Source organism: Citrobacter sp. Ce104, from assembly GCF_030334595.1.
GTDB lineage: Bacteria > Pseudomonadota > Gammaproteobacteria > Enterobacterales > Enterobacteriaceae > Citrobacter > Citrobacter europaeus.
The window spans coordinates 174693-232363 of record NZ_JAOWDP010000068.1 but is presented as its reverse complement, the minus strand read 5'-3'; the positions used below and the strand labels follow the sequence as shown (position 1 = coordinate 232363).

Sequence of the window (57671 nt, the reverse complement as noted above, 5' to 3'; positions counted from 1 at the left end):
CGCCGCGTCAGTCACTGACGCAGTGACGGTCACGCTGCCATCGCTGAGGCCGGCAATCACGCTCGCCGGAACGCCCACGCTCCAGTTGCCCGCCGCGTCCAGCACGGTGGTGTAAGTCTGGCCGCCAATGGTGACGGTGACTTTATCCCCCGCTGCCGCGCCGGTGGCGGAGCCGCTGATAATCTGTGCCTGATTGTGTTCAGCCACGTTAATGACGTCATCGCCCGCGATGGTGTTGATCGTCACCGCAGGCACGGTCACGTCCACCGTCAGGTTGTGGTCAACCGACGCCGGGTTCCCCGCCTTGTCACTGACGCTCGCGGTGACGGTCACGCTGCCGTCGGTTAATCCCGCCAGGTCCGCCGCCGGAACGTTCAGCGTCCAGTTGCCGTTAGCGCCTACGGTGGTGGTGTAGTTTTTACCGTTCAGGCTCACGGTCACCGTCTGGCCCGCCTCGGCGGTACTGGTGCCGGAGATGGCGAGGTCTGACTGCGCTTCCGTGGCGTTCAGGATATCGTCAGCCGCAAGGGTACTGATGGTCACGGACGGTGCGGTCGCATCCACGCTGTACTCGCGGCCCGCAGACGCGCTGTTGCCGTTGACGTTGGTCACGCTCACCTGCACGCTGGCATCGCCGTCTTTTATGCCCGCCAGGTCAGCCGATGGCACGGTCGCCGTCCATTTTCCATCTGCATCCACGGTCGCGGTGTAGCTCTTACCGCCGAAGGTGATGTTGACGGTCTGGTTCTCTTCGACGTTGGAGGTGGTACCCGAAAGCACCAGATCCGCGCCCTTCTCGACAGCGTTAATCACATCGTCAGTCGCGATAGCATCAATGCTGATGGCCACGGTCGCCAGATCCACCGTCACGTTGTGGTCGATAGAGACCGGGTTACCGGCGCTGCTCTGGCCTTCAACGGTCACAGTGATAGTTCCCGCAGCTAAGGCACTCACGTCCGCTGACGGGATCGCCGCGCTCCAGGTGCCATCCGCCTGCACGGTTGCCGGGTAGGTTTTGCCGTTGACGGTCACGGTCAGCACTGTACCTGTACTCAGGCCATTGCTGGAGCCGGTGATAATCAGATTCTGCGCATGCTCAATGCTGTTGATTACGTCATCGCCTGCTACCGTGTCAACGCGCAGCCCTGGCAGGTTCGCGTCGATGGTGATATCGCGCTCCCCGGTACTGCTGTTGCCAATGCCGTTGGTTACGCTGGCGGTTACAGTCAGTTCACCGTTACCCAGCGCCGTCAATACGGATTCCGGGACGTTAACGGACCAGCTCAGATCGCTCTCTACCACCGTGGTATAGGTGTTGCCGCCAATCGTTACGGTCACAGTGTTGCCCGCTTCGGCATTCACCACTTTACCGCTGATGGTCTGGCCGTTCGCCAGCTCGGCGGCGTTGATCACATCGTCGCCTGCAATGGTGTTGATGGTCACGCCAGGCAATACAGACTCCACATTCACTGTGTGTGACGTGCTGGTGCTGTTGCCCACGCTATCCGTTGCCGACGCGGTGACGGTGTACAAGGCTTCACCCAGCGCTCCCACCTGGTCCGCCGGAACGGTGGTAGTCCACTGTCCGTTGATATCGACGGTGGCGCTGTAGGCTTTACCGTTGAGCATCACGGTAACGACAGTACCAACCGCCAGACCGGATGCCGTGCCCGAAAGGGTCAGTTCCTGCGTTTTTTCGGTACTGTTGATGACGTCGTCACCAGAAATTACGTCGATGGTCAGCACCGGCGCGGTCAGATTCACTTCCACGTCGTGTGTGGTGCTGTTGCTGTTACCGGCTTTATCGGTCAGCGCCGCTCTGATGGTGTAATCTCCGGCAGTCAACGCATTGACGTCTGCCGCAGGCACCCCCACACTCCAGTTGCCTGAAGCATCCAGGGTCGCGGTGTAATTTTTGTTGTTGATGGTGACAGTCACTACATCACCCGCTGCCGCGCCGGTCACAGAACCGGTGACAATCAGCGCCTGCGCATGTTCAGCGCTGTTGATAACGTCATCGTCAGAAACGGTATTGATGGTCAGTTTCGGCACCGTGGTATCGACCAGCACGTCGCGATCCGCCGAGGCCGGGTTGCCCGCTTTATCGGACACCGCTGCGGTGATGGTATAGTCGCCGTCAACAATCGAGCCGAGATCCGCAGAAGGTACGGTCACGCTCCAGCTACCGTTGGCCTGTACGGTGGTGGTGTAATTCTGGCCGTTCAGGGTCATGGTCACGGTCTGTCCGGCTTCGGCATTAGTCACGCCGTTAACAACCAAATCGACCTGTGCTTCTGCCGCATTGATGATGTTGTTATCGCTCACAATCTCGATAGACACCGTCGGCGCGGTCGCATCCACACTGTATTCACGACCGGCGGAAGCATTGTTGCCGTTCACGTTGGTCACGCTAACGTGTACGCTGGCATCACCGTCTTTCAGGCTGCCCAAATCTGCCATCGGCACGGTTGCCGTCCAGTTACCACTGGCATCTACACTTGCAGTATAAGATTTGCCGCCAAAGGTGATATAGACGGTCTGGTTCTCTTCCACATTGGTCGTTGAGCCAGACAGCACCAGGTCCGTCCCTTTTTCCACTGCGTTAATCACGTCGTCCGTGGCAATGGCATCAATGCTGATGGCGACTGTAGCCAGATCGACCGTGACGTTGTGAGTAATGGATACAGGGTTACCCGCCGCGCTCTCGCCTTTAACGGTGACCGACACGGTACCCGCCGCCAGTGCGCTAACGTCTGCCGCCGGGATGGCTGCACTCCAGGTGCCGTCTGCCAACACCGTGGCGGAGTAGGTTTTGCCGTTCACGGTTACGGTCAGCGCGGAGCCTGCTGCAAGGCCCTCACTGGAGCCGGTGACGATCAGGTTCTGCGCGTGTTCGATGCTGTTGATCACATCGTCGCCCGCCACGGTATCAACGCGCAGGCCAGGCAGATTGGCATCAATGGTGATGTCGCGCTCGCCAGAGCCGCTATTGCCGTGGCCGTTAGTCACGCTTGCTGACACAGTCAGTAAGCCGTTACCGATAGCGGTTAAGACGTTCGCTGGAACATTTACCGACCAGCTCAGATCATCCTGAACCTTCGCCGTGTACGTATTACCACCAATATTAATCGTGACAACATCACCACTCGCCGCGCCGCTGACTTTACCACTCAGAGTCTGCCCCGTGGCTACTTCTGCCGCGTTGATCACGTCGTCGGTAGCGATAGCGTTGATGGTTACCACTGGGATCGCGCTGTCCACCAGTACGCCATGGCTGGTACTGGCGCTGTTACCTGCGGTATCGGTCACGCTGGCCGTGACGCTGTAGCTCGCTTCGCCCAGCGCGGAAACATTTGCCGCCGGAACGGTCACGCTCCAGTTGCCGCTGGCGTCAGTGGTGGCGGTGTAGTTAATGCCGTTCAGGGTCACCGTGATAGTGGTGCCGTCCGGCTGGTTGCTGGTTCCGGAGAGCTGAAGATCCTGGCCCTTCTCGGTCGCGTTGATCACGTCATCGCCTGCCAGGGTATTAATGGCAATCACCGGTGCCGTCAGGGAGACGTCAACGTCATGCGTTGCTGTGGTGCTGTTGCCCGCCTTGTCGGTGAGGGTTGCGGAGATCGTGTGGTCACCGTTTACCAGCGGGCCAACGTCAGAGGCTGGTACGCCAATGCTCCAGTTACCTGAACCACCGAGCATTGCAGTGTAATCTTTGCCGTTCAGGGTTACGGTGATGACGTCACCCGCCTGCGCGCCGCTCACGTTGCCGGAAACGATCAGCGCCTGGCCGTGCTCGGCGACATTAATGATGTCGTCGCCTGCCACGATGTTAAAGCTGATCTGCGGCACGGTGGTGTCGACCAGCACGGATGCGCCCGCGCTTGCCGGGTTGCCCGCTTTATCCGACACCGTCGCCGTTACCGCCGCATTGCCGTCGGCGATACCTGTCATGTCGGCTGCCGGAACGTTCAGCGTCCAGATACCGTTCGCCTGAACCTGCGCGGTGTACTGGTTGCCATTGAAGGTTACAGTGACCGTCTGACCGGCTTCGGCGCTTGAGGTACCGCTCAGGGTCAGATCCTGCGCCGCTTCAGCCGCATTCAGCATATTGTCGCTGCTGATGGTGTTGATGGTGACCGTCGGCGCGGTGGTATCGACGCTGTATTCCTGCGCGGAAGAGGCCGAATTGCCGTTCACGTTGGTCACGCTGACCTGCACGCTGGCGTCGCCATCTTTCAGGCCGTTCAGGTCTGCCGCTGGAACCGTGTAGGACCAGTCGCCACTGGCATCGACCGTGGTGGTATAGGTTTTACCGCCAAAGGTGACGGTGACGGTCTGCCCTGCCTCAACGTTGCTTGAGGTGCCGCTCAACACCAGGTCCTGGCCTTTTTCCGCCGCGTTCAGCACGTTGTCAGCGGTCACGCTGTTGATGCTGATTGCCACCGCGGAGAGATCCACATCCACGACGGTGCCGATGTTCACCGGGTTGCCGGAGGTATCCTGCGCACTGGCGCTGATGGTGAGCGAACCGTCCGCCCACTGGGAGACGTCCGCCGCCGGAACCGACGCCTGCCAGGTGCCATCTGCCAGAACCGTTGCAGCGTAGTCTTTACCATTGATGGTCACGGTAACGGTGCTGCCCGCCGCAAGGTCGGTGCTGGTGCCTGACACAATCAGATTCTGCGCGTGTTCAATCACGTTGATCACGTCGTCACCGGCGACGGTATCAATACGCAGACCCGGCAGTTGGGCGTCAATGGTGAAGTCCAGGGAAGAAGAACCGGTATTGCCGTGTGCGTTGGTTACGCTTGCCGATACGGTCAGTTCGCCGTTGCCGAGCGCGCTTAACTGGCTCTCGGTTAACGGCAGGCTCCAGGTGAGATCGCCCTGCACGGTAACGGTGTACGTCTGGCCGCCGAGGATAATCGTAACGGTATCGCCCGCCGCCGCGTTGCTCACCTTACCAGTCAGGGTTTGCCCTGCCGTAACTTCCGAGGCGTTAACAATGTTATCGCCCGCGAGGGTGTTGATGGTCACTACCGGCAGCGAGCTATCCACCAGCACGTTGTGGGTGGTCGAGGCACTGTTGCCAACGCTGTCGGTGACGCTGGCAGTCACGGTGTAGTTCGCTTCGCCAAGCGCGCTCACCGCAGACGCCGGTACGCTAAGGCTCCAGTTACCGCTGGCATCGGTGGTGGCGGTGTAGTTGATGCCGTTCAGGGTCACCGTGATAGTGGTGCCATCAGGCTGATTACTGGTGCCAGAGAGCAGCAGATCTTCGCCTTTCTCAGTGGCATTGATCACATCATCCGCTGCCAGGATATTGATGCCGATTTGCGGCGTCACGGTGTTAACGACAACGTCCAGCGAATTGCTGCCAGTATTGCCGGATTGGTCCGTTACGGAGACATCAATCGTCAGGGTACCGTCGGCCAGCCCCTGAACAACAGACGCTGGCAGACCGAGACTCCAGTTGCCCACCGCGTCTACCACAGTGGTGTAGTCGACGTTATTGATGGTGATGGTGACCAAATCACCCGCTGCTGCGCCGGTGACGGAGCCGCTGAGGATCTGCGCCTGAGAATGGGCGATTTGGTTAACGGTATTGGTATCGGTGACAAAATCGTTGATCGTCACCTGCGGCACGGTGGCATCCACCAGCCCCACGCGCTCGGCGCTACTGCTGTTGCCCGCCACATCGCTCACAGTAGCCGTGACCGTCACCGTACCATCTACCAGCGCGCCTACGTCGGCGGCCGGTACATTGAGGGTCCAGGTTCCGTCCGTCTGGACGGTGGTCTGGTAAGATTTACCGTTCAGCGTCACGGTAACAGTCTGTCCCGCCTGGGCATTACTGGTGCCGCTGACCGCCAGATCCTGCTGCGCTTCCGCCGCATTGATGATGTTATCGGACGTCAGGTTGTCCAGCGTGATAGTCGGTGGCAACGTATCCACGGTGACGACGCGCGAGGCTTCTGCGCTATTGCCGTTCACATTGGTGACACTGACGCTCACCTGCGCACGTCCGTCGATCAGGGTTTCCATTGCGCTCGCCGGAACGGTCAGGCTCCAGGAACCATCCTGCTGCACCTGCGCAGTAAAGGTCTGGTCGGCAAATTTAACCACCACGGTCTGACCGGCTTCCACACCCTGCGTCTGACCTGACAGCGTCACCTCAGCCCCTTTTTCGGCCGCGTTCAGCATGTCATCGCTGCTAATGATATCAATGGTGACCGCTACGGCGTTCAGATCCAGTTCGATGGGGTGCTCAGCAGAAACGGTATTGCCCCACGCGTCCTGCGCGCTAACGTTGACCGTAATATCCCCTGCCGTCCATGCCTGAAGATCGGACGCAGGAACACCAATTTGCCAGTTACCGCTGGCGCTCACCACGGCAGCGTAGTCAACGTTGTTGATGGTAACGGTAATCTGCGTGCCTGCAGCCAGATGGGTACTGGAGCCGGTTACGGTCAGATCCTGCTGCTGTTCGATGGCGTTGATCACGTCATCGCCAGAAATCGTGTTCACGCGCAGGCCAGGCAGCTCAGCGTTGACGTTGATATCACGTTCGCCGCTGCCGGTGTTGCCGTGCGCATTGGTGACCGAAGCGCTGAAGGTCAAATCGCCGTCGCCAAATGCCTTGAGATCCGCTGACGGGATAGTCACGCTCCAGGTCAGATCGCTCCCTACTGTGGCGGTATAGCTCTTGCCACCAACGGAGATAGAAACGGTATCGCCCGCCGCCGCGCCAGTGACGCGCCCACTCAGGGTTTGGTCCACCGCCACTTCGGCGTTGTTGACCAGGTTGTCGCCCGCAAAGGTATTGATAATCACCTGTGGCAGCACCGTATCGACCAGCAGGTTAGCGTCTGCAGAACCGCTATTACCCACGCTGTCCGTGCCGCTCACGCTGACGGTGTAGAGGGTATTTGCCAGATTCAGAACGTCGGAAACCGGCACCTGGACACTCCAGATGCCGTTTTCAACGGTGGCCGGATAGTTGACGTTGTTCAGTGTAACGGTTATGTCGCTGCCGTTCGGCAGATTGCTGGTACCGCTCAGACTCAGCGGCTGCATAGCCTCCTGAGCATTAAGAACATTGTCCTGGCTGATGGCGTCAATCGTGAATTCTGGCGGATTGCCGCTCAGCGTCACGCCGTGCGTCGCGCTGCCGGTATTGCCCGCGGCATCGGTAACGGAGACAGAAATGCTGTGGTCGCCCTCACCCAGCGCGCCGATGACGGAGGCAGGGACGCCAACGCTCCAACTGCCGTCGGCCTGTACGACACCGGTAAAGGTCTGGCCGCCCAGGGTAACCGTGACCACGTCGCCCGCTGCCGCGCCGCTCGCCTTGCCGGAGATAATTTGCGCCTGGCTCTGCTCGCTGGTATTGAGAACATCGTCGCCCGCTACGGTATCGATCGTAACTACGGGTGCGGAGGTATCAACGGTGAAATTGGCGGTGGTTGAAGAACCGTTACCCGCCTTGTCGCTGACGTTCACGGTCAACGAATGGTTGCCGTCAGCCAGCTCTTGTACTTCACTGGCAGGAAGCGTAACGGACCAGGTGCCGTCGCTACCTACCGTTGCTGTGTGGTTTTTGCCGTTCAGCGTCACGGTTAAAATCTGGCCCGCTTCCGCGTTCGTTTTACCGGTAAGGGTCAGGGTCTGGTTGTGCTCTGCGGCATTGACGATGTTGTCCTGAGAAATCGCATCGACCGATAATGTCGGCGGCACGGTATCCACGCCAATCGTCTGACTACCGCTTACGGTATTACCCGCTGCATCTTTGCCGCTGACGTTGACCGTCCAGGTTCCATCACCCAGCGCCTGTGCGTCTGCTGCGGGCACCTTCACGCTCCATGCGCCATTTTCGCCCACTTCTGCGGTATAGGTTTTACCGTTTAACGTGACGGTGAGCGCCGTCCCCTGCGCGAGATTTTTGCTCGCACCGGAGAGGGTAAAGCCTGCGGACTGCTCACTGGCGTTAATCATGTTATCGCCTGCGGTGGTGGCGAGCGTAACGGCCGCGTCAGCCGTTGAGACAGTCACGGTAATGCTGCCTGCAGTCGTGGTTTTACTGCCGTCGATCTGCACCACGGACCAGGTATGTTCTCCGTCCGTCTGCGTCGGAAGCTTTACCGTCCAGGTTCCGTCTGTACCGACCATGGCGCTGGCAATGGTGCTGCCGCTGCTATCTTTGATCTGAATGGTCGCACCAGGTTGCCCGGTACCGCTGAAGGTTGGGGTGTTATCATCCGTGACCTCTTTTGCACTCAGCACACCCTGCTTGTCACCCGCTTTGTCCGTTACCAAAAAGGTCGGCGTTGCGCTCTCAACTTCTTTGGTGTTATCAATGACTTTGGTTTTGCCATCACCACCATGTGCCAGCAATGCGCCAATCGCGCCGCCGCCTAATGCCGCGCCTGCAATCCAGCCCCAAGGCGCATCGCTCAGGGCACTGCCTTGCTCGAGAAAAGGTTCGATACTGGATATGGTTGTCGCATGAGAAGTCAGTTCAGTAGTCGCAAGCCCAGACGCTTCTCCGGTCTCAGCAAACGATATATGGGTAAGTTGATCCTCATTGTTGAAGACCAACTCTGAATGGTTTTTACCTTCAGGATCTTCCATGAAATAATTGTTGCAGCGGATCACGCTGCCATCTTTCATGTAAAGCAAGAGATCCTTACCCTGTCGCACGTAGCGTGCCACATCCTGTGCAGAACCATGGACTTCGATAACGCTGGGTGCAGAGACAGAAACAGAGAGGTTCCCTTCACCTGTCAGAACTGTTTTTTCAGCCGTCTTTCGGATAATGACATCAACAATTTTTACTGAACTCATATTTTTTCTCCTTACAGGCGCCCCCATCTTTCACAGATTGCCAACATTCAGATGTAGCAATCTCTGGGAAAGACTCCCATTGTCTTCAGTTTTTTTTCAGCAATTTTTGCAGCGTTTTCTTTTCGTTACTAACTTAGATCAGGTAATTTCGCCGCAGCATTTTTTTCAACACCTATAGCAGGCAATAAATTATCCAGGGCAGTGGCATAATTAATTGCGGCACTCCAGCTATCATATTCAGCCATTATTTTTGATAGCGTTGCTTGCCAGACGTCTTGTTCAACGCTTAGTAAGTCATTAATACTTCTTTTGCTAAGGGTATATTCATTTTTATAAACCTCGCGAGCACGCAGAGCGCTCTGCAATTGTATATTCCCGGCATTCATTCTACCGTGTGCTCCAGACCAGTCCGCCATAGCAACTGACGCTTTTTGTAGTACATCAAATCGAGCCTGATCGACTTGCGACATCGCCATTGTTCTTGCGCCTTCAGCCTGGTGAACTCGCGCTGAAACCGAACCGCCCTGGTAAATAGGGGCATCAATATTTAGCTGAATCTGATCGTCCCAATAGCTTCGGTTATCCGATTCATAACGCGTACGTCCACCTTTAAGGCTTAGAGTCGGCCAGTGCTGTGATTTTGCTTTTTCAACGGCATACTGAGCAGACGTTTCCATTGTCCTTGCGGCGAGCACAGATGGAATTAATGAATAATCAATATTATCAAGAGAATCCTCTCGAACGACTAATGCCTCAGGCACGGGTTGCAACTGCTCTGCATCAATACCGCTTAAAACAGCCAGTCTTGCCCGCGCGCTACTCAGCGCTGCATTGTATTGTTCAAACGTTGCCTGCATTCCCGCGACACGCGCTTGCGTCTGAAGCTCATCGGACGTAGAACTCAAACCAGCCTCTGCGCGCAATCGCGCCATATGCTGAACATTTTTAAGCGCAGTAATATTTTCTTTCGCTGCTTGTGTCAGTTCGGTATAGCGTCTGACTTCAACGTAGCTGAGAGCCGTTTTCTCAGCGACACCAGTCAATGTAGCCATAAGCTGGTACCGGTAACTATCTCGTTGTGCTTCAGACTGACTGATTGCGCTGTTCGTTTTGCCAAAATCATAGACAAGCTGCGTCAGACTTAGCCCCCATGCTGCTGAGTTTTTTAGTGAGCCGCTTGAGTCTGTCGTCTGGCTATGCCCTGTATTGCCATTAAGTGATATTTGCGGCATCCAACCACTGCGTGCTTCGTCTATTTGCGCCTGGCCGATTCCCATTTGCGCGGCCTGCTGACTTATTGATGGGTCACGGTCAAAAGCAAAAAGAATACTTTCCTTCAGTGTCACAGACGCAACTCGGGCTGTGTTCGGTGTACCGTTATAGGCTTTCGCAGTACCACATACGATCATACCTGCAAATAAAAAATAAAATATTGTGTGCCTTAGGGGTACAAAAATCCGCACATGAGCCTCCATATTAATAGGGTAGATTCTCCTCCAGGATTCGTTTTTTAACCATTTGTCAAATAAGGAATAAATTTCCTTTCTCAACAATGAGCTCATTTATCAAGAAATGGTGAAATAGGATTTTCCCTAGTGAATATTATTAATTGACTTGGAGCATAACAAATACTGTACACCCTAACCATACCCACAATGTTAATGTGATGTTAATAGAATAAAGAATATTGCGGGATCTTTATAAAAGTCTGAAAGGTTGTTTTTTATACAAACATGAAAACTCTTTGTTATAAATAGGATTATTACCTCCCAGTAAATGAACATTTTTGCGTTAATTTCACAGCGTACTTAACACAAAGATTTTCAAACAAATGTCAATTTGTACCAAGACTATAGAATTTATTGACAAATATTTTTTGAATGGTCTTTTACTCAGGAGAGAAAAATAGTTGTAGATTTGATTGATACACATGGGCCACTATCGCTGAAGTGAAGGAAAATTGTGGGCTTTGGATTGAAAATAACAGGTGTGCTGGATGCTGCTGCTCGGGCTGCGAATGCAAATATTATTCAGCAACGGACTTGCTAATGACTATCAATAATCTGTGGAAAATTTAGTAATAAAAGAATATTTCAGTAAATATAATGAGGTTGACGCAATATAATTCTGATTATTGAGTCTTCTTTGTGAGGTGAGTCGCCACGGATAATCCAGGTACTACTGAGAAGTTGATAATATCTCTATGTGCAGGAGTTAAAGAAAAGCTATTAGATTACCTCGCTTTTGCGGTGCGAAACGCCTGCCTGGCAACAAGCATGTCACTAGCCCTCCTTTGGACGCCCCATCCAGAGATGGAAACGTCCTTTAGCGTTTGATTCGATAGTCAGCTCACACTAGCTCTTTGAGCTGCTCCTGCATATAGGTTGAAAAATACTCTGGATTCTTGATAAGGATGCGGTTACCGGAGGCGACTTTTTCTGCCCATCCGGCCACTTTTTTCGTGAACTCGGGATTCCATCCCTCCTGCTCACCTCGTGCCATTACAGCTTCCGGACTCGCTGGCACACCTAAGTCATGCAAATACTTTAAGATTCCCTTAGCGGTACTTTCGTCCATTGAATGGGGTACTGACGCCGAAGTGTTCATACCACCAATAAAATCCAATGCTTTCTCAATTGCTGTTGGCATGCTCTTATCCTTAAAATTAACCACGTGAGAGACACATTTATACTATGTACCCAACTTCGTCGGGATATCAAAGAGAACATCACCTTTATTTGATTTACCCCGCAGCTAAACGCTTGCGGCGGCTGTTTTCTGCACGATTAATTCGCCATTCCGGCCAAAACCAGCCCGGTTGCCACCGCATTACGTGGCCCTTCGCTACCACGGATGTTGCCCTGTCCGGCGACAACGCCGTAGTGCGCCAACGCATCGGTGATCATCTGCGGGATTTCGAAATCCAGCGAGGAGCCGCCCACCAGCACTACAAAAGCAATATCGCGAATGGAGCCACTGGGTGAAACCTGAAGCAATGCGCGCAGGCAGTTGGTCACAAAAACCTTCTCTTTGGCCTGTCGGCGCACCAGACGAATTTTTTCCAGCGAGGTGAGGTTATCTACCGGGATCAGCTCCCCCTCTTTCAGATACACCACTTTGGCGAAGACTGTCGGGCTGAGCGGTTCGCGGAAAAACTCTACCGCGCCGTTCTCATGGCGAATACTGAACAGGCTTTCCACTTTTGCCAGCGGGTATTTTTTAATCTCCTCCGCCAGAAACGCATCGTTTAGGCCCAGCTCAGTTTGAATTAACAGGCTAACCATATTTCCTGCACCGGCCAGATGCACCGCTCTCACTACGCCGTCGCTATTGATAATGGCGGCATCGGTAGATCCTGCGCCTAAATCGAGGATCGCCAGCGGTGCGGCGCATCCGGGCGTTGTTAGCGCCCCCGCTACGGCCATGTTGGCCTCCACGCCGCCAACTTCAACCGGCGTGTTTAACCGGGCGCTCAGCTCACTGGCGATGGCCTGCATCTGTAAGCGATCGGATTTCACCATTGCCGCAATGCCCACGGCGTTCTCCATTGAACACTCTCCAGCGATGCCGCCCTGCACCTTGCGCGGAATAAACGTATCGACCGCCAATAGATCCTGAATATGCACCGTGTTCATGTCATGACCGGTCAGTGAGGCCATCACCTTACGCACCCGCTCCAGCATGCCGCCTGCGTGCGTGCCTGCTTCACCACGAATATCGCACACGGGCGCACAGGCGCTTATCGCCTGCATAATGGCCTGCGCGCCTTGCGCTACGTCGGCTTCGCCGCCACGCTTTTCACCACGGATAAAGATCTTGCCCGCCGGGATCACCCTTGATCGCACATCACCCTGCGGGGTTTTCAGCACCACGGCGGAACGGTTGCCGATCAGCGCTCTGGCGATGGGGACGATAGTTTGCGTTTCCTCGGGCGTCAGGGCAAAGAAGGTCGCGATGCCGTAAGGATTCGACAATACCCGCACCACCTGCCCGGCGGCCGCCACTTCCACCGCCGCCAGCACCCCTTCCGGCACCTTCTCAAGTAAGGTGACTTCATCAACCACCGGCATTGGCCGACGCAGGCGATTGTTCACCAGCACGCCATCATCCTTTTTCAGGATCGCCGCCACAACGTTGATGCCGCGATCCAGCGCCGCATTGATAAGCCAGACCGCCTCGAGAAAATCCATTTCCTCGCCTACCAGCGGGATCCAGCCCTCGGCAAACCGATCCTCGCTTAACGCCGCCAGCTTCTCCACGGCGATAGTGGTCCCCATTCCCACGCCAACGCCGCCGGGCGTTTGCGGGTTATGGCCAATCATTGTCGATTCAGTAATGATGGTTTCAGTGATGGTTTCCATCGCCACATCGCCAATCACCGGCGCGGCCTCGTTGATGCAGATTTTCGCCACATCCTGAAGCGACCACGGGGTGCTATTCAGAGCCTGCAGCAGAGAAGCCACCACCCCGGCAATATTGTCCCGCGTGCCTTTCATGCCCGTGGTGGCGACAATCCCGCTGGCGATAAAATGCCCATGCTGTGCCAACGCCACTTCGGTGGTGGCGTTGCCGATATCGATCCCTGCAATTAACGGCATGTTGCCCCCGTCACTGGCTACCTTTACGCAGCTTGTTTCTCTGCTGATATATCTCTGCAGACTCGCGGACAAACCCGGCGTTCACCGTAGCGTGCCAGGTATGCTCCAGTTCATCGGCAATAGCCTGCAGCTCAGCGAACGAAGAACGAAACGGACGTAGCGCGTTGTAGATCTCCAGAATGCGGGCATCCGGGATCGCAATCAGCTCTGCCGCACGTCGGAAATTGCGCGCCACGGCATGACGCTGCATCTGTTCGGCAATCTGCGCCTGGTACTCCAGCGTTTGCTGAGAAATCCGCACATCCTGCGGTCCTACGCGGCCCGCCAGCACATTCTCAAGGGTAATGTCGGTTAGCGGCTTACCGCCAGGAGTCTGGATTTTCTCCGGGCAGCGGGTCGCTAATGGGTAATCCTGCGCGGTCATGATGTTGTCGTTCATGGTCATTCCCTTACCAGTGCAATATGCAGCGTGACGGGTGCAGCATCCTGCACCACGTGTTTGGTTTCTTTGATATGAAACAGCGCGGCCTTGGCCATAAATTTGGGCCGCACCATCTGGTCATTGACCACCGGCACCGGCGAAGGTGACTCTTTACGCGCATAGCGCGCGGCGTTTTTACCAATCTGGCGATAGGTTTCCAGCGTCAGCAGCGGAGCCTGAGAGAACAGCTCGAGGTTGCTCAGCGGCAGCAGATCGCGCTGATGAATCACCGTGGTTCCTTTCGACTGGATACCAATCCCGATGCCTGAACCGCTGAGATTTGCCGCATCCCATGCCATAAAAGAAACATCCGAGGTGCGCAGCACTCTCACCACTCGCGCATGCAGTCCCTCTTCTTCAATTCCGGCAACCAGCTCTTTCAAAATCGCGTTGTGCGGCATATCAATCAGGGTTTTATGCTGATACTTATCAAAGGCCGGGCCGACGCCAATCACCACCTCATCCACGCGTTCGTCCGCTTTAGCCGCCTCGCCTTCGCTCACCTGCAAGGTGAAAACCGGCTTACGTTCAGTTGTGTATTCCACTGTGTTCCGCCTTATTCGATCGAGCCGGGCTGAACCACGCCCGCAATATTTTTAATTTCCGCCCAGCGTTCGGCACTGATGCGATAGCCGGTACCAGGTCCCTGATAATCGTTAATGTCATTGACGGCGCTGACGACATCGAACTGGCGATCCAAAATCGCCGACGTTTGCAGATAATCCCCGGTGACGCGCTGCCTCAGCATGTTGAGGATATTGCTGGCGATATCTTCGAAGCCGCTGCAACTCAACGCGCTGACAATATCCAGCCCGGTGATATTGCGCTTCATCATCTCTTCCACGGCCGCCAGATCCTCCACCACATTGCGCGCGGGCATATCTTTGCTGCCGTGAGCATAAGTGGCAGCCTCCACTTCCTCATCGCTAATCAGCGGCAGGCCCAGTTCGCGGAACACCGCCTGAATGGCGCGTGCGGCCTTGTTGCGAATGGCGATGGTTTCTTCTTCAGTCACCGGACGCAGACCGCCGTCAACCATCAGATCGCGTTGCAGAATGTTGTAATCATCGAAATCTTCAGCGTCGAAGTTCGACCCGGCAAACATGTTGTCGTAGTTGGGTACCGCGCTGTAACCGGAGAAAATAAAGTCGGTGCCCGGCAGCATCTGCATCAAGGTGCGGGCAGTTCGGCGAATATCGGAGTGGGAAAAGGTCTGATCATTGGCGGAGGCCACTTCAAGGTCGAGCATTGAGGCAATCAGGTTTTCCGCCAGCACCGCGCGGATCCCCGACGGCACAGCGCCGGTCATGCCGATACAGCTGACCGCGCCGTTTTGCAGCCCCTGTACGCCCGCGCCTTTGGTGATAAAAATGCAGCGCGACTCCAGATAAAGCATCGATTTACTTTCGGAGTAGCCCATCAGCGCTTCCGAGCCGGTGCCGGAGGTGTAGCGCATTTTCAGGCCACGCGACGCATAAGCCGAGGCGAGAAACGCTTTGGACCACGGCGTGTCATCGCCATCGGTAAACACCGATTCTGTGCCATAGACCGACACCGTTTCGGCGTAGCTGGTTAGCCCGCGCATTCCCAGCTCCAGCTCAGTGGCCTCTTCAACAGAACATTGCGTCAGCACACCGGGGCGACCACACTGGGAACCCACCAGCAGCGCCAGGGCGTTAAACGGTGCGTAGCGGGCGATCCCGACCGTCGTTTCCTGCTCGGAAAAGCCACGGATCCCCGCTTCAGCCGCGTCGGCGGCAATCTGTACCGGGTTATCTTTCAGGTTGGTGACATGGCACTGATTAGAGGGCGTTCGTCTGGCGCGCATTTTTTGCAGCGCCATCATCATCTCCACCACGTTCATTTGCGCCATTACCTCCACTGCTTTCGCTGGGGTGATAGCAGTGGTAATGGCAATTATCTCTTCCCGGCTGACGTGGATATCCACCAGCATTCTGGCGATCTCCAGCGCGTCGAGCTGCATGGCGCGCTCGACCTCGACCACGTTAATGGCGTAGTCGGCAATGAAACGGTCAATCATGTCGAACTCGGCGCGACTTTTGCCGTCCAGCTCAACAATACGACCCTTTTCCACCTTCACCGACGAAGCCGGATCGTAGGGGCTTTCCATGGCGATCAGCCCCTCTTCAGGCCATTCGCCAATCAGGCCATCCTGATTTACAGGGCGCTTCGCAAGCACTTCGAATCGTTTTGATCTTCTCATAGTTTATGGACTCAAAAGATAAAAAATAGGGACGCCGGGCCGCATTGCCGGGGACACAACACCCGGCATTCGCCTTTCATCAGCAATGGCCGAACTCTAAATGAGCAGGACAATAAAAAAATAAAATTAATTTTGTTCCAATTTGGCACCGAATAAAAACGCATCGTTTCATATTGAAACGCAGCTCAGGAATATCCGCCGTGAATTGTGACGAGGTTAAATGATCATTATCAATAAACGTAAAAATGGGAAGATGAATTTAAATTTCCTGAAATGCATGCCCTATTGACTTAATAACGTGCGGCGAGAAAATAAGGTAAAGCCAATGATAAAAATAGCTGTCGCGCGATATTTTTCGTGACCTCAGCCCTACAATATTTTCAGGAGAGACTGTGAATAAAAGCCAACAAATCGCCACCATTACGCTGGCGGCTGCAAAGAAAATGGCGCAGGCCGTCGAGGCTAAAGCGTTTGATATCAACGTTCCGGTGGTCTTTTCTGTGGTGGATCGCGGCGGAAACACGCTGCTGATGCACCGTATGGACGACGCGTTTGTCACCAGTTGTGATATCTCTCTTAATAAAGCGTATACCGCCTGCTGCCTGCGCCAGGGCACCCATGAAATTACTGATGCGGTACAACCTGGCGCTTCGCTATATGGTTTGCAGCTTACCAACCAACAGCGCATCGTTATTTTCGGTGGCGGTTTACCCGTCATGTTAAATGGGGAATTAATTGGAGCCATTGGCGTTAGCGGCGGCACCGTCGAACAAGACAGATTATTAGCAGAAACCGCGCTAAGTTGTTTCTCTGAATTATAATTTAAATCTAAGAAGGTATATTATGAGCTATCGTATGTTTGATTACCTGGTGCCAAATGTGAACTTCTTTGGCCCCAATGCTATTTCCGTTGTTGGCGAACGCTGCAAACTGTTAGGAGGTAAAAAAGCGCTACTGGTTACTGATAAAGGTCTGCGGGCTATTAAAGACGGTGCAGTAGATAAAACCCTCGCCCATCTGCGTGAGGCCGGTATTGACGTGGTGGTTTTTGACGGCGTTGAACCGAATCCCAAAGACACCAACGTGCGTGACGGTCTGGACGTCTTTCGCAAAGAGCATTGCGATATCATCGTTACCGTCGGCGGCGGTAGTCCACATGACTGCGGTAAAGGCATCGGTATCGCGGCGACCCACGAAGGCGATCTCTATAGCTATGCCGGGATTGAAACTCTGACCAATCCACTGCCGCCGATCGTCGCGGTGAATACCACTGCCGGTACCGCCAGCGAGGTCACCCGCCACTGTGTGCTGACCAATACCAAAACCAAAGTGAAGTTTGTGATTGTCAGCTGGCGCAACCTGCCGTCGGTCTCCATTAACGATCCGCTGCTGATGCTCGGCAAACCCGCCCCGCTGACCGCAGCGACCGGGATGGACGCCCTGACCCACGCCGTGGAAGCCTATATTTCCAAAGATGCCAACCCGGTTACCGACGCCGCCGCTATCCAGGCTATTCGTCTCATCGCGCGTAACTTGCGCCAGGCCGTAGCGCTGGGCAGCAACCTGAAAGCACGCGAAAACATGGCCTACGCTTCTTTGCTGGCTGGTATGGCCTTTAACAACGCCAACCTTGGCTACGTTCACGCGATGGCGCATCAGCTTGGCGGTCTGTACGACATGCCGCACGGCGTGGCGAATGCCGTACTGCTGCCGCACGTGGCGCGCTATAACCTGCTCGCTAACCCGGAAAAATTTGCCGATATCGCAGAATTTATGGGCGAAAACACTGACGGCCTTTCCACCATGGATGCCGCCGAACTGGCCATTCACGCCATTGCCCGTCTCTCCGCCGACATCGGTATCCCGCAGCATCTGCGCGACCTGGGCGTCAAAGAAGCCGATTTCCCGTACATGGCGGAAATGGCGCTGAAAGACGGCAATGCCTTCTCCAACCCGCGTAAAGGGAACGAGAAAGAAATTGCCGAGATCTTCCGTCAGGCATTCTGATAACCCAGGGGGCGCAATGTCACTTTCATCACCGGGCGTACATCTGTTTTATCACTCACGCTGGCAGGAGTCTCGCGTGCTTGATGAGCTGTGCTGGGGACTGGAAGAGCAAGGCGTCCCTTGCCGGACAATCTGTTGCGACGAACATGACTGCGCACTGACGCTCAGCAAACTGGCGGCCAAAAGTTCGACGCTACGCGTGGGTCTTGGGCTCAACGCTAGCGGCGATATTGCCTTAACCCATGCTCAGTTGCCCGAAGATCGGGCACTGGTCCGTGGGCATACTCACGCCGGGGCTGCCCAGCTCCGCACGCTCGGCGCCAATGCCGGTCAACTGGTTAAAGTTCTTCCCTTCAGCGAGATAAAATAAATGTACCGCATCTATACCCGAACCGGCGATAAAGGCACGACCGCGCTATTTGGCGGCAGTCGTATCGACAAAGACGACATCCGCGTTGAGGCCTATGGCACGGTGGATGAACTGATTTCCCAGCTAGGCGTCTGCTATGCCAGCACGCACCAGGCCGAACTACGCCAGGAGCTGAACGCCATGCAGAAGATGCTGTTTGTACTGGGTGCGGAACTCGCCAGCGATGAGAAAGGACTGACTCGCTTAAAACAGCGTATTGGCGAAGAGGATGTTCAGGCGCTGGAGCAGCTAATTGACCGTAATATGGCGCAAAGCGGCCCGCTCAAAGAGTTTGTTATTCCGGGGAAAAATCTCGCATCGGCACAGCTACACGTTGCGCGAACCCTGACGCGTCGGCTGGAGCGGGTCCTCATCGCGATGAGCAGAACGCTGACGTTACGCGATGAACCCAGGCGTTATATCAACCGACTGTCGGATGCGCTGTTCTCGATGGCGAGAATTGAAGAAACTACTCCAGGTGTTTGCGCTTAAACTGGCTGGCATCAATGTCGTATTGCTTCATTTTGCGCCACAGGGTGGTGCGACCAATGTTCAGCAGCTGCGACATCTCCTGCACGCGCCCACTGGTGACGCGAGCGGCATGGATAATCGCCTCTTTTTCGATAGCGGTAAACGTCAGGCTGGCAGGCAGCAGTGAAGACGCCGTCTCCAGACCCGGACGTTCGGCAAACAGATAATCCGGTAGATTGCTCAGCCGAATATGGCCGTTATCACTGCTGATGGCGATGTTTTCGATAATACTGTTCAATTCAAAGTCATTGCCCGGCCACGAATAGGCCACCAGCTGTGCCAGCGCGTCGTCGTCGATCTTCAGACTGGATGAAAAGCGTTTTTTCAGGCTGTTCAGCCGCGTATAAATCAGCGAGGGAATACTGTTACGCCGCGCCCGCAGCGGTGGGATCACTATCTCAAAAGAGTGCAGCGCATAATACAGCTGGCGGCTAAAGCGGTTTTGCTCCACCAGATTGGCGAGATCAACCGTGGTGGTGGCGATCACTTTGACATCCACCGGGATCAGCCGGCGGGCATCCAGGCGGGTGAGTACCCCCTGCTTAATCACCTGTAACAACGCGGATTGCAGCTCCGGCGCCAGATATTCAATTTTTTCCAGAAACAGCGTGCCGCCGTTCGCCAGTTCAAGACGGCTCAGCCGACCGTTTTCATCATCGGTGGGCGCGCTGCCCATAAAATCCTGCCCCAGCACGCTGTTGGCATACAACTGACAGTTCACGGCAATATATGGTCCGCTGGCACGCTCGCTTTCGTTGTGAATAGCCTGACTCAGCAGCTCTTTACCAACACCCTCTTCTCCACACAGCAGGATCGGGAAACTTCCTCTCGCCGCCTGGCGCCCAAAATGGATCAAGCGGCGGGTTTCAGGATCGTCTGTCGACATCTGCTCAAAGGTGTGGCTCACCTTGCCGAGCTGGCTGGTCATCAACTGGCGCATTTGCTCCACCGGATGCAGCAGCAGGATAAAGCTGTTGCCCTGCTCCTCAACAATCGGTTTCAGGGTAATGACGGCATCAACAAATTGATGCTGGCTTTCAAAAGTGACTTCAACGTGGTTCAGACCGCGGGCATGTTTGATCGCCCGGCGCAGCAGCATGGGTAGATTGAGCAGGTCGTGAATGTTTTTCCCCTGACTGGCCTGCGCGTCAAGATGCAAAAGCAGCGCCGCGCGCGCATTGAGGAACTGCAAAACGCCCTGTTCGTTCCAGGCCATTACGCCATCATCCATGCTCTCCAGCAGGCCGTACATTTGGTTCAAATGTCGATTAGATTCAGCCAGCAGGCTGTCGGTCAGCAAAGAGTTGCCGACTTCTCTGGCAATCGCCAGCGTCAGGGATAAATCAGAAACGCACTCATGTTCCACCAGACAGCACAGCGAGATGGAGCCGAACAGTCGACCATGGTTATCGAAGACCGGCGTCGAGCAGAACGACCAGGGATGCAGCGCCTGTTTAAAGTGCTGATCGCCAGAAGTTTTTGTCGGCTGCCCCGGCATCGTCGCCAGAGAAAGCGCACAGCTGCCAATAATGCTTTCGGCACAGTAACTGCCGTCGCGAAACCCAAGCTCCGCCAGCTGTTCAACCGTCTGCGGATCGCCGCAACGGCTGAGAATACAGGCTGACTCATCCAGAGTCAGCAGCGCGCACGGACGGCCATCCATAAACTCCCAGGCATCTTCCAGCGCGGCCTGGGCAATCGTCAGCAGCGCCGTCTTGCGACGACAAATCGACTCAAAGGTCAGCCCTTGCGCCTGATGCGGCGCCTGCCAGGTTTCCCGCTGCATAAACTTGCTGCAACGATGCCATGACTGGGCAATGACCGAAGAGACTTCCTTCCCGATGCTATGCGTGTGCGCCGTCATATCCCTTTCCGCTGTTTAACCATAGACAACCCCTCCGGCAGAGACTGTCAGAGGGGGAGAAGATGCCGGATAAAAACCTACCGACGACTGATTAACGCGCCAGCCACTGCTGTCCCAGCAGGTCTGCCGTCAAAATAGCGGCATGTACGCTTTCAGGCGTTACCGGGAACGGCATATTGTGGATGGTTTCACCTTCTGCACAGGTCGCTTTTGCTACGGCCATGATCTTGCCGTCAACGTCTTCTTTCACGCCCATTTCCGCTAACGTTACCGGCAGGCCTACTTTCTGACAGAAATTCAGCACGGTTTCGATCTCTTCCATCGGGCTGTTTTGCAACACCAGCTGCGCCAGCGTACCAAAGGCGACTTTTTCACCGTGGTACAAATGGTGGCACTCTTCCAGAATCGTAAAGCCGTTGTGGATCGCATGCGCCCCTGCAAGACCGCTGCTTTCAAAGCCGATGCCGCTGAGGTAAGTGTTAGCTTCGACAATACGCTCCAGCGCATCGGTCACCACGCCAGCCTGCGCGGCAAAGCGTGCCTTCTCGCCTTCCGCCAGCAGGGTATCATAGCACAGGCGCGCCAGGCTCAGCGCCGCCACGGTGGACTGTCCGCCCGCCATGCTGGTCGCTCTGGCGTCATAACAGGCTTTCGCTTCAAACCAGGTCGAGAGCGCATCGCCCATCCCGGCCACCAGCAGACGTACCGGCGCTTTAGCAATGATTGCGGTATCCATCACCACCATATCCGGGTTTTTCGGGTAGATCAGATACTCTTCAAACTCACCGGCTTCGGTATAGATTACGGACAGCGCACTGGTTGGCGCATCGGTAGACGCGATAGTCGGGATCACCACCACCGGCAGCTTCTGGTAGTAGCCAATCGCTTTGGCGGTATCCAGCGTTTTCCCGCCGCCAATCCCAACCACACCGCGGCAACCGTGCTGTTTCAAAATGGCAATCAGACGATTAATTTCAGCATGGCTGCATTCGCCGTTGAAGCGTTCCGCGTGGCAGCTAATGTCGTGGTTGTGCAGGCCGTTGAGTACTTTCTCTCCCGCCAGCTTCATCACGAAGTCATCCGCGATCACGAAAAAGCTGTCCGCCAGATTTTTAGCGTATTGACCAAACAAGGTGGAAGCGTCAGGACCCTGGAGATATTTGGCTGGAGATTGAATAACTTTTAGCATTCCTTTCATCCTCAAATAAGTACATGTTTTTACATGGTGAGCCCTGGCGTTAACCTGTTTGGCCTGATGCTGATGGCGAAAACGGGAGGTACCGGAGCGATGCAATAACTGTATGGCGAGGCGTGCACAAAAAGATCTTTCGTCTTTTTGTTCTGATATGAAACAGATAAAAACGGAGTACGTTTCATATTGGAACGCTTATCCATAAAAAATATAAGGTTTGCGATCCTGATCCGTTCATTTACCGCCAAATATCCAGCACACATGAATCTCACTTTCTCTTTTACCCACTCGCTTGTCTTAAAATCCGCACAAAAAGGCTGACGGTGCCGGATAACCAGCGCCGTTCGCCGGTGAAAAAAGTCGAGCGAGCTCGCATTGTGATCGTTCCTTGCTTTTTTCAGTTTCATTTCGGAACAAAAAACAACAATCACGTTCCGTAATGAAACTCATTTTAAGGTTGTTTTTTTCCGCGCTGACTTCGCCAGAATCTCTTCATCGCCTCCGCACCATGACCTAAGCATTCGGGGGTTTGTCTTTCACTCAACCTCGAGGAGCCGTTATGTCTCAATTCTTTTTTAATCAACGCCCCCATCTCGTGAGCGATGTCATCGACGGTACGATTATCGCCAGCCCGTGGAATAACCTGGCGCGTCTGGAAAGCGATCCGGCCATTCGTATCGTAGTCCGTCGTGATCTCGATAAAAATAACGTGTCGGTCATTTCCGGCGGCGGTTCGGGACACGAACCCGCGCACGTTGGATTTATCGGTAAAGGCATGCTAACCGCTGCGGTCTGCGGCGACGTTTTCGCCTCCCCGAGCGTGGATGCGGTACTGACCGCCATTCAGGCGGTAACCGGTGAAGCGGGCTGTTTGTTGATCGTGAAAAATTACACCGGTGACCGTCTTAATTTCGGTCTCGCCGCCGAGAAAGCGCGTCGCCTTGGCTATAACGTTGAAATGCTGATTGTTGGCGACGACATCTCTCTGCCGGATAACAAACACCCACGCGGCATTGCGGGAACCATCCTGGTGCATAAAATCGCGGGTTACTTTGCCGAACGCGGCTACAACCTCGCCACCGTTCTGCGTGAAGCGCAGTACGCAGCCCACAACACCTTCAGCCTGGGCGTTGCGCTTTCCAGTTGTCATCTGCCGCAAGAAACCGACGCGACCCCGCGTCATCATCCGGGTCACGCGGAGCTAGGGATGGGCATTCACGGCGAGCCAGGTGCTTCGGTTATCGACACTCAGAACAGTGCGCAGGTGGTGAACCTGATGGTGGATAAACTGCTGGCCGCCCTGCCTGAAACCGGCCGTCTGGCGGTGATGATTAACAATCTTGGCGGTGTTTCTGTTGCCGAAATGGCCATCATTACCCGCGAGCTGGCCAGCAGCCCGCTGCACTCGCGTATCGACTGGCTGATTGGCCCGGCCTCGCTGGTCACCGCGCTGGATATGAAAGGCTTTTCTCTCACGGCCATCGTGCTGGAAGAGAGCATCGAAAAAGCGCTCCTCACCGAAGTGGAAACCAGCAACTGGCCGACGCCGGTCCCACCGCGTGAAATCAGTTGTGTTCCGTCATCTCAGCGTAGCGCACGCGTGGAATTCCATCCCTCGGCAAACGCCCTGGTGGCCGGGATTGTGGAGCTTGTCACCGCAACCCTTTCCGATCTGGAGTCCCATCTTAATGCGCTGGATGCCAAAGTCGGCGATGGCGATACCGGTTCAACCTTTGCCGCTGGCGCACGCGAAATTGCCAGCCTGCTGCATCGCCAGCAGTTGCCGCTGGATAACCTTGCTACGCTGTTCGCGTTGATTGGCGAACGCCTGACCGTGGTGATGGGCGGTTCCAGCGGTGTGCTGATATCGATCTTCTTTACCTCAGCCGGACAAAAACTGGAACAGGGAGCAAATATTGTCGAAGCATTAAATACGGGCCTGGCGCAGATGAAGTTCTACGGCGGCGCAGACGAAGGCGATCGCACCATGATTGACGCGCTGCAACCGGCCCTGACTTCACTGCTCGCGCAGCCGCAAAATTTGCAGGCCGCATTCGACGCCGCGCAAGCGGGAGCCGAACGAACCTGTTTGTCGAGTAAAGCCAATGCCGGTCGCGCATCGTATCTGAGCAGCGAAAGTCTGCTCGGCAATATGGACCCCGGCGCACACGCCGTCGCGATGGTGTTTAAAGCGCTGGCGGAGAGTGAATTGAGCTAAGCCATAAATGCCTGATGCGCTTCGCTTATCAGGCCTACGAGTACAAACCTATGTAGGCCGGATAAGGCGTTTACGCCGCCATCCGGCAGAACGTTAACGATAAACGCGGATCCCGCCCTCTACGCCACGGCTAAACAGTACCTGCCAAAGCTCGATATCTCTGGCGCGGAAAGCCCCGGCGCAGGCGCATAAATAGTAATTAAACATTCTTCTGAAGGTGGCGGAATAACGTGACGACAGCTCCGGCCAGGCCTGATTAAAGCGCTCGTGCCAGGCCATCAGCGTTTTATCGTAATCGCTGCCAAAGTTATGCCAGTCCTCCATCACAAACCGTGATTCGCTGGCCTCGGCAATATGGGAAATCGACGGTAAGCAACCGTTCGGGAAAATGTATTTGTTGATCCATGGATCGACGCTCATCCCTTTTTTATTGCTACCGATGGTATGCAGCAGGAAGAGCCCGTCCGGTTTTAAACAACGGTCGGCGATGCTGAAATAGGTATCGTAGTTTTTCGGCCCGACGTGTTCAAACATCCCCACGGAGACAATGCGATCGTAGTGTTTATCAAGGTCGCGATAATCCTGCAGCAGAATGTTAACGTCCAGACCTTCACAGCGCTGCTGCGCCATTTTCTGCTGCTCTTTGGAAATGGTAACGCCTTCTACCACCGCGCCATAATGACGTGCCGCATACTCCGCCAGCCCGCCCCAGCCACAACCGATATCGAGTAAACGCATACCCGGTTTAAGCTGCAGCTTCTCGCAGATCATTTTTAATTTGGCATTTTGCGCATCTTCTAATGTGGTCGCATCTTTCCAGTAACCACAGGAATATTGCATATGCGGATCAAGCATCAGCGCAAAGAGATCGTTACCAATATCATAATGTTCTTTGCCGACTATCCATGCCCGGCTCCGCGACTGCAAATTAAACAGGCGCGCACAGGCAATGCGTAAAATATCTTTCAGATTTCCCGGCATCTGCTGGTCGAGTTTTGCTTTGAGGATTTTGCAGAACAGAATATCGAGCCGCTCACAGTCCCACCAGCCTTCCATATAGCTTTCACCAAGTCCTAATGAGCCTTGTTGCAATACCCGTTTAAAGAAACCGGTGTGATGAAGTTGAATGTCCCACGCTCGCGAGCCATTAATTCTGATATCCGCTTGCGAAAGCAGCTCTTTTCCCATTCGGGTCCAGTTATCATTTATTTCATTGACGATCACAGCATCTGAACAAAGCGAATTCATGGTATTTACCAAAAGTGGGCTAAAAATTCTTACACAAGATTATTATGGAAAAAAGGGTGTATGTATTATGATCTGCGGACAAGATCTATCGAGTAGCAGACACATCATCGGGATCATTGACGATTCATTTATGGAAACTCTCGCGCAAAAGCAGTGGAACTTCTACCCGGATAACTCCATGACGGAACTGCCGCAGGACGTGTACTTTCGCTCTTATGTCCTGGAAGCTAACCATCATGTTCCACAGCATTCACACTCTTTTATACAGTTTCATTTCGCCCGTAAAGGCAGTATGCGTATTGATGTTGCCGGCAAGTGCTGGATAATTCCGGCACATTATGGCATCTGGATCCCGAATAATACGGAGCATACGGTTTGGGCACTGGATGATGTGTATTTAGAAAATCTGGATATTAATCCGGGCTTTCTTGAAGAGAGCATTAATGAATGTAAAGTGGTGGCAATCAGTGATTTCGCCAGAGAGTTTATTCATTACGCCACGAATTCAATTTCAGGCCATTATGATAGCCAGTCAAAAGAGGGCAAGCTGGTCAGCGTCCTGGTCGACATTATTCTGCAGCTCCCGGAAGTCGCTTTTGTATTACCCTGGCCGCAGGATCGCGAATTAAACAAAGTTTGCCGAACCATACAAGAATCTCCCGCACTGGAGCATTCGGTTGAATACTGGTCGCAGCATCTGGGTATGTCTGCCCGTACCTTTTCACGCCATTTCAAAAAAGAAACCGGATTGCCTTTCAGCGTCTGGAAGCAAAAAATGCGTATTCTGGAATCCGTATTAATGCTGAAGAAAAATAAAAGCGTAACCGCCGTGGCGCTCGACGTGGGGTATTCAAGCACCGCGGCATTTAGCTACGCATTCCGCCAGGCGTTTGGCGTTCCGCCGTCTAATTACTGATTAACGGCGCTGATGCCAGTAAGCCGCTGCGCGAACCCGTTGCTGATCGAACGCCTCGGTTTCAAAGCGAGCACTCAGGTTTTTGACCACCTTCCCTTCGCCAGTGATCCAGATGTAATAATCGTCTGCTGGCACGCTTAGCCGCGATAAGTGTTCATTCACCGCCTGCTCGTCATGACCGATAAACCACTGAATAGTAAACCCGTCGAGGTGGGCAAAATAGTCCTGGTATGCTGCATCTTGCACGCTGACCAGCGCCGTGACGTGCGGACGTACCGCTAAACGACTGAGCGACTCCAGGCGTCGGCGCAGCGCGGGCATTCCCGATTCATCACACACATAAACCTGATACGCATAATCCTCTGGCACCACCAAAGAACCGCGCGGTCCGCCAATTGTCAGCTTGTCCCCCTCACGGGCATTCATCGCCCACGTACTTGCCACGCCACCGTCATGGATATAAAAATCCAGCGCCAGCTCATGGCGCGCTTCGTCATACAACGGCGTGTAATCACGGGATAACGGACGTACGCCGTCAGCCCAGACAATGCCTTCATCGGTGACGACAGGCGGCACAAAATGGCTGCCCGGTTCAGGGAAAAAGACCTTGGTATGGTCGTCAAACCCGTGTGAGCTAAAACCGTCCAGAGCGTCCCCGCCCAGTACAATGCGCTGAAAGCCCGCGCTAATACGTTCTACGCGCAGGACGGTAAGTTCCCGAAAGCGCAGTTCATTACGAACGCGCTGGGGGTAGCGTGAGGTGTTTTTTGTCATTTTTTTCGCCTTGTGAAGATAATACGATATATCTAAATACATTTTTAAATGATAATGATTGCTAATCAAGAGGATTGCAAGCACTTTTTTGATATAGTCACCGTCAGATTAGACTGACAGCACCAACCAATAAAAACTGTTAATAATCACCATATTAAACAAAATATAATTTGTAGACTTGCAAGATGACAATTTTTAGATATAAATTAGATATATCTAAACAACATCAGGAGACGATGATGCAAAACCATCATGAAGGTTGCTGCAAACATACTGAGCACCAACACGAAGGCTGCTGCAAGGGTGAAGGACATCACCACGAAGGCCGCCACAACGAGCACCATGCAGGTTGCTGCAAAGGTGAAGAACATCGCCATGAAGGCTGTAACAAAGAACATCACCACGAACAGGGTTGTGGGCACCGTCGCGGGGGCGGTGGTCGTCGCCAACGCTTCTTCGGTCACGGAGAATTACGCCTGGTCATTCTGGATATCCTGACCCGCGACGCCAGCCACGGCTATGAGCTGATTAAAGCAATTGAAACCCTGACTCAGGGTAACTATACCCCGAGTCCGGGCGTTATCTATCCGACGCTGGATTTCTTGCAGGATCAGGCACTGATCACCATCAGCGACGAGGAAGGTGGGCGTAAACAGATTGCGATCACGACTCAGGGTCAGCAATGGCTGGATGAAAACCGTGAGCATCTGGAACATATCCACGAACGTATTAAAGCCCGCTGCGTGGGTTTTGAATTACGCAAGAATCCGCAGATGAAACGCGCGCTGGAAAACTTCAAAGCCGTGCTGGACCTACGGGTTAATCATGGTGATACCAGCGATGCGCAGATCAAAAAAATCATCGGTATTATCGATCGCGCTGCGCTGGATATTACTCAGCTGGATTAATTTACACTGCAGGCGGGACCCGTTTGCCCGCCGTTCCGCCTGTAGGGTTTATATTAATGTAGCACCGTGACAGCATCTTCCAGTCGACCAGCGCGATGCTTCACCATCGCAGAAATCTGGGCGCTCTCTTCAACCAGTTCGGCGTTTTTCTGCGTAATATTGCTCAGTTCATTCACTGCCCGAGTCAGGCTGGAAAGGCCATCTGACTGCTCCAGCGTTGAGTGGCTGATTTGGGCGATCAGCTGAGTGACGTTTTGCACCTGCGCCACAATATCGTCCATCGTGCGCCCTGCAGCGTGAACCTGATCGGAGCCGGACTGCACTTTATCGGCGCTGGCATCAATCAGCTTGCGGATATCATTGGCCGCACTGGCGCTGCGACTGGCAAGATGACGCACTTCTCCCGCCACCACGGCGAACCCTTTCCCTTGCTCACCTGCCCGTGCAGCTTCAACGGCGGCGTTCAAAGCCAGAATGTTGGTCTGGAAAGCAATATCGTTAATCAGCGTCGTAATGGTGCCGATCCTCTGGGTGCTGTTGGCGATATCGTCCATGGTTTTGATGACGGTATCCATCGCCTCACCGCCGTGCGTTGCCGCGCTGCTGGCGGCGATGGAGAGTTTATCGGCTGCGGCGGCGGTCTCAGAGTTTTGTTTTACCGATGCCGCCATCTGATTCATGGTGGTCACCGTTTCCTGCACATTCTCTACGGTCTGCTGCGTATGCTTGTTTAAATCATCACTGCCTTTCGCCAGCGTTTCACTGTCGCTGCGTACACAACTCACCTGGCTGGAGACATCATGGATGAGCCAACGGCACATTAGCCCCAGTTGCCCGACCGCTCGCAGCATCAGGCCCAGCTCATCACTGCGGTTAAGATGCGACACGCTGTTCCGCTCACCGGTCGCCACTTTAAGCGCCTGACGGGCGACATTCTCAATAGGACGCACAATCTGCCATTCGAAAATAGCCGTTCCTAAAAGCATCACCAACACGCTCGTCAGCAGTAACGGCCATTCGGCGCCCATTTGCTGCAATGCGGCCGCCAGTAAAATAAACATAAACGCCATTACGCTGCGCACTCGCCAGCGAATCGGCAGCGCCGGGAATTTGCCCAACCAGCCTTTGCGTACCACCAGGCCTTTATGAATTCGTCGATTGCAACGCCCTTCATTCAGCGCTTTATATAAAGGCTCTACCGCCGCAATCTCCTCGTCAGTTGCCCGGGTACGGATCGACATATACCCGGTTACACGCCCTTCCCGCACCATCGGCACCGCATTGGCCCTTACCCAGTAGTGATCGCCATTCTTACGCCGGTTTTTCACAATCCCGCTCCATGGCTCACCCTGCTTCAGGGTGTACCACATATCCGCAAACGCCGCTTTTGGCATGTCCGGATGACGAACCAGGTTGTGCGGTTTTTCGAGCAATTCATTTAGTTGATAGCCACTGACCTGGACAAAGGTATCGTTCGCATGGGTGATATAGCTTTGTAAATCGGTAGTCGACATGAGGGTGATATCATCATCCAGCGGTGTATTTTGCTGACTAACGTAGGGATGAGAAGACATGATTGCGTCCTGTGCAGGTTATCTGGTTGTTAACTCTTTCGGCTTATGTTATTTCGGCGATAATTTTTTTATCTTTAGTTGTTAAATTTGATTTAGATCGCAATTTGCGATTAAACCTCAAAATTTGTACGCATTCTAATCCATTGATTTAAAATACTTTCAATCAGAAACTATTCAATTTCACTTCTACCAATGCACCGTCACAGGGCGAATATTGCTCATTTTTAGCGCAAAAAAGGGGTTTTCCGATCTGTTTTCTCAGTCTGAACATGGGCAAAATGCCAGCAAATGTTAAAGACTGGCATTAAATGTTGCGCAAATAAGATGTTTCCTGGTGTTTATCCCGATTTTTGCTAAGCGCGCCGGAATGGCGCAATCCCTGCAATACTTAAATCAGTATCATGTGATACGCGAGCTCCGGGAGCATATTTTGAACAGGTTACCTTCCAGCGCATCGGCCCTGGCCTGCAGCGCACACGCACTGAATCTCATCGAAAAGCGCACGCTTGATCATGAGGAAATGAAATCACTAAACCGAGAGGTGATTGAATACTTCAAGGAGCATGTCAATCCGGGGTTCTTAGAGTATCGAAAATCTGTAACAGCAGGCGGGGATTACGGAGCCGTAGAGTGGCAAGCGGGAAGCCTGAATACGCTTGTCGACACCCAGGGGCAGGAGTTCGTCGATTGCCTGGGTGGTTTTGGAATTTTCAACGTGGGGCACCGTAATCCAGTCGTGGTTTCCGCCGTACAGAATCAACTCGCGAAACAACCTCTGCATAGCCAGGAGCTACTCGACCCTCTGCGGGCCATGCTGGCAAAAACCCTCGCCGCACTGGCCCCAGGTAAGCTGAAATACAGTTTTTTCTGTAACAGCGGGACCGAGTCGGTTGAAGCCGCTCTGAAGCTGGCGAAAGCGTATCAATCACCGCGCGGTAAATTTACGTTTATTGCCACCAGCGGCGCATTCCACGGTAAATCGCTGGGCGCGCTTTCCGCCACGGCTAAATCCACCTTCCGCAAACCCTTTATGCCGCTGCTGCCGGGTTTCCGCCATGTACCGTTTGGCGATATTAACGCGATGCGCACCGTGCTCAGCGAGTGTAAAAAAACCGGTGACGACGTCGCTGCCGTGATCCTCGAACCGATCCAGGGTGAAGGGGGCGTGATCCTGCCGCCGCAAGGGTATTTAACCGCCGTTCGTAAACTTTGCGATGAGTTTGGCGCGCTAATGATCCTTGACGAAGTGCAGACCGGCATGGGTCGTACTGGCAAAATGTTCGCCTGCGAACACGAAAACGTGCAGCCCGACATTATGTGCCTGGCTAAAGCGCTGGGCGGCGGCGTGATGCCCATTGGCGCAACCATTGCCACCGAAGAGGTATTCTCCGTCCTGTTCGACAATCCTTTCCTGCATACCACCACGTTTGGCGGCAACCCGCTTGCTTGCGCGGCTGCGCTGGCCACCATTAACGTCCTGCTGGAGCAAAATTTACCGGCTCAGGCGGAGCAGAAAGGCGATATGTTGCTGGATGGTTTCCGCCAGCTTGCGCGGGAATACCCGGACCTGGTACATGATGTACGCGGTAAGGGCATGCTGATGGCGATTGAGTTTGTTGATAATGAAATCGGCTACAACTTTGCCAGTGAGATGTTCCGCCAGCGGGTGCTGGTAGCCGGCACGCTGAACAATGCAAAGACGATCCGTATCGAACCGCCGTTGACGTTAACGATCGAGCAATGCGATCTGGTATTGCGAGCAACGCGCAAAGCCCTGGCAGCATTACGGGTGAGCGTGGAGCAGGTGTAACAACCTTACCCGGCCTATAAAAGACACCCTTTTGTAGGCCGGATAAGGCGTAGCCGCCATCCGGCAATTAGCCTAACTCAAACAATCCGCACACCCACTGGCATCACCCGTTCTGGCGTTAACAGCACGCTTTCGCTGCCATCATCCGTCTCAGCGCACAGCAGCATACACTCAGATGTTTCACCGCGCATTTTGGCCTTTTGCAGGTTACACAGCACCACTACCGTTTTCCCCATTAGCTCCTCTTCGCTGTAATAAGGAACCAGGCTGGTCACGGTTTGCAGCGTACGCTCTCCAACATCTACCTGTACGATATACAGCTTATCGGCATTGTCATGGCGCTTTACCTGTGCGATTTTTCCAACACGTATTTCCATTCGGGCAAAATCAGCAAATGCGACGATATCCATTGTTTTCTCCTCTGGTAAAATTTTACTAAATACTAGCAAAATATTTTCCAGGCATTGTTCTCAAAAGCGGGAAAATGACGTACTCATCACACTCTGAAAGCCCGGTTTTACCCCGAGCATGTCAATTAAACATGCTTTTTTTACTGAAAACAGATGAATAGATAAGCACTTCATTTACAATGCGCAGGTAACTCAGGGAAAAGGTAAACATGGCAACACTTAAAGACATCGCAATCGAAGCTGGCGTGTCCCTGGCGACAGTGTCCCGGGTTTTAAACGATGACCCCACGCTGAATGTAAAAGAAGAGACTAAGCATCGCATTCTGGAGATCGCGGAAAAGCTGGAGTACAAAACCAGCAGCGCCCGTAAGAACCAGACCAATGCGCTCGGCCCCCAGCATATTCTGGCGCTCTACAGCTATCAGCAGGATTTGGAAATCAACGATCCTTACTACCTCGCGATCCGCCATGGGATTGAAACCCAGTGTGAGAAACTCGGGATCGAACTGACCAACTGCTATGAGCACAGTGGACTGCCGGAGAGCAAACACATTACCGGCATTCTTATTGTCGGCAAGCCTTCTCCCGCTCTGCGCGAGGCGGCAACAGCGCTTACCGACAACATCTGCTTTATCGATTTCCATGAACCCGGCAGCGAATATGACGCCGTCGATATCGATCTGGCCCGCATCAGCAAAGAGAGCATCGACTTTTTCATTGCCCAGGGCGTCACCCGCATTGGCTTCATCGGTGGTGAAGACCAGCCGGGCAAGGCCGATATCCGCGAAGCCGCGTTTGTCGAATACGGTCGTCTGCAGCAGGTCGTTTCTGAACAGGACATCTATCGCGGCGGTTTCTCCAGTTCATCAGGCTATGAACTGGCTAAAGAAATGCTGGCAAAACCCGACTATCCCAGCGCCCTGTTTGTGGCTTCAGATTCGATTGCTATTGGCGTTCTGCGCGCCATCCACGAGCGTGGTCTGAACATTCCACAGGATATTTCGCTGATAAGCGTTAATGATATTCCAACGGCGCGTTTCACCTTTCCTCCGCTTTCCACCGTTCGCATTCATTCTGAAATGATGGGCAGTCAGGGCGTCAACCTGCTGTTCGAGAAAGCCCGCGACGGGCGTGCGCTTCCCCTGCTGGTTTTTGTTCCCAGCAAGCTGAAACTGCGCGGCACCACCCGCTAAAATCCCCCGTTAACCCGCCCGGTTTCTTCTGATGCCGGGCGCGCATTGTCATGCATTCTTTTCTGCGTCCGAATTATTTTCGTGATCCAGTTAAAGTAAATCACTTCATCCGCTATATTTTAGTAAAACTTTTACTAAAATCACCATCAATTACACTTACTCACCATTACAATGAATGGTTCCGATTTTTCTCCACCGGGAGGCCTTATGAATCGCTGGGAAAACATTCAGCTCACCCACGAAAATCGACTGGCGCCACGCGCATATTTTTTCTCTTATGACTCCGTTGCGCAGGCTCGCTCGTTTGCCCGCGAAACCAGCAGCCTCTTTCAGCTGTTAAGCGGTCAGTGGAATTTTCAGTTCTTTGAGCATCCGCTACAGGTGCCGGAAGCCTTTACGTCGCAGTTTATGAACGACTGGGGCAGCATCACCGTCCCAGGCATGTGGCATATGGAAGGACACGGTAAGCTGCAGTATACCGACGAAGGTTTTCCTTTCCCGATTGACGTCCCCTACGTTCCGACCAATAACCCCACCGGAGCCTACCAGCGCATTTTCTCCCTCAGCGAAGGCTGGCAGGGCAAACAGACGCTGATAAAGTTTGATGGCGTAGAAACCTACTTCGAAGTTTACGTGAATGGTCAGTACGTTGGCTTCAGCAAAGGCAGCCGCCTGACGGCCGAATTTGATATCAGCGCAATGGTGCGCACCGGTGACAACCTGCTGTGCGTTCGCGTAATGCAATGGGCTGATTCCACCTACGTTGAAGACCAGGACATGTGGTGGTCGGCGGGAATTTTCCGCGACGTCTATCTGGTAGGCAAACAGGCGACCCATATTCAGGATTTTACCGTTCGCACCGAGTTCGATGATGACTATCGCGACGCCACCCTCTCTTGCGACATTGCGCTGGAAAACCTGGCCGCCACGCCGGCGATAGCGTCGCTCGAATACACCTTGTTTGACGCTGAGCAGGCGCTGCATAGCGGCGTGATTAATACCCTGAAGGTGGATAAACAAACGCATACCGCGTTTAATTTCAAGGTCAGCGCGCCGCAGCAGTGGTCGGCGGAATCGCCGTATCTCTACCATCTGGTGATGACGCTGAAAGATGCCAGCGGCAACATCCTTGAAGTCGTGCCACAGCGCGTCGGATTCCGCGATATTAAAGTTCGCGACGGTCTGTTTTACATCAATAATCGCTACGTGATGCTGCATGGCGTTAACCGCCACGATAACGATCATCTTAAGGGCCGCGCGGTCGGTATGGATCGCGTTGAAAAAGATCTGCTGTTAATGAAGCAGCACAATATCAACTCCGTACGCACCGCCCATTACCCGAACGATCCGCGCTTCTATGAATTGTGCGATATCTACGGTCTGTTCGTGATGGCCGAAACCGACGTTGAATCTCACGGCTTCGCTAATATCGGCGATATCAGCCGGATAACCGACGATCCGCTATGGGAAAATGTCTACGTTGAGCGCATCGTGCGCCACGTCCATGCGCAGAAAAACCACCCGTCGATCGTCATCTGGTCACTCGGCAACGAATCCGGATACGGCTGTAACATCCGCGCCATGTATCACGCTGCAAAAGCGCTGGATGACACGCGTTTGATCCATTACGAAGAAGATCGTGACGCCGAAGTGGTGGATATCATCTCCACCATGTACACCCGCGTGCCGCTGATGAATGAGTTTGGTGAATATCCGCATCCTAAGCCACGCATCATCTGCGAGTATGCGCACGCCATGGGTAACGGTCCCGGCGGGCTAACGGAATATCAGAACGTCTTCTATCAGCATGATTGCATTCAGGGGCACTATGTCTGGGAGTGGTGCGATCACGGGATTCAGGCCAAAGATGACGACGGCAACGTCTGGTACAACTATGGCGGCGACTACGGCGACTATCCGAACAACTACAACTTCTGCCTTGATGGCCTGATTTATTCCGATCAAACCCCAGGACCAGGACTGCAAGAGTACAAGCAGGTAATTGCGCCAGTGAAAGTACGCGCACAGGATCTGGCTCGCGGCGAACTGCGGGTAGAAAACAAACTGTGGTTCACCACGCTTGACGACTACACCTTGCATATTGAGGTTCGCGCCGAAGGAGATACGCTCTCTGTTCAGCAGATAAAACTACGTGACGTTCCTCCCAACAGCGATGCGCTCCTGCAATGCGCACTGCCGGAGCTGGATGCGCGCGAAGCGTTCCTTAACGTCAGTGTGACGAAAGATTCCCGCACGCTATACAGCGAAGCCGGGCATCACATCGCGACGTATCAGTTTCCACTGAAAGCCAGAACGGCGGCTACCGTACCGTTTAGTCTGCAAAATTCCACCCCTCTGACGCTGGAAGACAGCCGCCAGAGCTGCACCGTTCGCGGTTATAACTTCCATCTGACCTTCTCAAAGCTGACCGGTAAGCCGATCGCCTGGAACGTCAATGGCGAAGAGCTGATTACCCGCGAGCCGAAGATTAATTTCTTCAAACCGACCATTGATAACCACAAGCAAGAGTTCGAAGGCCTCTGGCAGCCGAATCATTTACAGATTATGCAGGAGCATCTGCGCGAGTTTACCCTTGAGCAAACCGATGATGCGCTGCTGATAACCAGCCAGACCATTATCGCCCCGCCGGTATTCGATTTCGGTATGCGCTGCACCTATCGCTGGCGCATTGCCGCGGACGGTCAGTTGAACGTAGAGCTTTCCGGCCAGCCTTACGGAGAGTATCGGGACATCATTCCGTGCATCGGCTTCACGATGGGCATCAACGGTGATTTGGGCCAGGTGGCATATTACGGACGTGGTCCCGGTGAAAACTATGCCGATAGCCAGCAGGCCAACATCATCGACATCTGGCGCAGCAGCGTGGATGAGATGTTCGAAAATTATCCGTTCCCGCAAAACAACGGCAATCGTCAGGACGTGCGCTGGGCAACGCTAACCAACCGCCACGGCAACGGTCTTCTGGTGGTTGGGCAGCGCCCTGTCAACCTGAGCGCCTGGCGCTATACGCCAGAAAATATCTTCGCCGCACAGCACTGCAACGCGCTACAGCGTAGCGATGACATCACCCTGAATCTGGACCACCAGTTGTTGGGATTAGGTTCCAATTCGTGGGGAAGTGAGGTGCTCGATTCCTGGCGCGTCTGGTTTACATCATTCAGCTACGGCTTCACGTTGTTGCCGTTTTCCGGCAGCGAGTCTGGCGCTCAAACCACCGCCAACCGCGCCTTTGGCACCGGATTCTTTTCCACGAATTTGCACAGCGAGAATACAAAATGAGGATCATCGACAACTTAGAGCAGTTCCAGCAACGCTATGCTTCGGGTCGGAAATGGCAACGCTGTGTCGAGGCTATTGAAAATATTGACAATATTCAGCCAGGCGTCGCCCACTCGATCGGTGATTCCCTGAGCTACCGCGTGGAAACAGACTCCGCGACCGATGCGCTGTTTACCGGCCACCGTCGTTATTTTGAGATCCATTACTATCTGCAAGGACAGCAAAAAATAGAGTATGCCGCCAAAGAGGATCTCCAGGTGGTTGAATACTATCGCGATGAAACCGATCGCGAATATCTGAAAGGTTGTGGAAAAACCGTAGAAGTGCACGAAGGACAAATGGTTATTTGTGACAACCATGAGGCCTATCGTTTTATTTGTAATAACGCAGTGAAAAAAGTCGTACTCAAAGTCACCATCGAAGATGGTTATTTTCATAATAAATAAAAACACAGGCGGCGCCGACGTTGCGCCGCCAGTACCCTATAATAATCAGGAATCGGAGATGTGCTATGTCTGATACCAAACGCAATACCATCGGCAAGTTCGGCTTACTTTCACTCACTTTTGCCGCGGTTTATAGTTTTAATAACGTAATCAATAATAATATTGAGCTTGGTCTGGCATCCGCACCGATGTTTTTCCTCGCGACGATTTTCTACTTTATTCCATTCTGTTTAATCATCGCCGAATTTGTTTCGCTGAATAAAAACTCCGAAGCCGGTGTCTACGCATGGGTAAAAAGTTCGCTGGGCGGACGTTGGGCATTTATTACCGCCTACACCTACTGGTTCGTTAATCTGTTCTTTTTTACCTCGCTTTTGCCCCGCGTTATCGCCTACGCCTCATATGCTTTTTTAGGCTACGAATACATTCTGACGCCGTTCGCGACTACTGTGTTAAGTATGGTGCTGTTTGCCTTCTCCACCTGGGTTTCGACCAACGGCGCAAAAATGTTAGGACCAATTACCTCAGTCACCTCCACGTTGATGCTGCTGCTGACGCTATCCTATATCTTACTGGCGGGTACTGCACTGGTTGGCGGCGTACAGCCTGCTGACCCTATCACCGTAGACGCAATGATCCCGAATTTTAACTGGGCCTTCCTGGGTATCACCACCTGGATCTTTATGGCGGCAGGCGGCGCAGAGTCGGTGGCGGTGTACGTCAACGACGTCAAGGGTGGTTCCAAATCATTCGTGAAGGTCATTATCATTGCCGGGATTTTTATCGGCGTGCTCTATTCCATCTCCTCGGTGCTGATCAACGTCTTTGTCAGCAGCAAAGAGCTGAAGTTTACCGGTGGTTCGGTGCAGGTATTCCACGGCCTGGCGGCATATTTCGGCCTGCCGGAACTGGTCGTGAACCGCTTTGTCGGCCTGGTCTCCTTTACCGCGATGTTCGGCTCTCTGCTGATGTGGACCGCCACGCCGGTGAAGATCTTCTTCTCTGAAATTCCGGCGGGTATTTTCGGTAAAAAAACCGTCGAACTGAATGAAAATGGCGTTCCGGCCCGCGCAGCGTGGATCCAGTTCCTGATCGTTATCCCGCTGATGATTATCCCAACCCTCGGCTCCAATACCGTGCAGGATTTAATGAACACCATCATCAACATGACCGCCGCCGCATCGATGCTGCCGCCGCTGTTTATTATGCTGGCTTACCTGAATCTGCGCGCAAAACTGGATCACTTACCGCGTGACTTCCGTATGGGTTCACAAAAAACCGGCATTATTGTGGTCTCGATGCTGATTGTTCTTTTCACCATCGGATTTATCGCCTCTACCTTCCCGACCGGCGGTAACATCATAACCATTATTTTCTATAACGTTGGTGGAATTGTTATTTTCCTCGGCTTCGCCTGGTGGAAATACAGTAAATACATCAAAGGGCTGACCAAAGAAGAAAAAGCTATTGAGGCGGCCCCTGCTTCAGATATCAATTAATGACTAAAACAGAATAACAATAAACAATATTCGCCAAGGCTATAACCAAAATAATTCGAGTTGCATGAAGGCGGCAAGTGAGTGAATTCCCAGGAGCATAGATAACTATGTGACTGGGGTGAACGAACGTAGCTAACGCACATGCAGCTTGAAGTATGACGGGTATATAACAATAAAAATTAAATTTTATTTGCTTAGGATAAAGCATGAAAAACATTAGCCATTGTTGCAGGGCAATTATTGCCCTGCCCTTTTTCTGCGTCTCCTCTCTGGGTGCAGAAGAAGTTCGCCCTGCAGAACACGACGACACGAAAACGCCCGAAATATCTTCCCCGTCATTTCGTTTTTATGGCGAATTGGGCATGGGTGGATATATGGATTTAGAAGGAAAAGATAAACATAAGTACAGCGATGGTACCTATATAGAAGGTGGCCTGGAGATAAAACACGGCTCGTGGTTTGGTCTGATCTACGGCGAGGGCTGGACCGTACAAGCGGACCATCAGGGCAATGCCTGGGTTCCTGACCATAGCTGGGGCGGATTCGAAGGCGGGATCAACCGCTTTTACGGTGGTTACCGCACCGATGATGGCACGGAGCTGATGCTCAGCCTGCGCCAGGACTCTTCGCTGGATGACCTGCAATGGTGGGGGGATTTCACTCCAGACCTGGGCTACGTCATTCCTAATACCCGCGACATCATGACCGCCATTAAGGTGCAAAACCTGACCGGTCCTTTGCGCTACAGCGTGACCGCGACGCCCGCCGGACACCACGACGAGAGCAAAGCCTGGCTGCACTTTGGTAAATACGATCGCTACGACGATAAATATACCTATCCGGCCATGATGAACGGCTACATCCAGTACGATCTGATCGAAGGCGTAACCTGGATGAACGGCCTGGAGATAACGGATGGTACCGGACAGTTGTTCCTGACCGGTATCCTCTCGCCCAACTTCGCCGCCCGCGCCTGGCACCACACGGGCCGCGCCGACGGGCTGGATGTGCCCGGCACCGAGACCGGCTATATGGTCAGCGCGATGTATGAAGCACTAAAAGGCGTTTACCTCTCCACCGCTTATAGTTACGCCAAACACCGACCGGATAGCTATGAGGACGAAACCACTTCCTTTATACAGTTCGGTATCTGGTATGAATACGGCGGCGGGCGTTTCGCTACCGCCTTCGACAGCCGGTTCTATATGCAGAATGCATCTGGCGACCCGAGCGACCAAATCTTCCTGATGCAATATTTCTATTGGTAACAAGGACCGGAACACCATGAACATGAAACCTCTTCTTACGCCGCTGGCCTGCATCCTGCTGATGAACGTCTCCGCGCATGCCGCCAGTGCTGACGACTTTAAAAACATCATTAATCGCACCGGTGCGCCGGGCTACATGCATGACTACGATCACGACGACCACCAGCGCTTTAATCCCTTTTTCGATCTTGGCGCCTGGCACGGTCATTTGCTGCCGGACGGTCCCGCCACGATGGGCGGCTTTCCGGGCGTGGCATTGCTGACCGAAGAATACATCAATTTTATGGCCAATAATTTTGACCGTCTGACGGTGTACCAGCACGGTAAAAAGGTCGATTTCGCACTTGAGGCCTACAGCATTCCGGGCGCGCTGGTGCAAAAGCTGTCATCTAAGCATGTGCAAATAGAGATGACGCTGCGTTTTGCCAGTCCCCGCACCTCGCTGCTGGAAACCAAAATCACCAGCGACACGCCGCTGGATCTGGTGTGGGACGGCGAACTGCTATCGAAGCTGGAAGCCAAAGAGGGAAAAGCGCTGTCAGATAAAACCATTGATGGCGAATTCCCTGGCTATCAGCGCAAAATCACCGCCACACACGATGGACTGAAAGTCACCTTCGGCAAAGTGCGCTCAACCTGGGATCTGCTCACCTCCGGTGAGTCGGAGTATCAGGTGCATAAATCTGTCGCCATGAAAACGACGGTTAACGGTCATCGCTTCATGGGGAAGGCCCATATCAAAGGTTCAACCACTTTCTACACCACCTATTCTCATCTGCTTACCGCCGAGGATGTCGCGAAAGAGCAGCCGCAGATCCGCGATATTCTGGCGCGCCCGGCCTGGTATCTTGCGGCATCGCAAAAGCGCTGGGCAGATTATCTGCAAAAAGGCTTAACCAACCCGGATGCCACAACGGAACAAACCCGGGTTGCGGTTAAAGCTATTGAAACGCTGAACGGCAACTGGCGCTCGCCAGGCGGGGCGGTAAAACACAATACCGTGACGCCTTCGGTCACCGGCCGCTGGTTCTCCGGCAACCAAACCTGGCCGTGGGACACCTGGAAGCAGGCCTTCGCCATGGCGCACTTTAACCCGGATATCGCCAAAGAGAACATTCGCGCCGTCTTTTCATGGCAGGTTAAACCTGGCGATCCGGTTCGTGCGCAGGATGCCGGATTCCTTCCCGACCTGATTGCCTGGAATCTCAGCCCGGAACGCGGCGGCGACGGCGGTAACTGGAACGAGCGCAACACCAAACCCAGCCTGGCGGCCTGGTCGGTGATGGAGGTTTACAACGTCACCAAAGACAAGGCCTGGCTCGAAGAGATGTATCCAAAACTGGTGGCGTATCACGACTGGTGGCTGCGTAACCGCGATCACAACGGCAACGGCGTGCCGGAATACGGCGCTACGCGCGATAAAGCCCACAATACCGACAGCGGTGAAATGCTGTTTACGGTGAAAAAAGGCGACAAGGAAGAAACCCTCTTTGGACTGAACAACTACGCCGCCGTGATCGATAAAGGCCAGTATGACAGCCTGGAGATCCCGGCACAGGTTGCCGCCTCGTGGGAGTCCGGTCGTGATGATGCGGCAGTATTCGGTTTTATCGATAAAGATCAACTGGATAAATACGTCGCGAGCGGTGGAAAACGCAGCGACTGGGTGGTGAAATTTGCCGAAAACCGCAGTAAAGACGGTAAGTTGCTGGGTTACTCGCTAATGCAGGAGTCGGTGGATCAGGCCAGCTACATGTACAGCGACAACCATTATCTGGCACAGATGGCGACCCTGCTCGGTAAACACCAGGAGGCGCAGCGCTACCGCCAGTTGGCGCAAAATCTCGCGGATTACATCAATACCTGTATGTTCGACCCTGACACCCAATTCTTCTATGACGTCAGGATCGAAGATACCCCGCTGGCAAACGGCTGTGCGGGTAAACCGATCGTCGAACGCGGCAAAGGGCCGGAAGGCTGGTCGCCGCTGTTTAACGGTGCGGCGACGCAGACCCATGCGGACGCGGTAATTAAGGTGATGCTCGACCCCAAAGAGTTCAACACCTTTGTCCCGCTTGGCACGGCGGCATTGACCAACCCGGCTTTCGGCGCGGATATCTACTGGCGCGGGCGCGTCTGGGTGGATCAGTTCTGGTTCGGGCTAAAAGGGATGGAGCGTTACGGCTATCGCGATGAAGCGTTAAAACTGGCGGATACCTTCTTCAGCCACGCCAAAGGCCTGACCGCAGACGGTCCGATTCAGGAAAACTATAACCCATTGACCGGCGCACAACAGGGCGCACCGAACTTCTCCTGGAGCGCGGCGCATCTCTATATGCTGTATAACGATTTTCTTAAAAAACAGTAATCGGTAGCATTTTGCCGGATGACGTTTCGCTCATCCGGCCCACAAAGACACATTTTCACCGGCCGGGTTAGGTGCTTGCACCGACATTCGGCAAATTCATTCTCTGCTCCCACTCCTTTTTTGAATCCCATCACAATCACGGCATTCCCCTTTTCCCTTTTACGCGGCGACGGCTAAATTATTAACTCATCCGACCACATAACAATAATTTTACATACTGGACACCTTTATGAGCTATCCGTCGCTGTTCGCCCCGCTCGATTTAGGCTTCACCACGCTTAAAAACCGCGTGCTGATGGGTTCAATGCATACCGGGCTGGAGGAGTATCCCGACGGCGCCCAACGGCTGGCCGCGTTCTACGCCGAACGCGCCCGTCACGGTGTGGCTCTGATTGTGAGCGGAGGCATTGCGCCTGCGCTTTCCGGCGTAGGGATGGAAGGTGGCGCGATGCTCAACGACACCAGCCAGCTTGCACACCATCGCGTCATTACCGATGCCGTGCATGATGAAGGCGGCAAAATCGCCCTGCAAATTCTGCATACCGGGCGTTACAGCTACCAGCCGCATCTGGTGGCGCCTTCTGCCATTCAGGCGCCAATCAACCGCTTTACGCCGCATGAACTGACGCACGATGAAGTGCTGCAGTTGATTGAAGATTTTGCCCACTGCGCACAGCTGGCACGGGAAGCGGGCTACGATGGCGTAGAAGTGATGGGTTCGGAAGGGTATCTCATCAACGAATTCCTGACTCTGCGTACCAACCAGCGCGATGACCAATGGGGCGGTGAGTATGCCAACCGCATGCGTTTTGCCGTTGAGGTGGTGCGAGCGGTACGCCAGCGTGCCGGGAATGACTTTATTATTATCTTCCGCCTGTCGATGCTCGATCTGGTGGAAAACGGTGGAACCTTCGACGAAACCGTCCAGTTGGCGCAGGCTATAGAAGCCGCCGGGGCCACCATTATTAACACCGGTATTGGCTGGCATGAGGCGCGTATTCCCACTATCGCTACCCCGGTACCGCGCGGCGCGTTTAGTTGGGTGACGCGTAAGCTGAAAGGGCATGTGACGATCCCACTGGTCACCACCAACCGCATTAACGATCCCCAGGTCGCCGATGACATTCTGGCCCGTGGCGACGCCGATATGGTGTCGATGGCCCGTCCGTTCCTCGCCGATGCCGAACTGCTGTCAAAAGCGCAGACCGGACGAGCAGATGAGATCAACACCTGTATCGGCTGTAACCAGGCCTGTCTCGATCAGATCTTCGTCGGCAAAGTCACCTCTTGTCTGGTGAATCCGCGAGCCTGCCATGAAACCAAAATGCCGATCGTTGCGGCAACTGTGCAGAAAAATCTGGCGGTTGTCGGCGCAGGCCCTGCCGGCCTCGCCTTCGCTATTAATGCTGCTGCACGCGGACATCACGTCACGCTGTTTGACGCGCATGGCGAGATTGGCGGGCAGTTTAATATCGCCAAACAGATCCCCGGCAAAGAAGAATTCTATGAAACCCTGCGCTACTACCGCCGGATGATCGACGTGACTGGCGTGACGCTAAAGCTGAATCACTTTGTCAGCGCACGCGATCTGCACACCTTCGACGAAGTGATCCTTGCCAGCGGGATCGAGCCGCGCATGCCGCCGATCGAGGGGATCGAACATCCTAAAGTGCTGAGCTATCTCGACGTCCTGCGCGATAAAACGCCAGTGGGCAAACGCGTGGCAATCGTTGGCTGCGGCGGGATCGGTTTCGATACTGCCATGTATCTGAGCCAGCCCGGCGATCCCACCAGCCAGAACATTGCGGAGTTCTGCGTGGAATGGGGGATCGACACCAGCCTGCAACAGCCTGGCGGTTTACGCCCGGAAGGTCCGCACTTATCCCGCAGCCCGCGCCAGATAGTGATGCTGCAGCGCAAAGCCAGCAAACCGGGACAAGGTTTAGGTAAAACGACGGGGTGGATCCATCGCACCACCCTGCTCTCACGCGGCGTAAAAATGATCCCTGCAGTCAGTTATCAGAAGATTGATGATGATGGGTTACACGTCGTGCTGAACGGTGAACCGGTGATCTTTAACGTGGATAACGTGGTGATTTGCGCCGGACAAGAGCCGCGCCGTGAGCTGGTCGATCCGCTCCATGCGGCAGGTAAAACGGTGCATCTGATCGGCGGCTGCGATGTGGCGATGGAACTGGATGCCCGACGTGCTATTGCGCAAGGCACCCGACTGGCGCTGGAAATTTGACAGGATGTAATACGTAGGCCGGATAAGGCGTTAGCCGCCATCCGGCATCCCTGTTAGCGACGACGACCGGTTTTAACCGCCTTCAGCACCACGAATTTATTATTGGTGGCAATGGTTACGCAGTTGCCGAAAATCTTCTTCAGCTTGTGGAAATAGTCGAGGTGACGGTTAGCCACAATGTACAGCTCACCGTTGATTTTCAGGCAGCGGCGGGCGTGGTGGAACATCTCCCAGGCAATGTTATCCGTCAGCGCATGCTTTTGATGGAACGGAGGGTTGCACAGCACGGCGTTAAAGCGGAACGGTTCGACGCCAGACAGCGCGTTGTTGATCATAAACTCGCAGCGATCCAGCGCTTCAGGCATGTTACTTTCCACGTTCAAACGGCTTGAAGCCACCGCCATCGGCGATTCATCAACAAATACCACGCTGGCTTCCGGGTTCTTCGCCAGCAGCGTCATACCGATAACGCCGTTACCGCAGCCGAGATCCACAATCTCCCCCTCGAGGTTTTCCGGCAGATGCTCGATAAAAAAGCGCGCGCCGATATCCAGCCCGGTACGGGAGAAGACGTTAGCGTGGTTATGGATAGTCCAGTCGGTACCTTCCAGCTTCCAGCTCAGCGTTTGCGAGGCAGCGGCCAGCTCAGGTTTGCTGAACGTACAGTTGATTAGACGCGCTTTTTTCCACGCCAGCGTCGTGGTGGTTGGACCCAGCACTTTTTCAAACAGTTCCAGCGTCGAGGTATGCACATCACGCGCTTTTGCCCCAGCGATGATGCGCGTTTGCGGCGTTACCACTTCGCGCAGCGCGCGCAGCTGCTGCTCCAGCAGCGCCATGGTTTTTGGCAGCTTTATCAGCACCACGCCCGGCGCCGGCGGATATTCCGCGGTGCTGTCGAGGAATTTGACGCTCGACTCGGCGATATCGTTGTGGCGCAGGTTCTCGCGTGTGGCAAGCTCGCTGAGATAGGAGTCGCCAATGCTGTACGGCGTATGTTCCGCCAGCGCACAGCCCAGCGCGCCGAAGGTATCATTCAGGATCAGCACCGGGCCGCTAATCTCGGTATCGTCCAGCTGTTGCAGCAGATATTCATCGGCCGCTTCCCACGCCAGCAGCGGGTTAACGTCGTCCGTTTCCGGGAAACGTTTAAGTGTCAGTGAACGGAAACCGTTGTCTGTGTGGCTCATCGGCCCTCCTGAATGGTAAAATTTCGGCGTATCCCTGAAAAGGGTGCGTGAGTATACAACATTTTGAATACACAAAATCATTCAAGTTGCATCAAGGCGGCAAGTGAGTGAATCCCCGGGAGCGTACATTTAGTACGTGACTGGGGTGCGCGAACGCAGCCAACACAGAGGCAGCTTGAAGGATGAAGTGGATGGGACATGAATGAACCAACTAACTTACCTCCAGGGCTATCCGGAACATTTGCTTTCTCAGGTGAGAACGCTGATAGCTGAACAGCGCCTGGGCGCAGTGCTGGAAAAACGCTATCCGGGCACCCACGATTTCGCCACCGACAAAGCGCTCTGGCAATATACGCAGGATCTGAAAAATCAGTTTCTGCGCAATGCCCCGCCGCTGAATAAAGTCATGTATGACAGCAAAATCCACGTTCTGAAGAATGCGCTGGGACTGCACACTGCCGTTTCTCGCGTGCAGGGCGGCAAGCTCAAAGCTAAAGCGGAGATCCGCGTCGCCACCGTCTTTCGCAATGCCCCGGAACCCTTTTTGCGTATGATCGTCGTTCATGAACTGGCGCATCTGAAAGAAAAAGATCACGACAAAGCGTTTTACCAGCTGTGCTGTCATATGGAACCTCAGTATCACCAGTTAGAGTTTGACACTCGGCTGTGGCTAACACAGTTAGCAGTGATACAAAATAAAATCTGAAAAAAACCATTTATGATGCGATTTCCGCACCCATCAAGGTAGAATCGGCCCACTTTGATACTCGTTAAGGACAACGACTCATAATGCGGACGTTATTCTCCTTTCTCTGCCGTGTTTGCTTCTCACGCCGGATGCTAAAGCTTTTCGTCACCCTCATGTTCATATCCGCTGTGGCTATCTTTTTCGCTAATCGCCTGATTGTTAAAAGCGCTCAGCATTTGACCTGGAATGATGTCAACACTGTGCCTGAACGTAACGTCGGACTGGTGCTCGGAGCAAAACCTGGGAATCGCTACTTCACCCGGCGTATTGATAGCGCGGCTGCGCTGTATCAAGCAGGAAAGATAAAGTGGCTGCTGGTCAGTGGCGATAATGGCAAGAAGTTTTACGACGAACCTTCAGCCATGCAGCAGGCGCTGATTGCTAAAGGCGTGCCTGCAGGTGCCATTTTTTGCGACTACGCAGGCTTTTCTACGCTGGATTCGGTCGTGCGCGCCCAACGGGTATTTGGTGAAAGTAACATCACTATCATCTCTCAGGAATTTCATAACCAGCGCGCCATCTGGCTTGCGCAGCAGTACGGAATTAACGCTGTTGGCCTCAACGCGCCAGATCTGAATAAAAGACATGGCACGTACACGCGATTGAGAGAAATGCTGGCGCGAGTGAGCGCGGTTATTGATGCCAAGGTGTTGCATCGTCAGCCGAAATATCTTGGCCCTACGGTGATTATTGGCCCCACCAGCGCACATGGATGCCCTGCCAGCGAGTAAATTGCCAGTGTGCGTCTTAGCGCACTGGCTTTGTCTTCAGGGCATGCTAAATTGACGAAAGAATCCATTTCGCAGCCTGAAGGCCTTTATGATACGTTTTGCAGTAATTGGCACAAACTGGATCACTCGCCAGTTTGTCGATGCCGCCCATGAAACCGGCAAATATAAGTTAACCGCAGTTTATTCCCGTAGCCTTGAGCAGGCGCAGACCTTCGCCAACGATTACCCCGTCGAACATCTGTTTACTTCGCTGGAAGCGATGGCGCAAAGCGAGGCAATCGACGCTGTCTACATCGCCAGCCCAAACTCCCTGCACTTCCCGCAGACCGAGCTGTTTTTGCGGCATAAAAAGCATGTTATTTGCGAAAAGCCGCTGGCCTCAAACCTGGCGCAAGCCGAAGCCGCTATCGCCTGCTCGCGCGAAAATCAGGTTGTACTATTTGAAGCGTTTAAGACCGCCAGCCTGCCTAACTTCCTGCTGTTGCAGCAATCGCTCCCCAAAGTTGGAAGAATCAGGAAAGCGTTTATCAATTACTGCCAGTACTCCTCGCGTTACCAGCGCTATCTGGACGGTGAAAATCCGAACACGTTTAATCCGGCATTCTCCAACGGCTCGATTATGGATATCGGTTTTTACTGCCTGGCCTCGGCGGTTGCGCTGTGGGGCGAGCCGCAGAGCGTTCAGGCCAGCGCCAGCCTGCTGGAAAGCGGCGTGGACGCTCACGGCGTGGTGGTGCTGAATTACGGTGATTTCAGCGTTACGCTCCAGCACTCAAAAGTAAGCGACTCGGTATTAGCCAGTGAAATTCAGGGCGAGTCGGGATCGTTGGTCATCGAGCATATCTCCGAGTGTCAGAAAGTGTGTTTCGTTCCTCGCGGGGGGAAAACGCAGGATCTGACGACGCCTCAACACATCAATACTATGCTGTATGAGGCAGAGGCTTTTGCTCATTTGGTTGAATCCGGCGAAGTGGATCACCCGGCACTGACCGTCAGTCGTATCACCGCCAAACTGCAAACGGAGATTCGCCGCCAGACCGGCGTGATTTTTCCGGCAGACGAAGCGGTAGCATCGCTGACTGCGTAAAGGTGTGTAAAACGAATGTTGCAGGCCATTGACTGAATGCATGGCCTGTAATATTTTGTAACCCGCAAAGGGGAGTAACTTCGTTGTCGGTTGATCGTCATTACGATGTGTGAAAAACCACATCCGGTCGCCGGGCGATAACAAAGGAATACGCCATCGTATTCCTTTGTTGTTGTAAGTGAGACCTTGCCGAATGGCAAGGTCTATGCATAAAAAGCAGCGGCTAATGCCATTCGGCGTTGGCCGTTTTTTTTATGCATGGGGAAATACAATGAATACTGTCGGCACACCGTTGTTATGGGGTGGCTTCGCTGTCGTGGTGGTTATTATGCTGGCCATCGACCTGCTGTTACAGGGTCGTCGTGGCGCGCATACGATGTCGATGAAGCAGGCTGCGGCCTGGTCAATCGTCTGGGTAACGCTGTCGTTACTGTTTAACGCCGCCTTCTGGTGGTACCTGGCCCAAACCCAGGGCCGCGCCGTTGCCGACCCGCAGGCGCTGGCGTTCCTTACCGGCTATTTGATCGAAAAATCGCTGGCGGTAGATAACGTCTTTGTCTGGTTAATGCTGTTCAGCTACTTCTCCGTACCGCCTGCGTTGCAGCGTCGGGTGCTGGTGTATGGCGTGTTGGGCGCGATTGTTCTGCGTACGATCATGATCTTCGCCGGCAGTTGGCTTATCACCCAGTTTGAGTGGTTGTTGTACGTGTTCGGCGCATTCCTGTTGTTTACCGGCGTGAAGATGGCGCTGGCGAAAGAAGATGCCTCCGGTATTGGCGACAGACCGTTAGTACGCTGGCTGCGCGGCCATTTACGCATGACCGATACCATCGAAGATGAAAAATTCTTTGTGCGTAAAAACGGCCTGCTGTTTGTCACGCCGCTGATGCTGGTGTTGATTCTGGTTGAACTGAGCGACGTTATTTTTGCCGTCGACAGTATCCCGGCTATCTTTGCCGTCACCACCGACCCGTTCATCGTGTTGACCTCGAACCTGTTTGCTATTTTGGGTCTGCGCGCGATGTACTTCCTGCTGGCAGGCGTGGCGGAGCGTTTCTCCATGCTGAAGTACGGTTTGTCGGTCATTCTGGTGTTTATCGGTATTAAGATGCTGATCGTCGATTTCTACCATATCCCGATCGCTATCTCGTTAGGCGTGGTATTTGGCATTCTGTTTGTGACGCTGATTGTGAACGCGTGGGTCAACCACCAGCACGATAAAAAGCAGCAAATTCAGTAAGTTTCATCTGCTAGCTGAAAAGCCCGACAGCACACTGCGTGCGTCGGGCTTTTTGTTTATCATGTCAAAATAATGTTAATCCAAAGTTATAAAATATGATCTCAACGCGGAATCCAGGATATTTATCTCCCCGACCCCCGTTCTTTCCTTATACTCAGCCATGCAAACATTTGCCCCCCCTGAAAGATGCGTCAACAGAACGCACAAAGGTAAGGCAACAACACAATCAAAGGATGACTACATGACTACGCAACGTTCATCGGGGCTATTCTCGCGTTTGGCGCAAGGGAGCCTGGTTAAACAAATTCTGATCGGTTTGGTACTGGGAATTTTACTGGCACTGGTGTCAAAACCAGCGGCAGAAGCCGTTGGTCTGCTGGGTACGCTGTTCGTCGGCGCATTAAAAGCTGTCGCGCCAATTCTGGTTTTGATGCTGGTGATGGCTTCTATCGCCAACCACCAGCACGGGCAAAAAACCAATATCCGCCCAATCCTGTTCCTCTATCTGCTCGGAACATTTTCCGCAGCGTTAGCAGCCGTTGTCTTCAGTTTCGCCTTCCCATCCACACTGCATCTTTCCAGCAGCGCCGGTGATATTGTGCCGCCGTCTGGTATCGTCGAAGTGATGCGCAGCCTGCTGATGAGCATGGTTTCTAACCCAATTGATGCCCTGCTTAACGCCAACTATATCGGTATTCTGGTATGGGCCGTCGGTTTGGGCTTTGCGCTGCGCCACGGCAATGAAACGACCAAAAACCTGGTTAATGATATGTCCAACGCCGTCACCTTTATGGTGAGGCTGGTGATTCGTTTCGCGCCGATCGGGATCTTCGGCCTGGTCTCCTCCACGCTGGCAACCACCGGTTTTGCCACGCTTTGGGGCTACGCTCAACTGCTGGCCGTGCTGGTAGGTTGTATGCTGCTGGTGGCGTTGGTAATCAACCCGCTGCTGGTATTCTGGAAAATTCGCCGTAACCCGTATCCGCTGGTGCTGGCTTGTCTGCGCGAAAGCGGCGTGTACGCTTTCTTTACCCGCAGTTCCGCGGCAAATATTCCGGTGAATATGGCGCTGTGTGAGAAGCTGAATCTGGATCGTGATACCTATTCGGTCTCTATCCCGTTGGGCGCCACCATCAATATGGCAGGCGCGGCGATCACCATTACCGTGCTGACGCTGGCGGCGGTGAATACGCTGGGTATTCCGGTCGATTTACCGACGGCGCTGTTACTGAGCGTGGTGGCTTCGCTGTGCGCCTGTGGCGCATCGGGCGTGGCGGGGGGTTCTCTGCTGCTGATCCCACTGGCGTGTAATATGTTCGGTATCCCGAACGACATCGCCATGCAGGTTGTTGCCGTTGGCTTTATCATCGGCGTATTGCAGGATTCCTGTGAAACGGCGCTGAACTCTTCGACAGACGTCCTGTTTACCGCTGCGGCCTGCCAGGCTGAAGACGAGCGTCTGGCAAATAACGCCCTGCGCGGCTAATCTCCGCTCCCCTCCGTCATCGGGCGGAGGGGTTCTCTTCTTGTACGCTTTTTTCTATTTTGAATGGATCAATGCCGCGTTTTTGCATCCGCCGGAAGCGAATAATGTTCAGGCCATTCATCACCAGAAAGCTACCTTCGATCATCGTCCCGCCAATCGACCCTAACCAAAAATTATGGATAACCCAGCAGGCGGTTGCGCACCACATTACGCAGCGCACAGTTAACCCCTGGCAGCGAAACAGCGCCCAGGTGCTGGCCAGCGTGCCGATTATCGGCAACAGTTCCATCGCATGCTGTAATTTCGCCAGCCCGAGAACCAGGGTGAGGATAATAAAAACGGTCATTACCCACAGTTTGCGGGTATGCATCGAGACGAGTGTGCGGATGGTGTTAAGCTCGGCACTCATTCCTGCAGGCCAGGCGCCCATCAGGAAAAAATGCACGCCAATGGTGGCGCTATAGACGGCGAGTTGCAGCCGGAACCGGCGCTCATCGCGATTGAAAAAGGTGGTAATGCCGATCAGAAAGGCGATGACACCTACGCCCTGGGCCAGCCAATACGCGGTCATGCAAGCAACCCCAATTCTATCTCGTAGGCCGGATAAGGCGAGTTCGCCACCATCCGGCAACGGTTTGTGCCTGATGGCGCTGCGCTTATCAGGCCTACGTCTTTACAATTAAAGTGTTACGCCGCTTTTAAATATCGCTAACTCTCTAAAATCATTCCGCTCGTTGCAGGTTTGCTTGCCGTTGGCGAACTCAACGATCGTATCGACAAACTCGTTCAGCAACTGAGGCATCGCTTTGCCGTGGATCAGCTGTCCGGCGTCAAAATCGATCCAGTGCTTTTTCTTCGCTGCCAGTTCGCTGTTGGTGGCAATTTTCACCGTCGGCACAAAACCGCCGTACGGCGTACCGCGACCGGTACTGAACAGCACCATATGACAGCCCGCGCCCGCGAGGGCACTGGTCGCGACAGCATCGTTGCCCGGCGCGCTCAGCAGGTTCAGGCCGTGCGTCTTCAGGCGTTCGCCATAGCGCAGTACGTCCACCACCTGGCTGGAGCCCGCTTTTTGCGTGCAGCCCAGAGATTTGTCTTCCAGCGTGGTGATACCGCCCGCTTTGTTACCCGGGGATGGATTCTCGTAAATCGGTTGGTCGTGAGCAATAAAGTACTGCTTAAAGTCATTGACCATGGTAACCAGCTTGCCAAACGTTTCTTCGTCACGGCAGTGGTCCATCAGCAACTGCTCGGCGCCGAACATTTCCGGCACTTCGGTCAGCACGGTGGTACCGCCGTTGGCAATCACGTAGTCGGAAAAACGGCCCAGCATCGGGTTGGCGGTAATACCGGACAGGCCGTCAGAGCCGCCGCATTCCAGACCAAACTTCAGCTCGCCCAGTTTACCTGGCTCACGCTTGTCGTTACGCATCACGTTGTACAACTGATGAAGATGTTCAATCCCCGCTTCCACTTCGTCTTCCTGATGTTGGCAGACCATGAAGTGAACGCGCTCAGGATCGTACTCACCTAAGGTTTCACGGAAGGCATCAACCTGGTTATTTTCACAACCAAGGCCCACCACCAGCACCGCACCCGCATTCGGGTGACGCACCATGTTTTGCAGCATGGTGCGGGTGTTAATGTGGTCGTCGCCCAGTTGCGAACAGCCGTAGGTGTGGCTGAAGAGATGCACGCCGTCAATACCTTCGGCATCGTTGGTCTCTTTCAGAAAACGGTTCTGCATCTGACGCGCCATGGCGTTGACGCAGCCTACCGTCGGTAGGATCCACAGTTCGTTACGTACCCCGACATCACCGTTCGCGCGGCGATAAATCTGTACATCGCGATCCGCCGGTTGGGCAACTTCCGCCTGAAAATCAGGGTGGTAGCTATACGTGTCCAGGTCGCTCAGATTCGTGCGCGTGTTGTGGGCATGAATATGCTCACCCGCCGCAACGTCCACCAGCGTATGGCCAATTGGCAAACCGTATTTAATGACGTTTTCGCCTTTCGCAATATCGCGCAAAGCGAATTTATGGCCACGAGAGACCGCCTGACGCAGGGTTACCGCCTGCCCATCAACGGTAACTTCGGTTCCTTCAGCCAAATCAGCGAGCGCTACCGCGACGTTATCCAGCGCATGGATCTTGATGTATTGCATACCTTCACCCGGGCCTTAGTTCAGTTCAATGGCGAAGTAATCACGCGCATTGTTAAAGCAAATATTTCTGACCATTTCGCCCAGCAACTGGATATCTGCCGGTGCTTCACCTGCAGCAACCCAGCGGCCAATCATCTGGCACAGGATACGACGGAAGTATTCATGGCGCGTGTATGACAGGAAGCTACGGCTGTCGGTCAGCATGCCGACAAAACGGCTCAGCAGGCCAAGCTGGGCCAGTTGCGTCATCTGACGTTCCATCCCATCTTTCTGATCGTTGAACCACCAGCCGGAACCGAACTGCATTTTGCCCGGCATACCTTCGCCCTGGAAGTTGCCGATCATGGTGCCCAGCACTTCGTTATCGCGCGGGTTCAGGCAGTACAGAATGGTTTTCGGCAGCAGGTTCTGTTCGTTCTGCTTGCTCAGCAGTTTGGACAGCTCTTCGGCCATCGGACGGTCGTTGATGGAGTCAAAGCCAACATCCGCGCCCAGCAGTTTGAACTGACGCAGGTTGTTATTACGCAGCGCGCCGATGTGGTACTGCTGTACCCATTCGCGACGCGCGTATTCTGCGCCGAGGAACACCAGTACGGCAGTTTTAAACTGGGCTACTTCATGCTCGCTCAGGGTTTCACCCGCCAGGCGGCGCGCCAGAATACTATCCAGTTCAGATTCGTTAGATTCAGCAAACAGCACCACGTCCAGCGCGTGGTCAGAGACTTTACAGCCGTGAGCCGCGAAGTGATCCAGACGTTTGGTCAGCGCGGTCTGCAGGTCTGCGAAGCGACGAATGTCGGTGTCGGACACTTCGCCCAGCTTCGCCATATAGTCATTAAAGGTTGCCAGTTCGATGTTGAAAGCTTTATCCGGACGCCAGCTCGGCAGCACTTTCACATCAAAGCTTCCGTCTTTAGCAACGGCCGCGTGATGCTCCAGAGAGTCGATCGGGTCATCGGTGGTACCAACCATTTTCACGTTCATCTGCTGCATGATGCCGCGCGCGGAGAATTTATCCTGCGCCAGCAGTTCGTTGCATTGGTTCCAGATTTCGTCCGCAGTCGCAGGAGACAGCAGCTTACCTGTAATACCAAACGGACGACGTAGTTCGAGGTGGGTCCAGTGGTACAGCGGGTTACCGATGGTGTGCGGTACGGTCGCGGCCCAGGCGTCAAACTTTTCACGATCGGACGCATCGCCGGTACACAGGCGCTCAGCGACGCCATTGGTGCGCATCGCACGCCACTTATAGTGGTCGCCCTTCAGCCAGATGTCATACAGGTTATTAAAACGGTAGTTTTCAGCGATTTGTTGCGGTGGTAAATGGCAGTGGTAATCGAAGATCGGCTGGTCTTTGGCGTAATCATGATACAGACGGCGGGCAAATTCGGTGTCCAGCAGGAAATCTTCAGTCATAAACGGGGTCATTATCGTCTTCCTCTCAGCGAGTGCGTCAGATTGCTTATGTTTTGATGTTGACAAAGTTATCACACCAATTTCCATACACTGAAGATATTTTCGTGAGTTAGATCAACAAATGGTGACAAAAAAATTACTCTCAAAGAGGTAAATTACGCGTCAAGCCGCGCCAGTACTGGCTTTGCTGAATCGAAATAATGACCACACGAAGATTCACACTTTTGTGATGGCACTCACCTTTTAAAGCTGTATGACAAGTTATCTTTTGGCCGTCGCGATACATAAGCCGACGGAATGCAAATTACCGATGTATCACCATCGGATTGACCGGTACGGAAACCGAATTAGCACAATTATTGACATGGCAAAGTTCGGGGAGTGCCGGCTTTTTTTTCGGTTACCCCCTCGTAAAAGAACATCCTCCTCCCTGAACTGGAAGATGACCGCTCGTTCGCGGAAATAACAAAACGATGAGGTTTTACATGCGTAAAATTAAAGGGTTACGTTGGTACATGATCGCACTGGTGACGCTTGGCACCGTGCTGGGTTACCTGACACGTAACACTGTGGCGGCAGCTGCGCCAACTCTGATGGAAGAGTTACACATCTCCACTCAACAGTATTCCTATATCATCGCAGCGTATTCTGCTGCTTACACCGTAATGCAACCCGTTGCCGGCTATGTGCTCGATGTGCTCGGCACTAAAATTGGTTACGCGATGTTCGCCGTTCTGTGGGCCGTCTTCTGCGGCGCGACCGCATTGGCTGGCAGCTGGGGTGGACTGGCGCTGGCGCGTGGCGCGGTAGGTGCCGCTGAAGCCGCGATGATCCCCGCAGGTCTGAAAGCCAGCTCCGAATGGTTCCCGGCTAAAGAGCGTTCAATTGCCGTAGGTTACTTTAACGTGGGTTCTTCTATCGGCGCGATGATTGCTCCGCCGCTGGTCGTCTGGGCTATCGTCATGCACAGCTGGCAGATGGCATTCATTATTTCCGGTGCGCTGAGCTTCATTTGGGCGATGTCCTGGCTGGTGTTCTACAAACACCCACGCGACCAGAAAAAACTGTCTGATGAAGAACGTGATTACATTCTGAATGGTCAGGAATCACAGCATAAAAACAGTACCGCGAAGAAAATGTCCCTCGGTCAGATCCTGCGTAACCGTCAGTTCTGGGGTATCGCGCTGCCGCGTTTCCTGGCAGAGCCGGCCTGGGGTACTTTCAACGCCTGGATCCCGCTGTTCATGTTTAAAGTCTACGGCTTTAACCTGAAAGAAATTGCGATGTTTGCCTGGATGCCAATGCTGTTTGCTGACCTGGGTTGTATCGTAGGGGGTTATTTACCGCCGCTGTTCCAGCGCTGGTTCGGGGTTAACCTGATCGTTTCGCGTAAAATGGTCGTCACCATGGGCGCATTGCTGATGATTGGCCCAGGGATGATCGGCCTGTTCACCAGTCCGTACATTGCTATCGCCCTGCTGTGCGTCGGCGGCTTTGCTCACCAGGCGCTGTCTGGTGCCCTGATTACGCTCTCTTCTGACGTATTTGGTCGTAATGAAGTGGCAACCGCAAACGGTCTGACCGGTATGTCCGCCTGGCTTGCAAGTACGCTGTTTGCACTGGTCGTTGGCGCGCTGGCTGACACCATCGGCTTTAGCCCGCTGTTCGCCGTACTGGCGGTATTCGACCTACTCGGCGCGTTAGTCATCTGGACGGTATTGCAGAACAAATCGGCCAGCGAGGTAGATTCGGGTTCACAAACCGGCGATCCCGCGACGCAAAATTAACCCGATGTTATTCATCAAGGGTATATAATGTGAAGCCGCCAGTTATCTGGCGGCTTTTTTGTCGCCGCGAGTGGAGCCGTATTCGCAAAAGTGGTATAACAAATATAGTCTGCCGTATCATGCCTGGAGCGCATATGGAAATCACCGAACCACGACGTTTGTACCAACAACTTGCCGCTGATCTGAAAGAACGCATTGAGCAGGGCGTCTACCTGGTGGGTGATAAACTCCCCGCCGAGCGCTTTATCGCCGATGAAAAAAATGTCAGCCGCACCGTGGTTCGTGAAGCGATCATCATGCTCGAGGTTGAGGGCTACGTTGAAGTGCGTAAAGGATCGGGGATCCACGTCATTTCGAACCAACCTAAACATTATGTCGCGCCAGATGAAAATCTGGAGTTCGCCAGCTACGGTCCTTTTGAGCTGCTCCAGGCTCGCCAGTTGATTGAGAGCAACATTGCCGAGTTTGCCGCCACTCAGGTGACCAAACAGGACATCATGAAGCTGATGGAAATTCAGGAGAAGTCGCGTAACGAAAAAAGCTTTCGTGACTCCGAGTGGGATCTCCAGTTCCATGTGCAGGTCGCGCTGGCAACGCAGAACTCCGCTCTGGCCGCGATTGTTGAAAAAATGTGGACTCAACGTATTCACAACCCCTACTGGAAGAAACTACACGACCACATCGACCTGCGTACGGTAGATAACTGGTGTGACGACCATGACCAGATCCTGCGGGCGCTGATTCGCAAAGATCCCCATGCCGCCAAACTGGCAATGTGGCAGCACCTTGAGAACACCAAACAGATGCTGTTTAACGAAACCAGCGATGATTTTGAGTTCAATGCTGACCGTTATCTTTTTACTGAAAATCCCGTTGTTCATCTCGATACGGCGGCTAACGGCGCAAAATAAACAATCTAAGCGATGCAGGCGCGACAAAGCGCCTGTTTCTGACGCTTGGTAAGCGTTAGGTATAAAGTGTCAGCCTGTGTAAATCCTCTCGCCTCCCTCCATTGCGATAAGCAAAATCACAGTTCAACAACCGTAATTTCTATAACGGACAACGTTGACCTTTGTTACAATTAGTTGTTATTTGAATTTTTGTGTTTGAGAGCTTGCTTACTTCACAACTTTACAGGGAATAGTTCAGGCCGTGAATTTGTGTCAGACCGCGATCCATGTAAAAAACACCAATTAAATTGCGGCGTTACAAACTCCAGAAAACCGGCATGACGACAACCGATTCTCCAGGAATATTGAATGGAACTACTGACTCAATTACTGAATGCTTTATGGGCTCAGGATTTTGAAACGCTGGCCAATCCTTCCATGATTGGCATGCTCTATTTCGTACTATTTACCATTTTGTTTCTGGAAAACGGACTGCTGCCAGCAGCCTTTTTACCTGGCGACAGTCTTCTGGTACTGGTCGGCGTACTTATCGCCAAAGGCGCGATGGGTTTCCCGCAAACAGTACTGCTGCTTACCACCGC

Annotated in this window: 40 protein-coding genes (2 of these 40 cut by a window edge); 23 read left to right on the top strand and 17 right to left on the bottom strand. The window is 53.7% G+C overall.

Translation table 11 applies throughout. From position 1 onward, the window contains the following. From OGW16_RS19565 to OGW16_RS19535, 7 genes are all read right to left on the bottom strand, one after another. Positions 1-8841: part of an Ig-like domain-containing protein coding region (locus OGW16_RS19565; protein ID WP_286518711.1), annotated on the bottom strand (this coding region is incomplete at its 3' end). 230 nt of the annotated region lie to the left of the window's left edge; the window shows 8841 of its 9071 annotated nt. Between the two features lie 128 nt (positions 8842-8969). Beyond that, complete coding sequence (locus tag OGW16_RS19560) at positions 8970-10250, bottom strand: TolC family outer membrane protein (protein ID WP_051642772.1); 1281 nt, start codon at positions 10248-10250, stop codon at positions 8970-8972. Between the two features lie 940 nt (positions 10251-11190). Next, the gene (locus tag OGW16_RS19555; protein WP_071524484.1) at positions 11191-11514 is read right to left on the bottom strand and encodes a DUF1889 family protein; all 324 of its coding nucleotides are present in this window, start codon (positions 11512-11514) and stop codon (positions 11191-11193) included. A 113-nt stretch (positions 11515-11627) separates the two neighbouring features. After that, complete coding sequence (locus OGW16_RS19550; protein ID WP_286518710.1) at positions 11628-13439, bottom strand: diol dehydratase reactivase subunit alpha; 1812 nt, start codon at positions 13437-13439, stop codon at positions 11628-11630. A 10-nt stretch (positions 13440-13449) separates the two neighbouring features. Continuing rightward, a complete protein-coding gene (locus tag OGW16_RS19545) occupies positions 13450-13878 on the bottom strand; it encodes a diol dehydratase small subunit (protein WP_043017710.1) in 429 nt (142 codons plus the stop codon). Positions 13879-13880: 2 nt separating this feature from the next. Continuing rightward, entirely contained in the window at positions 13881-14465 is a 585-nt protein-coding gene (locus OGW16_RS19540) for a propanediol/glycerol family dehydratase medium subunit (protein ID WP_043017711.1), read from the bottom strand. Positions 14466-14476: 11 nt separating this feature from the next. Then, on the bottom strand, positions 14477-16144 hold the full coding sequence (locus tag OGW16_RS19535; RefSeq protein ID WP_080626072.1) for a propanediol/glycerol family dehydratase large subunit: 1668 nt from the start codon (positions 16142-16144) through the stop codon (positions 14477-14479). Between the two features lie 392 nt (positions 16145-16536). Between OGW16_RS19535 and OGW16_RS19530 the strand changes: the two genes are divergently transcribed. Genes OGW16_RS19530 through OGW16_RS19515 form a run of 4 tightly spaced genes read left to right on the top strand, consistent with a single transcriptional unit; the run spans position 16537 to position 19052 of the window. Beyond that, positions 16537-16965: a GlcG/HbpS family heme-binding protein gene (locus OGW16_RS19530; RefSeq protein ID WP_075145607.1), complete on the top strand. Its 429-nt coding sequence runs from the start codon at positions 16537-16539 to the stop codon at positions 16963-16965. A 22-nt stretch (positions 16966-16987) separates the two neighbouring features. Next, positions 16988-18151, top strand: a complete 1164-nt coding sequence (dhaT, locus tag OGW16_RS19525; protein WP_213732399.1) for a 1,3-propanediol dehydrogenase — start codon at positions 16988-16990, stop codon at positions 18149-18151. Positions 18152-18167: 16 nt separating this feature from the next. Then, complete coding sequence (locus tag OGW16_RS19520) at positions 18168-18521, top strand: glycerol dehydratase reactivase beta/small subunit family protein (RefSeq protein ID WP_181634286.1); 354 nt, start codon at positions 18168-18170, stop codon at positions 18519-18521. Beyond that, the gene (locus OGW16_RS19515) at positions 18522-19052 is read left to right on the top strand and encodes a cob(I)yrinic acid a,c-diamide adenosyltransferase (protein ID WP_286518709.1); all 531 of its coding nucleotides are present in this window, start codon (positions 18522-18524) and stop codon (positions 19050-19052) included. Here OGW16_RS19515 and dhaR read toward each other — a convergent pair. Together dhaR and OGW16_RS19505 are read right to left on the bottom strand one after the other, a co-directional pair. Next, the gene (dhaR, locus tag OGW16_RS19510) at positions 19030-20955 is read right to left on the bottom strand and encodes a dihydroxyacetone kinase operon transcriptional regulator DhaR (RefSeq protein ID WP_286518708.1); all 1926 of its coding nucleotides are present in this window, start codon (positions 20953-20955) and stop codon (positions 19030-19032) included. The two genes, OGW16_RS19515 and dhaR, sit on opposite strands and share 23 nt — an antisense overlap. Positions 20956-21046: 91 nt before the next feature. Further along, the gene (locus OGW16_RS19505) at positions 21047-22144 is read right to left on the bottom strand and encodes a glycerol dehydrogenase (RefSeq protein WP_080626071.1); all 1098 of its coding nucleotides are present in this window, start codon (positions 22142-22144) and stop codon (positions 21047-21049) included. A 562-nt stretch (positions 22145-22706) separates the two neighbouring features. Here OGW16_RS19505 and OGW16_RS19500 point away from each other — a divergent pair. Beyond that, a complete protein-coding gene (locus OGW16_RS19500) occupies positions 22707-24365 on the top strand; it encodes a glycerone kinase (RefSeq protein ID WP_286518707.1) in 1659 nt (552 codons plus the stop codon). 93 nt (positions 24366-24458) lie between these two features. Here OGW16_RS19500 and cfa read toward each other — a convergent pair whose 3' ends face one another. Continuing rightward, positions 24459-25613 carry a cyclopropane fatty acyl phospholipid synthase gene (gene cfa / locus OGW16_RS19495; RefSeq protein ID WP_087051150.1) on the bottom strand — a complete coding sequence of 385 codons (1155 nt, stop codon included), beginning with the start codon at positions 25611-25613 and terminating at the stop codon, positions 24459-24461. Positions 25614-25680: 67 nt separating this feature from the next. On the opposite strand from cfa, the gene OGW16_RS19490 reads away from it, so the two are divergent. Further along, positions 25681-26529, top strand: a complete 849-nt coding sequence (locus tag OGW16_RS19490; RefSeq protein ID WP_043017720.1) for a helix-turn-helix domain-containing protein — start codon at positions 25681-25683, stop codon at positions 26527-26529. Here the strand turns inward: OGW16_RS19490 and OGW16_RS19485 are convergent, their stop codons facing one another. Continuing rightward, positions 26530-27303, bottom strand: coding sequence for a siderophore-interacting protein (locus OGW16_RS19485; protein ID WP_043017721.1), 774 nt, complete (start codon positions 27301-27303; stop codon positions 26530-26532). 236 nt (positions 27304-27539) lie between these two features. On the opposite strand from OGW16_RS19485, the gene OGW16_RS19480 reads away from it, so the two are divergent. Next, on the top strand, positions 27540-28211 hold the full coding sequence (locus OGW16_RS19480) for a PadR family transcriptional regulator (protein ID WP_167373421.1): 672 nt from the start codon (positions 27540-27542) through the stop codon (positions 28209-28211). 53 nt (positions 28212-28264) lie between these two features. On the opposite strand, the gene OGW16_RS19475 is transcribed toward OGW16_RS19480, so the two are convergent. Beyond that, positions 28265-29785 carry a methyl-accepting chemotaxis protein gene (locus OGW16_RS19475; protein WP_075145602.1) on the bottom strand — a complete coding sequence of 507 codons (1521 nt, stop codon included), beginning with the start codon at positions 29783-29785 and terminating at the stop codon, positions 28265-28267. Between the two features lie 430 nt (positions 29786-30215). Between OGW16_RS19475 and ygjG the strand changes: the two genes are divergently transcribed. Further along, positions 30216-31595 (top strand): putrescine aminotransferase, encoded by a 1380-nt coding sequence (ygjG, locus tag OGW16_RS19470; RefSeq protein WP_167373420.1) that lies wholly within the window; start codon positions 30216-30218, stop codon positions 31593-31595. A 77-nt stretch (positions 31596-31672) separates the two neighbouring features. Here ygjG and OGW16_RS19465 read toward each other — a convergent pair whose 3' ends face one another. Further along, positions 31673-32005: a tRNA-binding protein gene (locus tag OGW16_RS19465; RefSeq protein WP_043017725.1), complete on the bottom strand. Its 333-nt coding sequence runs from the start codon at positions 32003-32005 to the stop codon at positions 31673-31675. A 209-nt stretch (positions 32006-32214) separates the two neighbouring features. Here OGW16_RS19465 and ebgR point away from each other — a divergent pair, with 209 nt between their 5' ends. The 7 genes from ebgR to OGW16_RS19430 all read left to right on the top strand — a co-directional run bounded on the left by ebgR (position 32215) and on the right by OGW16_RS19430 (position 44327). Next, positions 32215-33198, top strand: a complete 984-nt coding sequence (gene ebgR, locus OGW16_RS19460) for a transcriptional regulator EbgR (RefSeq protein WP_043017726.1) — start codon at positions 32215-32217, stop codon at positions 33196-33198. A gap of 207 nt (positions 33199-33405) precedes the next feature. Further along, positions 33406-36498 carry a beta-galactosidase subunit alpha gene (ebgA, locus tag OGW16_RS19455; RefSeq protein ID WP_286518706.1) on the top strand — a complete coding sequence of 1031 codons (3093 nt, stop codon included), beginning with the start codon at positions 33406-33408 and terminating at the stop codon, positions 36496-36498. Next, positions 36495-36944, top strand: coding sequence for a beta-galactosidase subunit beta (locus OGW16_RS19450; RefSeq protein ID WP_003828536.1), 450 nt, complete (start codon positions 36495-36497; stop codon positions 36942-36944). Before ebgA ends, OGW16_RS19450 begins: the two co-directional genes overlap by 4 nt. 65 nt (positions 36945-37009) lie before the next feature. Continuing rightward, the gene (locus tag OGW16_RS19445; RefSeq protein WP_043017728.1) at positions 37010-38443 is read left to right on the top strand and encodes an amino acid permease; all 1434 of its coding nucleotides are present in this window, start codon (positions 37010-37012) and stop codon (positions 38441-38443) included. 206 nt (positions 38444-38649) lie between these two features. Then, positions 38650-39711, top strand: a complete 1062-nt coding sequence (gene ygjJ / locus OGW16_RS19440; RefSeq protein WP_286518705.1) for a protein YgjJ — start codon at positions 38650-38652, stop codon at positions 39709-39711. A gap of 16 nt (positions 39712-39727) precedes the next feature. After that, positions 39728-42079, top strand: a complete 2352-nt coding sequence (ygjK, locus tag OGW16_RS19435; protein ID WP_100193658.1) for an alpha-glucosidase — start codon at positions 39728-39730, stop codon at positions 42077-42079. Between the two features lie 229 nt (positions 42080-42308). Continuing rightward, on the top strand, positions 42309-44327 hold the full coding sequence (locus OGW16_RS19430) for an oxidoreductase (protein WP_043017731.1): 2019 nt from the start codon (positions 42309-42311) through the stop codon (positions 44325-44327). A gap of 53 nt (positions 44328-44380) precedes the next feature. On the opposite strand, the gene rlmG is transcribed toward OGW16_RS19430, so the two are convergent. Then, a complete protein-coding gene (gene rlmG, locus OGW16_RS19425) occupies positions 44381-45517 on the bottom strand; it encodes a 23S rRNA (guanine(1835)-N(2))-methyltransferase RlmG (protein ID WP_286518704.1) in 1137 nt (378 codons plus the stop codon). Between the two features lie 202 nt (positions 45518-45719). On the opposite strand from rlmG, the gene OGW16_RS19420 reads away from it, so the two are divergent. The 5 genes from OGW16_RS19420 to sstT all read left to right on the top strand — a co-directional run bounded on the left by OGW16_RS19420 (position 45720) and on the right by sstT (position 50809). Continuing rightward, positions 45720-46223 carry a M48 metallopeptidase family protein gene (locus OGW16_RS19420; protein WP_286518703.1) on the top strand — a complete coding sequence of 168 codons (504 nt, stop codon included), beginning with the start codon at positions 45720-45722 and terminating at the stop codon, positions 46221-46223. A gap of 83 nt (positions 46224-46306) precedes the next feature. Next, entirely contained in the window at positions 46307-46996 is a 690-nt protein-coding gene (locus tag OGW16_RS19415) for a SanA/YdcF family protein (RefSeq protein WP_100193661.1), read from the top strand. Positions 46997-47084: 88 nt separating this feature from the next. Beyond that, positions 47085-48083, top strand: coding sequence for a Gfo/Idh/MocA family protein (locus OGW16_RS19410; protein WP_043017733.1), 999 nt, complete (start codon positions 47085-47087; stop codon positions 48081-48083). 271 nt (positions 48084-48354) lie between these two features. Then, on the top strand, positions 48355-49323 hold the full coding sequence (locus tag OGW16_RS19405) for a TerC family protein (protein ID WP_043018010.1): 969 nt from the start codon (positions 48355-48357) through the stop codon (positions 49321-49323). Positions 49324-49564: 241 nt separating this feature from the next. Then, positions 49565-50809 (top strand): serine/threonine transporter SstT, encoded by a 1245-nt coding sequence (sstT, locus tag OGW16_RS19400; RefSeq protein ID WP_043017734.1) that lies wholly within the window; start codon positions 49565-49567, stop codon positions 50807-50809. Between the two features lie 16 nt (positions 50810-50825). On the opposite strand, the gene OGW16_RS19395 is transcribed toward sstT, so the two are convergent. The 3 genes from OGW16_RS19395 to uxaC form a co-directional block, all read right to left on the bottom strand. Continuing rightward, positions 50826-51380: a YgjV family protein gene (locus tag OGW16_RS19395; protein WP_043017735.1), complete on the bottom strand. Its 555-nt coding sequence runs from the start codon at positions 51378-51380 to the stop codon at positions 50826-50828. A 108-nt stretch (positions 51381-51488) separates the two neighbouring features. Continuing rightward, positions 51489-52976: a UxaA family hydrolase gene (locus tag OGW16_RS19390; protein ID WP_286518702.1), complete on the bottom strand. Its 1488-nt coding sequence runs from the start codon at positions 52974-52976 to the stop codon at positions 51489-51491. 15 nt (positions 52977-52991) lie between these two features. After that, positions 52992-54404 (bottom strand): glucuronate isomerase, encoded by a 1413-nt coding sequence (gene uxaC / locus OGW16_RS19385; RefSeq protein WP_043017737.1) that lies wholly within the window; start codon positions 54402-54404, stop codon positions 52992-52994. Between the two features lie 473 nt (positions 54405-54877). On the opposite strand from uxaC, the gene OGW16_RS19380 reads away from it, so the two are divergent. The 3 genes from OGW16_RS19380 to yqjA all read left to right on the top strand — a co-directional run. Next, a complete protein-coding gene (locus OGW16_RS19380; protein WP_043017738.1) occupies positions 54878-56179 on the top strand; it encodes an MFS transporter in 1302 nt (433 codons plus the stop codon). A 134-nt stretch (positions 56180-56313) separates the two neighbouring features. After that, complete coding sequence (exuR, locus tag OGW16_RS19375; protein WP_006687952.1) at positions 56314-57090, top strand: transcriptional regulator ExuR; 777 nt, start codon at positions 56314-56316, stop codon at positions 57088-57090. Positions 57091-57438: 348 nt separating this feature from the next. Continuing rightward, positions 57439-57671, top strand: partial view of a DedA family general envelope maintenance protein YqjA gene (yqjA, locus tag OGW16_RS19370; protein WP_003024820.1) — the start only. 430 nt of this gene lie beyond the right edge of the window; only the first 233 of its 663 coding nucleotides appear in the window; the start codon lies at positions 57439-57441; its stop codon lies beyond the right edge, outside the window.

Coding starts and splice junctions, on each gene's coding strand:
- sstT (WP_043017734.1), top strand. CDS start 49,565: ATGACTACGCAACGTTCATCGGGGCTATTCTCGCGTTTGGCGCAAGGG.
- OGW16_RS19545 (WP_043017710.1), bottom strand. CDS start 13,878: ATGAACGACAACATCATGACCGCGCAGGATTACCCATTAGCGACCCGC.
- ygjK (WP_100193658.1), top strand. CDS start 39,728: ATGAACATGAAACCTCTTCTTACGCCGCTGGCCTGCATCCTGCTGATG.
- OGW16_RS19490 (WP_043017720.1), top strand. CDS start 25,681: ATGATCTGCGGACAAGATCTATCGAGTAGCAGACACATCATCGGGATC.
- ebgR (WP_043017726.1), top strand. CDS start 32,215: ATGGCAACACTTAAAGACATCGCAATCGAAGCTGGCGTGTCCCTGGCG.
- OGW16_RS19515 (WP_286518709.1), top strand. CDS start 18,522: ATGTACCGCATCTATACCCGAACCGGCGATAAAGGCACGACCGCGCTA.
- cfa (WP_087051150.1), bottom strand. CDS start 25,613: ATGAATTCGCTTTGTTCAGATGCTGTGATCGTCAATGAAATAAATGAT.
- OGW16_RS19480 (WP_167373421.1), top strand. CDS start 27,540: ATGATGCAAAACCATCATGAAGGTTGCTGCAAACATACTGAGCACCAA.
- OGW16_RS19405 (WP_043018010.1), top strand. CDS start 48,355: ATGAATACTGTCGGCACACCGTTGTTATGGGGTGGCTTCGCTGTCGTG.
- OGW16_RS19395 (WP_043017735.1), bottom strand. CDS start 51,380: ATGACCGCGTATTGGCTGGCCCAGGGCGTAGGTGTCATCGCCTTTCTG.
- dhaR (WP_286518708.1), bottom strand. CDS start 20,955: ATGACGGCGCACACGCATAGCATCGGGAAGGAAGTCTCTTCGGTCATT.
- exuR (WP_006687952.1), top strand. CDS start 56,314: ATGGAAATCACCGAACCACGACGTTTGTACCAACAACTTGCCGCTGAT.
- dhaT (WP_213732399.1), top strand. CDS start 16,988: ATGAGCTATCGTATGTTTGATTACCTGGTGCCAAATGTGAACTTCTTT.
- OGW16_RS19430 (WP_043017731.1), top strand. CDS start 42,309: ATGAGCTATCCGTCGCTGTTCGCCCCGCTCGATTTAGGCTTCACCACG.
- OGW16_RS19415 (WP_100193661.1), top strand. CDS start 46,307: ATGCGGACGTTATTCTCCTTTCTCTGCCGTGTTTGCTTCTCACGCCGG.
- uxaC (WP_043017737.1), bottom strand. CDS start 54,404: ATGACCCCGTTTATGACTGAAGATTTCCTGCTGGACACCGAATTTGCC.
- OGW16_RS19465 (WP_043017725.1), bottom strand. CDS start 32,005: ATGGATATCGTCGCATTTGCTGATTTTGCCCGAATGGAAATACGTGTT.
- OGW16_RS19500 (WP_286518707.1), top strand. CDS start 22,707: ATGTCTCAATTCTTTTTTAATCAACGCCCCCATCTCGTGAGCGATGTC.
- OGW16_RS19420 (WP_286518703.1), top strand. CDS start 45,720: ATGAACCAACTAACTTACCTCCAGGGCTATCCGGAACATTTGCTTTCT.
- OGW16_RS19380 (WP_043017738.1), top strand. CDS start 54,878: ATGCGTAAAATTAAAGGGTTACGTTGGTACATGATCGCACTGGTGACG.
- ebgA (WP_286518706.1), top strand. CDS start 33,406: ATGAATCGCTGGGAAAACATTCAGCTCACCCACGAAAATCGACTGGCG.
- OGW16_RS19445 (WP_043017728.1), top strand. CDS start 37,010: ATGTCTGATACCAAACGCAATACCATCGGCAAGTTCGGCTTACTTTCA.
- OGW16_RS19410 (WP_043017733.1), top strand. CDS start 47,085: ATGATACGTTTTGCAGTAATTGGCACAAACTGGATCACTCGCCAGTTT.
- OGW16_RS19550 (WP_286518710.1), bottom strand. CDS start 13,439: ATGCCGTTAATTGCAGGGATCGATATCGGCAACGCCACCACCGAAGTG.
- OGW16_RS19475 (WP_075145602.1), bottom strand. CDS start 29,785: ATGTCTTCTCATCCCTACGTTAGTCAGCAAAATACACCGCTGGATGAT.
- OGW16_RS19535 (WP_080626072.1), bottom strand. CDS start 16,144: ATGAGAAGATCAAAACGATTCGAAGTGCTTGCGAAGCGCCCTGTAAAT.
- OGW16_RS19390 (WP_286518702.1), bottom strand. CDS start 52,976: ATGCAATACATCAAGATCCATGCGCTGGATAACGTCGCGGTAGCGCTC.
- OGW16_RS19560 (WP_051642772.1), bottom strand. CDS start 10,250: ATGATCGTATGTGGTACTGCGAAAGCCTATAACGGTACACCGAACACA.
- OGW16_RS19505 (WP_080626071.1), bottom strand. CDS start 22,144: ATGCTAAAAGTTATTCAATCTCCAGCCAAATATCTCCAGGGTCCTGAC.
- rlmG (WP_286518704.1), bottom strand. CDS start 45,517: ATGAGCCACACAGACAACGGTTTCCGTTCACTGACACTTAAACGTTTC.
- OGW16_RS19450 (WP_003828536.1), top strand. CDS start 36,495: ATGAGGATCATCGACAACTTAGAGCAGTTCCAGCAACGCTATGCTTCG.
- OGW16_RS19520 (WP_181634286.1), top strand. CDS start 18,168: ATGTCACTTTCATCACCGGGCGTACATCTGTTTTATCACTCACGCTGG.
- ygjJ (WP_286518705.1), top strand. CDS start 38,650: ATGAAAAACATTAGCCATTGTTGCAGGGCAATTATTGCCCTGCCCTTT.
- OGW16_RS19485 (WP_043017721.1), bottom strand. CDS start 27,303: ATGACAAAAAACACCTCACGCTACCCCCAGCGCGTTCGTAATGAACTG.